This is a genomic window from Xanthomarina sp., assembly GCF_035306605.1.
GTDB lineage: Bacteria > Bacteroidota > Bacteroidia > Flavobacteriales > Flavobacteriaceae > Xanthomarina.
This window is the reverse complement of sequence record NZ_DATGNR010000029.1, coordinates 1-57,671: the sequence shown is the minus strand read 5'-3', so window position 1 is coordinate 57,671 and position 57,671 is coordinate 1. Positions and strand designations below refer to the sequence as shown.

Annotated in this window: 48 protein-coding genes and 1 pseudogene (1 of these 49 running past the window's edge); 38 read left to right on the top strand and 11 right to left on the bottom strand. The window is 34.0% G+C overall.

The window, feature by feature from the left end; genetic code table 11:
• The 5 genes from nusA to VKY41_RS04220 form a co-directional block, all read left to right on the top strand.
• Positions 1-664, top strand: partial view of a transcription termination factor NusA gene (gene nusA, locus VKY41_RS04240; protein ID WP_500813189.1) — the 3' portion only. Its footprint begins 569 nt before the window's first position; the window shows 664 of its 1,233 coding nt (coding positions 570-1,233); the start codon falls outside the window, past its left edge; the stop codon is at positions 662-664.
• A 28-nt stretch (positions 665-692) separates the two neighbouring features.
• Positions 693-3,539, top strand: a complete 2,847-nt coding sequence (gene infB / locus VKY41_RS04235) for a translation initiation factor IF-2 (protein ID WP_500813188.1) — start codon at positions 693-695, stop codon at positions 3,537-3,539.
• 215 nt (positions 3,540-3,754) lie between these two features.
• The gene (locus VKY41_RS04230) at positions 3,755-3,829 is read left to right on the top strand and encodes a tail fiber protein (protein WP_500813216.1); all 75 of its coding nucleotides are present in this window, start codon (positions 3,755-3,757) and stop codon (positions 3,827-3,829) included.
• Between the two features lie 83 nt (positions 3,830-3,912).
• Positions 3,913-4,101, top strand: coding sequence for a phage tail protein (locus VKY41_RS04225; protein ID WP_500813187.1), 189 nt, complete (start codon positions 3,913-3,915; stop codon positions 4,099-4,101).
• Positions 4,102-4,254: 153 nt separating this feature from the next.
• Positions 4,255-4,941: a T9SS type A sorting domain-containing protein gene (locus VKY41_RS04220; RefSeq protein WP_500813186.1), complete on the top strand. Its 687-nt coding sequence runs from the start codon at positions 4,255-4,257 to the stop codon at positions 4,939-4,941.
• 177 nt (positions 4,942-5,118) lie between these two features.
• Here VKY41_RS04220 and VKY41_RS04215 read toward each other — a convergent pair whose 3' ends face one another.
• Complete coding sequence (locus VKY41_RS04215) at positions 5,119-5,511, bottom strand: SPOR domain-containing protein (protein WP_500813185.1); 393 nt, start codon at positions 5,509-5,511, stop codon at positions 5,119-5,121.
• 212 nt (positions 5,512-5,723) lie between these two features.
• Here VKY41_RS04215 and VKY41_RS04210 point away from each other — a divergent pair, with 212 nt between their 5' ends.
• The 31 genes from VKY41_RS04210 to tsaB all read left to right on the top strand — a co-directional run bounded on the left by VKY41_RS04210 (position 5,724) and on the right by tsaB (position 45,592).
• Positions 5,724-7,016: a cytochrome c3 family protein gene (locus VKY41_RS04210; protein ID WP_500813215.1), complete on the top strand. Its 1,293-nt coding sequence runs from the start codon at positions 5,724-5,726 to the stop codon at positions 7,014-7,016.
• Between the two features lie 58 nt (positions 7,017-7,074).
• Positions 7,075-10,200 (top strand): TAT-variant-translocated molybdopterin oxidoreductase, encoded by a 3,126-nt coding sequence (locus tag VKY41_RS04205; RefSeq protein ID WP_500813184.1) that lies wholly within the window; start codon positions 7,075-7,077, stop codon positions 10,198-10,200.
• A 35-nt stretch (positions 10,201-10,235) separates the two neighbouring features.
• On the top strand, positions 10,236-11,693 hold the full coding sequence (gene nrfD, locus VKY41_RS04200) for an NrfD/PsrC family molybdoenzyme membrane anchor subunit (protein WP_500813183.1): 1,458 nt from the start codon (positions 10,236-10,238) through the stop codon (positions 11,691-11,693).
• A gap of 4 nt (positions 11,694-11,697) precedes the next feature.
• A complete protein-coding gene (locus tag VKY41_RS04195) occupies positions 11,698-12,234 on the top strand; it encodes a DUF3341 domain-containing protein (protein ID WP_500813182.1) in 537 nt (178 codons plus the stop codon).
• Between the two features lie 9 nt (positions 12,235-12,243).
• Positions 12,244-12,801 (top strand): c-type cytochrome, encoded by a 558-nt coding sequence (locus VKY41_RS04190; RefSeq protein WP_500813181.1) that lies wholly within the window; start codon positions 12,244-12,246, stop codon positions 12,799-12,801.
• A gap of 24 nt (positions 12,802-12,825) precedes the next feature.
• The gene (locus VKY41_RS04185; protein WP_500813180.1) at positions 12,826-14,166 is read left to right on the top strand and encodes a quinol:cytochrome C oxidoreductase; all 1,341 of its coding nucleotides are present in this window, start codon (positions 12,826-12,828) and stop codon (positions 14,164-14,166) included.
• A 28-nt stretch (positions 14,167-14,194) separates the two neighbouring features.
• Positions 14,195-15,262: a cytochrome c oxidase subunit II gene (locus VKY41_RS04180; RefSeq protein WP_500813179.1), complete on the top strand. Its 1,068-nt coding sequence runs from the start codon at positions 14,195-14,197 to the stop codon at positions 15,260-15,262.
• Between the two features lie 36 nt (positions 15,263-15,298).
• The gene (locus tag VKY41_RS04175) at positions 15,299-17,092 is read left to right on the top strand and encodes a cytochrome c oxidase subunit I (RefSeq protein ID WP_500813178.1); all 1,794 of its coding nucleotides are present in this window, start codon (positions 15,299-15,301) and stop codon (positions 17,090-17,092) included.
• A 261-nt stretch (positions 17,093-17,353) separates the two neighbouring features.
• Positions 17,354-18,379: a Holliday junction branch migration DNA helicase RuvB gene (gene ruvB / locus VKY41_RS04170; protein ID WP_500813177.1), complete on the top strand. Its 1,026-nt coding sequence runs from the start codon at positions 17,354-17,356 to the stop codon at positions 18,377-18,379.
• A gap of 19 nt (positions 18,380-18,398) precedes the next feature.
• The gene (queG, locus tag VKY41_RS04165; protein WP_500813176.1) at positions 18,399-19,322 is read left to right on the top strand and encodes a tRNA epoxyqueuosine(34) reductase QueG; all 924 of its coding nucleotides are present in this window, start codon (positions 18,399-18,401) and stop codon (positions 19,320-19,322) included.
• 72 nt (positions 19,323-19,394) lie between these two features.
• Complete coding sequence (locus tag VKY41_RS04160; RefSeq protein ID WP_500813214.1) at positions 19,395-21,695, top strand: NADP-dependent malic enzyme; 2,301 nt, start codon at positions 19,395-19,397, stop codon at positions 21,693-21,695.
• Positions 21,696-21,752: 57 nt separating this feature from the next.
• Entirely contained in the window at positions 21,753-22,334 is a 582-nt protein-coding gene (gene ruvA, locus VKY41_RS04155; RefSeq protein ID WP_500813175.1) for a Holliday junction branch migration protein RuvA, read from the top strand.
• Positions 22,335-22,339: 5 nt separating this feature from the next.
• Complete coding sequence (sov, locus tag VKY41_RS04150) at positions 22,340-29,554, top strand: T9SS outer membrane translocon Sov/SprA (RefSeq protein ID WP_500813174.1); 7,215 nt, start codon at positions 22,340-22,342, stop codon at positions 29,552-29,554.
• A 61-nt stretch (positions 29,555-29,615) separates the two neighbouring features.
• On the top strand, positions 29,616-29,996 hold the full coding sequence (gene gcvH, locus VKY41_RS04145) for a glycine cleavage system protein GcvH (RefSeq protein WP_500813173.1): 381 nt from the start codon (positions 29,616-29,618) through the stop codon (positions 29,994-29,996).
• Entirely contained in the window at positions 29,989-30,363 is a 375-nt protein-coding gene (locus tag VKY41_RS04140) for a VanZ family protein (RefSeq protein WP_500813172.1), read from the top strand. Before gcvH ends, VKY41_RS04140 begins: the two co-directional genes overlap by 8 nt.
• A gap of 67 nt (positions 30,364-30,430) precedes the next feature.
• The gene (locus VKY41_RS04135; RefSeq protein ID WP_500813171.1) at positions 30,431-31,150 is read left to right on the top strand and encodes an energy transducer TonB; all 720 of its coding nucleotides are present in this window, start codon (positions 30,431-30,433) and stop codon (positions 31,148-31,150) included.
• Between the two features lie 371 nt (positions 31,151-31,521).
• A complete protein-coding gene (locus VKY41_RS04130; RefSeq protein ID WP_500813170.1) occupies positions 31,522-33,642 on the top strand; it encodes an energy transducer TonB in 2,121 nt (706 codons plus the stop codon).
• Between the two features lie 27 nt (positions 33,643-33,669).
• Positions 33,670-34,599 carry a heme o synthase gene (gene cyoE, locus VKY41_RS04125; RefSeq protein ID WP_500813169.1) on the top strand — a complete coding sequence of 310 codons (930 nt, stop codon included), beginning with the start codon at positions 33,670-33,672 and terminating at the stop codon, positions 34,597-34,599.
• Between the two features lie 3 nt (positions 34,600-34,602).
• Entirely contained in the window at positions 34,603-35,184 is a 582-nt protein-coding gene (locus VKY41_RS04120; protein WP_500813168.1) for a cytochrome c oxidase subunit 3, read from the top strand.
• Positions 35,185-35,325: 141 nt separating this feature from the next.
• Positions 35,326-36,306, top strand: coding sequence for a cytochrome c oxidase subunit 3 (locus tag VKY41_RS04115; protein WP_500813167.1), 981 nt, complete (start codon positions 35,326-35,328; stop codon positions 36,304-36,306).
• 23 nt (positions 36,307-36,329) lie between these two features.
• A complete protein-coding gene (locus VKY41_RS04110) occupies positions 36,330-36,713 on the top strand; it encodes a cytochrome C oxidase subunit IV family protein (RefSeq protein ID WP_500813166.1) in 384 nt (127 codons plus the stop codon).
• A 123-nt stretch (positions 36,714-36,836) separates the two neighbouring features.
• Positions 36,837-37,547, top strand: coding sequence for a hypothetical protein (locus VKY41_RS04105; RefSeq protein ID WP_500813165.1), 711 nt, complete (start codon positions 36,837-36,839; stop codon positions 37,545-37,547).
• Positions 37,548-37,549: 2 nt separating this feature from the next.
• Positions 37,550-38,293 carry an SCO family protein gene (locus VKY41_RS04100; RefSeq protein ID WP_500813164.1) on the top strand — a complete coding sequence of 248 codons (744 nt, stop codon included), beginning with the start codon at positions 37,550-37,552 and terminating at the stop codon, positions 38,291-38,293.
• Positions 38,286-38,831, top strand: coding sequence for a DUF420 domain-containing protein (locus VKY41_RS04095; RefSeq protein WP_500813163.1), 546 nt, complete (start codon positions 38,286-38,288; stop codon positions 38,829-38,831). The genes VKY41_RS04100 and VKY41_RS04095 overlap by 8 nt, the downstream gene beginning before the upstream one ends.
• 79 nt (positions 38,832-38,910) lie before the next feature.
• Entirely contained in the window at positions 38,911-39,132 is a 222-nt protein-coding gene (locus VKY41_RS04090; RefSeq protein ID WP_500813162.1) for a hypothetical protein, read from the top strand.
• 88 nt (positions 39,133-39,220) lie between these two features.
• A complete protein-coding gene (locus VKY41_RS04085) occupies positions 39,221-39,922 on the top strand; it encodes an ABC transporter ATP-binding protein (protein ID WP_500813161.1) in 702 nt (233 codons plus the stop codon).
• Complete coding sequence (locus VKY41_RS04080; protein WP_500813160.1) at positions 39,915-41,144, top strand: ABC transporter permease; 1,230 nt, start codon at positions 39,915-39,917, stop codon at positions 41,142-41,144. Before VKY41_RS04085 ends, VKY41_RS04080 begins: the two co-directional genes overlap by 8 nt.
• A gap of 1 nt (position 41,145) precedes the next feature.
• Positions 41,146-42,390 (top strand): ABC transporter permease, encoded by a 1,245-nt coding sequence (locus tag VKY41_RS04075; RefSeq protein WP_500813159.1) that lies wholly within the window; start codon positions 41,146-41,148, stop codon positions 42,388-42,390.
• Positions 42,391-42,478: 88 nt separating this feature from the next.
• Positions 42,479-43,591, top strand: a complete 1,113-nt coding sequence (locus tag VKY41_RS04070) for an efflux RND transporter periplasmic adaptor subunit (protein ID WP_500813158.1) — start codon at positions 42,479-42,481, stop codon at positions 43,589-43,591.
• Positions 43,578-44,912, top strand: coding sequence for a TolC family protein (locus VKY41_RS04065; protein ID WP_500813157.1), 1,335 nt, complete (start codon positions 43,578-43,580; stop codon positions 44,910-44,912). The genes VKY41_RS04070 and VKY41_RS04065 overlap by 14 nt, the downstream gene beginning before the upstream one ends.
• 5 nt (positions 44,913-44,917) lie before the next feature.
• The gene (tsaB, locus tag VKY41_RS04060; RefSeq protein ID WP_500813156.1) at positions 44,918-45,592 is read left to right on the top strand and encodes a tRNA (adenosine(37)-N6)-threonylcarbamoyltransferase complex dimerization subunit type 1 TsaB; all 675 of its coding nucleotides are present in this window, start codon (positions 44,918-44,920) and stop codon (positions 45,590-45,592) included.
• On the opposite strand, the gene VKY41_RS04055 is transcribed toward tsaB, so the two are convergent.
• The 5 genes from VKY41_RS04055 to VKY41_RS04035 form a co-directional block, all read right to left on the bottom strand.
• Complete coding sequence (locus VKY41_RS04055; RefSeq protein WP_500813155.1) at positions 45,593-46,405, bottom strand: mechanosensitive ion channel family protein; 813 nt, start codon at positions 46,403-46,405, stop codon at positions 45,593-45,595.
• A 75-nt stretch (positions 46,406-46,480) separates the two neighbouring features.
• The gene (locus VKY41_RS04050; RefSeq protein ID WP_500813154.1) at positions 46,481-46,834 is read right to left on the bottom strand and encodes a DUF1304 domain-containing protein; all 354 of its coding nucleotides are present in this window, start codon (positions 46,832-46,834) and stop codon (positions 46,481-46,483) included.
• Entirely contained in the window at positions 46,835-48,874 is a 2,040-nt protein-coding gene (locus VKY41_RS04045) for a thioredoxin domain-containing protein (RefSeq protein WP_500813213.1), read from the bottom strand.
• A gap of 142 nt (positions 48,875-49,016) precedes the next feature.
• A complete protein-coding gene (locus VKY41_RS04040; protein ID WP_500813153.1) occupies positions 49,017-49,217 on the bottom strand; it encodes a dodecin family protein in 201 nt (66 codons plus the stop codon).
• Positions 49,218-49,269: 52 nt separating this feature from the next.
• Positions 49,270-50,172: a NifU family protein gene (locus VKY41_RS04035; RefSeq protein WP_500813152.1), complete on the bottom strand. Its 903-nt coding sequence runs from the start codon at positions 50,170-50,172 to the stop codon at positions 49,270-49,272.
• 233 nt (positions 50,173-50,405) lie between these two features.
• On the opposite strand from VKY41_RS04035, the gene VKY41_RS04030 reads away from it, so the two are divergent.
• Positions 50,406-51,416 (top strand): PorP/SprF family type IX secretion system membrane protein, encoded by a 1,011-nt coding sequence (locus VKY41_RS04030; protein ID WP_500813151.1) that lies wholly within the window; start codon positions 50,406-50,408, stop codon positions 51,414-51,416.
• A gap of 189 nt (positions 51,417-51,605) precedes the next feature.
• A complete protein-coding gene (locus tag VKY41_RS04025; protein ID WP_500813150.1) occupies positions 51,606-52,124 on the top strand; it encodes a gamma carbonic anhydrase family protein in 519 nt (172 codons plus the stop codon).
• A gap of 280 nt (positions 52,125-52,404) precedes the next feature.
• Here the strand turns inward: VKY41_RS04025 and murI are convergent, their stop codons facing one another.
• The 5 genes and pseudogenes from murI to VKY41_RS04000 form a co-directional block, all read right to left on the bottom strand.
• On the bottom strand, positions 52,405-53,184 hold the full coding sequence (murI, locus tag VKY41_RS04020) for a glutamate racemase (protein WP_500813149.1): 780 nt from the start codon (positions 53,182-53,184) through the stop codon (positions 52,405-52,407).
• 67 nt (positions 53,185-53,251) lie between these two features.
• Positions 53,252-53,761: an OmpH/Skp family outer membrane protein gene (locus VKY41_RS04015; RefSeq protein WP_500813148.1), complete on the bottom strand. Its 510-nt coding sequence runs from the start codon at positions 53,759-53,761 to the stop codon at positions 53,252-53,254.
• Positions 53,762-53,794: 33 nt separating this feature from the next.
• The gene (locus tag VKY41_RS04010; RefSeq protein ID WP_500813147.1) at positions 53,795-54,811 is read right to left on the bottom strand and encodes an OmpH/Skp family outer membrane protein; all 1,017 of its coding nucleotides are present in this window, start codon (positions 54,809-54,811) and stop codon (positions 53,795-53,797) included.
• A gap of 172 nt (positions 54,812-54,983) precedes the next feature.
• Entirely contained in the window at positions 54,984-57,626 is a 2,643-nt protein-coding gene (locus tag VKY41_RS04005; RefSeq protein ID WP_500813212.1) for a BamA/OMP85 family outer membrane protein, read from the bottom strand.
• Positions 57,598-57,671 (bottom strand): annotated as a pseudogene (locus tag VKY41_RS04000) (isoprenyl transferase); the annotation flags it as partial. The pseudogene VKY41_RS04000 and the gene VKY41_RS04005, both read right to left, overlap by 29 nt.

Sequence of the window (57,671 nt, the reverse complement as noted above, 5' to 3'; positions counted from 1 at the left end):
GTTAAAAGGAAATAAGCCTACAATTATAATGTCTCGTACTTCTCCAATTTTCTTAGAGAAATTATTCGAACAAGAAATCCCAGAAGTATTCGACGGATTGATTACCATTAAAAAAGTAGTTAGAATTCCAGGTGAAAAAGCAAAAGTAGCCGTAGATTCTTATGATGACAGAATAGATCCTGTAGGAGCTTGTGTAGGAATGAAAGGTTCTAGAATTCATGGAATAGTACGTGAACTTGGGAACGAAAATATAGATGTAATTAATTATACAACCAACTTACAGTTGTATATTACTAGAGCTCTAAGCCCTGCTCGTGTAACTTCTGTTAAAATAGATGAAGAGAATAAACGTGCCGAAGCTATTTTAAAACCTGAGGAAGTTAGTAAAGCAATTGGACGTGGAGGACACAATATTCGTTTAGCCGGACAACTGACTGGTTACGAAATTGATGTGTTTAGAGAAGGTGCTGAAGAAGATGTGGAGTTATCTGAATTCACAGACGAAATAGAAAGCTGGATTATTGCTGAGTTTAGCAAAGCTGGTTTAGACACTGCCAAAAGCATCCTAGAACAAGAAGTGGCAGATTTAGTAAAGAGAACAGATTTAGAAGAAGAAACAATTTTAGATGTTATTAGAATTCTTAGAGAAGAATTTGAAGAATAACAATTTTTAGGTTATATTAAAGCGATTTATGGCTGAAACAATTAGATTAAATAAAGTATTACGCGAGTTGAATATTTCTTTAGACCGCGCCGTGGAATTCTTGGATTCCAAAGGTGTTGAGATAGAGAAACGTCCAACTACAAAGATTTCAAACGAGGTTTACCAAGTTCTTTCCGACGAATTTCAAACAGATGCCAACAAAAAAATGGCGTCTCAAGAAGTTAGTGAGGCTAAGCAAAAGGAAAAAGAAGCCTTGAAGGAACAGCGTGAACGTGAGCTTGAAGAAAGAGAGCAAGCAAGAGCGAAAAGGGAGGCTGAGGCTAGAGCCAAAGAAGCCGAAGTTGTAAAAGCTAAAGCTACTTTAGCAGGTACAAAACAAGTTGGAAAAATTGACTTGGAGCCAAAGAAAAAGGCTGTTGAAGCTCCTGCTAAAAAAGAAGAAGAGGTTAAAGTTGAGAAGCCAGTTGAAAAAGTCGCTGAGAAAGTTGCCGAAAAAGCACCTGAAAAACCTAAAGAGCAAGTAGTTGAAAAAACACCTGAAAAGGAAGTAGAGAAACCTACCGAAAAACCAAAGGTAGAAAGCTCAAAGAAAACCGAGACGACAAAAGTTGAACCCGTAAAGGTTGAAACTAAAAAGCCGGAACCAAAAAAAGAAGCTCCTAGAGATCCTGATGCACCAATAGAAGAGGTGAAATTAGAAACTCAATACCAAAAACTTTCAGGTCCAAAAATTGCTGGAGAGAAAATCGATTTATCTCAGTTCAATAAACCTAAGAAGAAAGTTGACGATAAGAAGAAAGCTGATAAGGCTGGACTCGCTAATAAGAAAAAACGACGCAGAATTAGTAAAGCGGGAGCTCCAGGTACTGGAGGTGCGGCTTCTACTACAACTGCAAGAGGAGGAAACGATAGATTTAAAGGAAAACCTGGTGCCGCTAAAGGCAGAAGGACGACTGTTAAAGAAGAGCCTAGTGAGGAGGATGTACAAAAACAAATACGTGAAACCTTAGAGAAACTACAGGGTAAATCTAGTAGAGGAAAAGGTGCTAAATATCGTAGAGACAAAAGAGATCTACATAGAGAACAAACAGCTAAAGATCAACAAGCCGAAGCTGCTGAAAGTAAAATTATAAAAGTAACAGAATTTGTTACTGCAAGTGAAATGTCTACGATGATGGACGTTCCCGTAACACAAATTATTTCAGCATGTATGTCGCTTGGAATGATGGTTACCATGAACCAACGTTTGGATGCAGAAACATTAAGTATTGTAGCTGAAGAATTTGGTTTCGAGGTAGAGTTTGTTGATACAGGTATTGAAGATGCCATTGAAAAAGTTGAAGACAAACCAGAAGATTTAGTTGAACGCGCACCAATTGTTACGGTAATGGGTCACGTGGATCACGGTAAAACATCTTTATTGGATAACATCCGTAAAGAAAATGTAATTGCAGGTGAGTCAGGTGGAATTACTCAGCATATTGGAGCTTATGGTGTACAATTAGAAAATGGTCAAAAAATGGCCTTCTTAGATACTCCTGGTCACGAAGCCTTTACGGCCATGCGTGCTCGTGGAGCTCAAGTTACAGATATTGCTATTATTGTAGTAGCAGCCGATGACGATATCATGCCACAAACGAAGGAAGCTATAGCACACGCTCAGGCTGCTGGAGTGCCAATAGTTTTTGCTATCAACAAAATAGATAGACCAACTGCAAATCCTGATAAGATTAAAGAAGGACTTGCAAATATGAACTTGTTGGTTGAAGATTGGGGAGGGAAAATCCAGTCACACGATATCTCAGCAAAAATGGGAACTGGGGTAAAAGAATTATTAGAAAAAGTATTGCTTGAGGCTGAATTATTAGATCTTAAAGCAAATCCAAATAAAGCAGCAGAAGGAACTGTTGTCGAAGCCTTTTTAGATAAAGGACGAGGCTATGTATCAACTATATTAGTACAAGCAGGAACTTTACGAGTAGGAGACTACGTGCTTGCTGGTAAACACAGTGGTAAAGTTAAAGCGATGCACGACGAGCGTGGCAAAGAAATTGTTGCCGCTGGACCATCAACCCCTGTATCTATTTTAGGTCTAGATGGAGCACCACAAGCAGGTGATAAGTTTAATGTGTTTGCAGACGAACGTGAAGCAAGACAAATTGCAACCAAACGTACACAGTTACAACGTGAGCAGTCTGTTAGAACACAACGTCATATTACTTTAGATGAAATTGGAAGACGTATTGCACTTGGAGATTTCCAAGAGTTAAACATTATACTGAAAGGTGATGTGGATGGTTCTGTTGAAGCATTAACAGATTCATTCCAGAATTTATCAACTGAAGAAATTCAAGTAAACATCATTCATAAAGGAGTTGGACCAATTACCGAAAGTGATGTGTTATTAGCAACTGCCTCTGATGCCATTATTATTGGATTTAACGTAAGACCAATGGGTAATGCACGTCAAATTGCAGATAAGGAAGAAATCGATATCAGAATGTATTCTATTATCTACGATGCTATCAACGATCTGAAAGATGCTATGGAAGGTATGTTATCTCCAGAGCTTAAAGAAGAGATTACAGGTACAGCAGAAATTAGAGAAATCTTTAAAGTATCTAAAATTGGAAGTATTGCTGGTTGTATGGTGTTAACTGGTAAAATATTTAGAAACTCTGGAGTTCGTTTAATCCGTGACGGTGTTGTAATTTACACTGGTGAACTTAGTTCATTAAAACGTTTTAAAGACGATGTGAAAGAAGTAGCTAAAGGATACGATTGTGGTATGCAAATTAAAAATTATAACGACATTAAAGAAGGCGATATAATTGAGGCTTACCATGAGGTAGAAGTAAAAAAGAAATTGAAATAAATACATATATATTACGATTAAAAGCGACCATTGGTCGCTTTTTTTATTTTTAATTATTTTGTCTAAAAATAATTAGTCGTAATTACGTAGGCTAAAATCAATTTAAATCATTTGAATTTACGAAAAAATCAATTACTATTTTATTCCTATTATTATGTTTAAGCATTACGGATATAGCTAATGCCCTGGGGCCTTTTTTGGGGGAGGAAATACGTATGTTTGCTGGATCTTATGCGCCAGTAGGTTGGGCAAAATGTGATGGACAGTTGTTGAGTATTGGTCAAAATTAAGCTTTGTTTGCCTTTTAGGAACTACGTATGGTGGAAATGGTCAAACAACATTTGGACTTCCAGATTTAAGAGAACGAGTTCCTATGCACGTAGGTAGTGGACCTGGGTTAACACCTAGGGCTTGGGGGGATCAAGTTGGTTCTGAAACCAATGTTATTACTGTTAATAATATGCCATTGCACTCCCATACCATTAATGCTGTTAGTGATGAAGGCGACAGCTCCTCACCAACAAATAATTTTCCGGCAGATACAAAATTATTGGATAAGTAGTATGCTACAGCCGGTTCAACTACAACCATGAATCCTGGAATGATTGGTAGTGCAGGAGGTGGCATGCCTATTAATAACATGCAACCTTCTCAAGCAATAACTTTTATTATTTGTACTTCTGGTTATTTTCCAAGTCAAAATTAAATGTTAATTATGAAACGGATAAATCATATATTAACCTTGAGTTTTGTTTTAATTTGGGTGTCTAGTTTTTCGCAAAGCATTACACTTAACGCTTGTCATGCTTTAATTGAAAATCAAGATTATATATTTAATCAAATATTCTTGGATGCAACAGGTAGAAATACTTTCGAAACAGATCCTGTAGATGATAACTCGCCATGCGTTGGTATTGGTAATTGTGAGTTTCAAATTGCATGGAATGAAACTAATTTGCGTTGGGAAATTTATGCAGATGATGGTAATGGAACGTTTGTTAACACACACGTGTTATACTATAATACAACAGCGTCCTTGACAAATCCACTTAGTTTAAGTTTAGGTGATTGGGTTGAGGAAACTGCCGTAACAGAATCTCTTTGTGGCGCCATAAATTCTTTAACAGGGGATGTTCAAGACACAACTTTAGGTGTAGATAGTTTTTCAACGGGAAGTCTAATTAGTATTTATCCTAACCCGGCAAAGACGATGGTAACCATTGGAGGTTTTGATAGTTTGGAATTCCAGAAAATAGACTTTTATGATATTTCTGGTCGACTTATATGGTCTAATGTTGAAGTGAAATCCGAAATAGATGTGACTAAATTGTCTCAAGGAGTTTACTTTATTCAATTAACCACCAAAAATCGGGTGCTATTGAAAAAAGTAGTGGTACAATAAATAAAAAAGCTATCTCTAAATTGTTTCCTATATAGGATGTAAACATTTTTTAGGGATAGCTTTTGAATTATAATCTAATTTTCGACGTATTTTTTGCTTTCTATTACGTCAAGTAGTATGATTATTTTAAACTTAAAATTAATTACTTATTTTGACCCTATTTCATATAAGTTATTCCTATTCTTTCTTAGGCTTAAATATAAAGGCGGTTGGAAATGTGTTTTTAACTTTTACTAATGCTCGATCAGCCTCCAAACGCGTTCTAAAATTTCCAACCCATATTTTATAGTTTGGTGTTTCGTAAACAAGTTTCGATGACATTTCTAAGTTCAAAGCTTTAAAATTACTTTGTGTGGTTTCTGCTCCACTTCTCTGTCCAGAATAAATTTGGATTCTATAACGGTCAGAAGTGTTTTCTGAGGCGTTAATTGTCTTCTTTAAATTTAACAATTGCTCAATTTCTTTGTCTTGATTTATAGTTACGTTGCCTTGTTGAGCAAAACTTAGGCTTGTAAATAATACAGTAAACCCAAGGGTGTAAAGACTGTTTTTAGAGTTCAATATTTTCATTTTCAAGGTTGTTTAATGCAAAGGTATGTGATAAAAACTGATTTTTATAGCGATTTATTATTTAGAATACCTCTAAATTACCAATTAACACTTCGCTAACATTTCTCAAATCGACTTTTAATACTATTTTTGCGAGTGATTTTATAATTGTAATTTTGTTTACATCAGTGAAAAAATCGTACCAAACTAAAGAAGTTAATTCAACCATTAATATGAAACAGGTGAGTGACCGTAAGTTAAGTAGAAATGTGCTTACATTAAGTTTAATTTTTATCCTAACACTTTCAACCTCTATTTTCGCTCAAGATGGCGATCCTGAAAAGGGGAAATCATTGTTCAATACCAATTGTGCTGCTTGTCATCAGTTAGATAAGAAGATGACAGGGCCAGCTTTGCGTAATATTGAGCAGATTCTAGAGGAAGAACAAGGTTTAGATAGAGAATGGATAGCTGCATGGATTCGTAATAGTTCTGCTGTTATCAAGTCTGGAGATGCTTATGGAAAAAAGATTTTCGATGAGTATGGAGGAGCGGCAATGACAGCCTTCCCACAATTGTCTGATCAGGATATTAGCGATATTTTAGCTTATACAGCTCAAGAGCGTACAGTTGCTGCGCCTGCTGCTGTTGCTGGTGGAGCTGCGACTGCAGCAACATCTGATTCCGGAATATCAAATAAAGTTATTTTAGGTGCTTTAGCATTGCTTTTTGCTTTATTGGCAGTTTCTTTAGTGTTAGTAAGACGTACTTTAACACGTTTTGCAGATGCTAAGGGAGTAGATGTTTCTGAAACAAAAGGGACTCCAATTTGGAAGGCATATATTCAAAATCAATTCTTAGTATTAGTAACAGTAGTTCTTTTATTGTTAGCTAGTGGATATTACGTGTATGGTTATTTCATGCAAGTAGGTGTTGATCAAGGTTATCAACCGGTTCAACCTATCCATTTTTCGCATAAAATTCACGCAGGCGATAATGGAATAGATTGTAAATTCTGTCACTCTTCAGCTAGAGTTAGTAAGACTTCTGGGATTCCATCTTTAAATGTTTGTATGAACTGTCATAAATCTATTTATGAAGTTGCAGAATCAACAGCTACTGAAGAGTATAGTAAAGAGTTTTACGATGGTGAGATTGCAAAATTATACGCGGCAGCAGGATGGAGTGATGAAGATCAAGCATACACCGGTGAAGCACAGCCTGTGAAATGGGTAAGAATTCATAATCTGCCAGACTTCGCTTACTTTAACCACTCGCAACACGTAACCGTTGGAGGTTTAGAGTGTCAAACTTGTCACGGTCCAGTTGAAACTATGGAAATTATGTCGCAATATTCTCCATTAACAATGGGGTGGTGTATAGACTGTCATAGAAGTACTGATGTAAAAGTTGAAGACAATGCTTACTATACCAAAATACACGAAGAGTTATCTAAGAAGTATGGTGTAGAAAAGCTTACAGTAGCTCAAATGGGAGGTTTAGAATGTGGTAAATGTCACTACTAAATTCACATTAGAGATATAAAATAAATAAAAAATAATAAGAAGTAATTCATTATATAATATGTCATCAAACAAGAAATACTGGAAAAGTGTTGAAGAGCTAAATGAAAATAGCTCTATTGTTGAGGCGCTACAACAAAACGAGTTTGTTAACGAAATTCCAACCGATGAGTTTTTAGGTGATAAAAGTTCATTAGAGAGTTCTAAAACAACACGTCGTGATTTCTTAAAATATGTTGGTTTTAGTACAGCTGCAGCATCGCTTGCTGCTTGTGAAGGACCAGTAGTTAAATCCATTCCTTATGTTGTGCAACCGGAAGAAATTATTCCTGGTGTAGCTAACCACTATGCAACAACAATAGCCGATGGTTTTGACTTTGCTAGCGTATTAGTGAAAACTCGTGAAGGTCGTCCAATTAAAATTGAAAACAATACTTTGGCAGCTACTAAAGGTGGAGCAAATGCTAGAGTAAATGCATCGGTTTTAAGTCTGTACGATAGCTTGAGAGTGCAAGGTCCTGTTAAAGGAGAAAGCTATATCTCATGGGAGGATTTGAACTCAGAAGTAACTCAAAAGTTAACTGATGTTAGTGGATCTGGAAAACAAATAGTTTTATTAACACAAACTTTTGCTAGTCCATCTACTTCTAAGTTAATTGGAGAGTTTAAAGAAAAGTATGCTAACGTAAAACATGTGGTTTATGATGCTGTTTCAGAATCAGCTTCATTAGACGCGTTTCAAGCTAAATATAATGAGAGAGGTCTAGCTAACTATGATTTTTCTAAAGCTAACACAATTGTATCGTTTGGTGCTGACTTTTTGAGTGATTGGCAAGGTGGAGGTTTCGACTCGGGTTATGCTAGCGGACGTATTCCTACTGATGGAAAAATGTCACGTCACATTCAATTCGAATCAAACATGTCCTTAACCGGGGCAAATGCCGATAAACGTGTTCCATTAACTCCAACACAACAAAAACTAGCTCTAGCTAAATTATATAGTGAAGTTGTAGGTGGGTCTATTTCTGTAGATTTACCTGAGAATATTTTAGATGCTATTAGCAAAGCAGCTTCTCAACTTAAAAAAGCAGGAAGCAAAGGTGTCGTGGTGACAGGTATTCAAGATGTGAATGCTCAAACAGTAGTTTTTGAAATTAACGAATACTTAAGTTCAAAAGCTTTTGATCCTTCAACACCAATTAAAACTAGACAAGGAAATGATAATGATGTGAAAACTTTAGTTGCTGATATGAAAGCAGGTAAAGTTGGAGCTGTTATTATGAGTGGTGTTAATCCATTATATACTTTACCAAATGCAGCAGAGTTTGCTGAAGGTTTGGCGAATACGGATTTGTCTGTTACTTTCTCTATGAAGGCGGACGAAACATCAACAAAAACACAATATATCGCTGCGGCTCCTCATTATCTTGAATCATGGGGTGACGTAGAATTAAAGAAAGGACATTTTGCTTTAACGCAACCAACTATCCGTCCTTTATTTGATACAAAACAATTTCAAGACGCTTTATTAAGTTGGATGGGTAGCGATGCTTCTTATCACGATTATATCAAGCAAACTTGGGAATCAAGTATCTTAAATGGTGCATCTTTTAGTCAAGCTTTACATGACGGAGTTTTCACTTCTAACGGAAGTGTTACTAGTTCACAAGAAGCAGATACTTTAGTTGGAACTGCTAGTGAAGAAGGTGAAACTACAGTTGAACCAAAAGCTGTTTCAGGTGGTCAAGCTGCCAGAGCATTAGCTTCTGCAACTGCTTCTGAAGGTTTAGAACTTACTTTATATACTAAAGTAGGAATGGGTGATGGGCAACAAGCTAATAACCCTTGGTTACAAGAGTTTCCAGATCCAATTACAAGAACTACTTGGGACAACTATTTAACAGTTTCTAAAGCTGATGCTGATTCGCTAGGACTAAGAAACGAACATATGGCAGATGGTGGACTTAATGGAAGCTATGTAAATATTACTGCTAATGGCGTTACTATAGAAAATGTACCAGTAATTATCCAACCAGGACAGGCAAAAGGTTCTGTTGGTCTTTCGTTTGGTTATGGAAGAACAGTTGGATTAAAAAATGAAATGAAAACAGGTGTTAATGCGTATGCATTATACCAAGATTTTAATACGTTACAAAATGTAAGTGTTACTGCTGCATCAGGAATGCATGAGTTTGCTTGTGTACAACTACACAACACTTTAATGGGGCGTGGAGATATTATTAAAGAAACTTCATTAGAAATCTTCAATACTAAAGATAAAAAAGTTTGGAACCCTCCAACAGTTGTATCTTTAAACCATGTTGAAACAGAGGTTTCTAAAGTGGATCTTTGGGATGAATTTGATCGTACTATCGGGCATCATTTTAACTTATCTATCGATTTGAACGCTTGTACAGGTTGTGGGGCGTGCGTTATTGCTTGTCATGCAGAAAACAACGTTCCTGTTGTAGGTAAATCAGAGATGCGTAAGAGCCGTGATATGCATTGGTTACGTATAGATAGATACTATTCATCTGAAGAATCTTTTGCTGGAGATAACGATAAAAAGAACAATATTTCAGGACTAGGAAGCTCGTTAAGTGAGTTTGGTGAAATGGAGCACGCTTCAGATAACCCTCAAGTAGCTTTCCAACCAGTAATGTGTCAGCATTGTAACCATGCACCTTGTGAAACTGTTTGTCCTGTAGCGGCAACTTCACATGGTCGTCAAGGTCAAAATCACATGGCATATAACCGTTGCGTAGGTACCCGTTACTGTGCGAATAACTGTCCTTATAAAGTACGTCGTTTTAACTGGTTCTTATACGCTAAAAACGATGAGTTCGATTATCATATGAATGATGATTTAGGACGTATGGTTTTAAACCCAGATGTTGTAGTGCGTTCTCGTGGTGTTATGGAAAAATGTTCTATGTGTATTCAAAAGACACAAAAGACTATTCTTGATGCTAAACGTGATGGACGTGTTATTAAGGATGGCGAATTCCAAACTGCTTGTTCTGCTGCATGTGGCAATGGAGCTATGGTATTTGGAGACATCAACGATAAAGAAAGTAAAGTTGCAAAACTTTTAGAAGATAACCGTATGTATCACCTATTAGAACATATTGGCACGAGACCTAATGTGCAGTATCATACTAAAGTGAGAAATACAACCGAAGCATAATAAAAACGAATTAAGAAAATAATTATAGAAGGATTATGGCGTCTCATTACGAAGCACCTATTAGAAGACCTTTAGTTACAGGTGAAAAATCATACCACGATGTATCCGTGGATGTAGCACGACCTGTTGAAGGTAAAGCAAACAAATCTTGGTGGATAGTTTTTTCTATTTCACTTGCAGCGTTTCTCTGGGGAATAGGGTGTATTATTTATACAATTTCAACAGGTATCGGAACCTGGGGTTTAAACAAGACCGTAGGTTGGGCTTGGGATATTACTAACTTCGTTTGGTGGGTTGGTATTGGTCACGCAGGAACTTTAATTTCTGCAGTACTTTTGCTTTTCCGTCAAAAATGGAGAATGGCAATTAACCGTTCTGCGGAAGCAATGACAATTTTTGCTGTTGTACAAGCAGGATTGTTCCCACTAATACATATGGGGCGTCCGTGGTTGGCATATTGGGTATTACCTATACCAAACCAATTCGGATCTTTATGGGTAAACTTTAACTCACCGTTACTTTGGGACGTATTTGCAATTTCTACGTATTTATCGGTTTCATTAGTTTTCTGGTGGACTGGTTTACTTCCTGACTTTGCAATGCTACGTGATAGAGCAGTAAAACCTTTCCAAAAGAAAATTTATTCTTTAGTAAGTTTTGGTTGGTCTGGACGTGCAAAAGACTGGCAGCGTTTTGAGGAAGTATCTTTAGTACTTGCTGGTTTGGCAACGCCTTTAGTACTTTCTGTACATACGATTGTATCTTTTGACTTCGCAACGTCTGTAATACCTGGTTGGCATACTACTATTTTCCCTCCTTATTTCGTTGCAGGTGCGGTATTCTCAGGATTCGCAATGGTAAACACGCTTCTTATTATTATGAGAAAAGTGGTTAACCTTGAAGATTATATTACTATTCAGCACATTGAATTAATGAACATTGTAATTATGATTACAGGTTCTATTGTTGGTGTAGCATATATTACTGAGTTATTTATTGCATGGTATTCTGGAGTAGAGTACGAGCAATATGCCTTCTTAAACAGAGCAACTGGTCCTTACTGGTGGGCATATTGGGCAATGATGACTTGTAACGTATTCTCTCCACAGTTTATGTGGTTTAAGAAATTAAGAACAAGTATTATGTTCTCTTTCATAATCTCAATTGTAGTAAACATTGGAATGTGGTTTGAGCGTTTTGTTATTATCGTAACTTCATTACATAGAGATTACTTACCATCTTCATGGACAATGTTCTCTCCAACTTTTGTAGATATTGGAATTTTTATTGGAACTATAGGATTCTTCTTTGTATTATTCTTATTATATGCTAGAACATTCCCGGTAGTTGCACAAGCTGAAATTAAAACCATTCTAAAATCTTCTGGTGATAAGTATAAAACTTTAAGAGAGTCAGGAAAGAGTTTAGTGGGAACTGGAGTTGATGAAAGAACTTCTGGAAGTCAAGTTAACAAAACTAAAAACGACGAGTAGCAATATGGAAACGTCAAAAGTAATTCACGCTATTTATACAGATGATGATGTTTTAATGAACGCCGTTAAAAGAGTAAGAGCGGAAAAACATCACATTGAAGAGATATATACACCTTTTCCAGTTCATGGACTAGACAAGGCAATGGGCCTAGCGCCAACTAGATTAGCTATAACAGCATTTTTATACGGATCTGTAGGATTAGTAGTAGCAATTTTCATGATGAAATATATCATGATAGAAGACTGGCCTCAAAATATTGGGGGTAAACCAAGTTTTAGCTTCATTGAAAATATGCCAGCCTTCGTACCAATTATGTTTGAGCTAACCGTATTTTTTGCTGCCCACTTAATGGTAATTACATTTTATTTAAGAAGTAAACTGTGGCCATTTAAAGAAGCTGAAAATCCAGATGTAAGAACTACTGATGACCATTTCTTAATGGAAATCCCTGTTCATGGAAATCAAACAGAGTTAGAAAACTTATTGAAAGAAACTGGAGCAGTAGAAATTAAATTAATAGAAAAAGAAGAAGCACATTAATATTGTAATATGAAGAGCTTAGTAAAAATAACGGTTATCGCATTAGTATTCGCATCGTTTGTGGCTTGCCAAAACAAGTCAAAACCTAACTACCAGTTCATGCCTGACATGTATGAATCTGTAGGTTACGAAACGTATTCAGAGTCCGCTGCCTTTACAAATGGTGTAGAAGCCCAATTGCCTGTTGAAGGAACGGTGCCTAGAGGACATAAACCTTTTGATTACGAGAATACCATTGATGGGTATAATTTAGCAAAAGCTAATTTAATGAGTCCATTAGATTCGACTCAAGTTGATTTAGTTCGTGCCAAAGGATTATATGATATTTATTGTGGAATTTGTCACGGAACTAAAGGTGATGGACAAGGAAACCTAGTGAAAAGAGAAAAGATTCTTGGTATACCTAAGTACGATGATATAGGAAGAGCTATTACGGCTGGAAGTATATATCATGTAATTTACTACGGTAAAAACACTATGGGTTCGTATGCAAACCAACTTAATGAAGAAGAACGTTGGCAAGTGGTTGCTTATGTATTAGATTTAAAAGCTAAATTAGAAAAGTAAGAAAGATAAAGATTCAATATAGATATGTACACATTCTCAAATAAATTAAAGACATTTTCTATTGCCTTAATGATTTTAGGTCTATTAGGCGTAGGATATGGTTTTATGACATCTCATAAATCTTTTGAAGAAGTTGAAACCATGCTTGCAGAAGAAGCGTCTCATCATGGTGGAGATCATGCTGTAGTTTCAGAACATTCAGATAAAGGTCATGAAACAAATGGACAAGATGGTATTGCTCAAGTGGATGAACACTCAGAACACGTAAAGCATGTACAGCATCAAATAGCAAATAGACCTTGGTCTGCATTATATGTAGCAGCCTTTTTCTTTTTTATGATCGCTCTGGGAGTGTTGGCTTTTTATGCTATTCAAATTGCATCTCAATCAGGTTGGTCTCCGGTACTATTTAGAGTCATGGAGGGAATTACAGCTTATGTATTACCAGGAGGTGTTATTGTGTTAGCAATAGCATTAGCCTCTGGACTTATAGGTCATTACAATATTTTTGTTTGGATGGATCCAGATGTAGTTGCTAACGACAAGTTACTACAAGGAAAAGCTAATTATTTAAGTATAGGTTGGTTTGCAGTTAGAGGAATAATTTTTATTGCAGGTTGGGCTTTATACAGACATTTCGCCCGTAAGTTCTCAATAGCTAATGATACAGCTACAGACGAGAGTAACTTTAAAAAAGCATTCCGTATTTCGGCCGCATTCTTAGTATTCTTTATCTATACAGAATCTATTATGTCGTGGGATTGGATTATGAGTGTTGATCCACACTGGTTCAGTACCCTATTTGGATGGTATGTATTTGCAGGAATGGCGGTAAGTGGTATTACAGTAATTGCTTTTGTAGCCTTATATCTAAAATCTAGAGGTCATTTAGAGGTAGTTAATGATAGTCACATTCATGACTTAGCAAAATTCATGTTCGGATTTAGTATTTTTTGGGCGTACTTATGGTTCTCTCAATTTATGTTAATCTGGTATGCGAATATTCCTGAAGAAGTAACATACTTTATTACTCGTATAGAAGATTACAACATCCTTTTCTTTGGAATGTTGGTATTAAACTTTGTTTTCCCATTCTTAGTATTAATGAATAGTGATTACAAACGTCTACCATGGTTTGTTGTAATGTCTGGTGTTATTATAATAGTAGGACACTTCGTAGATGTATATGTTATGATTATGCCGGCAACAGTTGGAGATAGATGGGCTTTTGGTATTCCAGAAATCGCATCAGTAATGTTATTTTTAGGCTTATTCCTATTCGTTACATTTACGGCTTTAACTAAAGCACCATTAGTAGTAAAAAGAAATCCATTTTTGAAGGAAAGTGAACATTTCCATTATTAAGAAACTTAATTAAAGAAGAGAAAAGACAATGACAGCTTTTTTAACAATTATAATAGTAATTTTTGTGGCTATTGCCATTTGGCAAATGGTTAAAATATTTGATTTGGCTCAAGTAGGCGTTTCAGATACACAGATAGCAACAGATAAAGATAATAAGGTAAATGCCTATATCATGTTAGCCTTCTTGGCTTTCATATATATCTTAACCTTTATATGTTTTATTTATTGGGGTGATCTACCTTTATTATCAAACGCTGCTTCAGAACATGGCTCGCAAATTGATAATTTGATGATTATCACCTTAGTTATTCTTTTTATCGTGCAATTTATTACACAGTATTTATTGCATTACTTTGCCTTTAAATACAGAGGTGAAAAAGGTAAAAAAGCTTTATTCTATGCAGATAATAATACCTTAGAGGCTATCTGGACTATTATTCCTGTTATTGTATTATCAGGTCTAATTATCTATGGATTGTTTACTTGGACCTCTATTATGAATATAAGTGAAGATGAAGATCCTTTAATTATCGAATTATATGCTCAACAGTTTAACTGGAAAGCCCGTTACGGTGGAAACGATAATACTTTAGGTAAAGCAAACGTGAGGCTTATAAATCTTGACAATGCTAATATTTTAGGATTAGATGAATCTGATCCAAATGGTCAAGATGATATTATTGTTTCCGAAGTACATTTACCAGTAGGTAGACCAGTATTATTTAAAATCAGGTCTCAAGATGTATTGCACTCTGCTTACATGCCTCACTTTAGAGCACAAATGAACTGTGTTCCTGGTATGATTACTCAATTTGGATTTACTCCAACTATTACTACTGCAGAAATGAGACAAACTCCAGAGATGGTTGAGAAAGTGTCTAAAATCAATAAAATTAGAGCAGAAAAGAGTAAAGAATTAGCTGCTAATGGCGAAGAAGCTTTAGATCCTTACGAGTTTCATTACTTGTTATTATGTAATAAAATTTGTGGTAAATCTCATTACAACATGCAAATGAACATAATTGTTGAAACTCAAGAAGAGTACGATGCATGGATAAAAGAACAAAAAGAATTTAAAGATTCTTTGATTAAGTAAATTAAGAAACGGTTTTAAAAAGTATATAAATAGATTATGTCAACACACGCAGATACTCACGCACACGAAGAAAATGAAGGGCATCATCATAAAGAGACATTCATAACTAAATACATATTTAGTCAAGATCATAAAATGATCTCTAAACAATACCTTATTACTGGTACCCTTATGGGTATTATAGGGGTGTTAATGTCGGTTATGTTTCGTATACAAATTGCATGGCCTGAAGAACCAAATGTGTTATTTGAAGCTTTATTAGGAAAATGGGCACCGGATGGTGTTATGGATGCTGATGTTTATTTAGCTTTAGTAACTATCCATGGTACCATAATGGTATTCTTTTTATTAACTGCTGGTTTAAGTGGAACCTTTAGTAACCTTTTAATTCCATTACAAATTGGAGCACGAGATATGGCTTCAGGGTTTTTAAACATGGTGTCTTATTGGTTGTTCTTTTTATCTGCAATAATCATGTTAGGTTCCTTATTTGTTGAAGCAGGACCTGCAGCAGCTGGATGGACTATTTACCCACCGCTAAGTGCTTTGCCAATGGCTCAGCCTGGATCTGGAATGGGAATGACATTGTGGTTGATTTCTATGGCTATCTTTATTGCTTCCTCATTATTAGGATCATTAAACTATATTGTTACTGTAATAAACCTTAGAACTAAAGGTATGTCTATGACAAGACTTCCTTTAACGATTTGGGCATTCTTTGTAACAGCTATTATTGGTGTAGTTGCATTCCCTGTATTATTATCAGCTGCCTTATTGCTAATAATGGATAGAAGCTTTGGAACATCATTTTTCCTATCTGATATATTCATTCAAGGAGAGGTGTTGCATTATCAAGGAGGTTCGCCAGTATTGTTTGAACACTTATTCTGGTTCTTAGGACACCCAGAGGTATATATTGTTATTTTACCAGCAATGGGAATTGTTTCTGAAATTTTAGCATCAAATTCACGTAAACCTATTTTCGGTTACCGTGCCATGATTGCTTCTATTTTGGCAATTGCATTTTTATCTACAATTGTTTGGGGACACCACATGTTCGTTTCTGGAATGAATCCATTCTTAGGGTCTGTATTTACATTTACTACCTTATTAATTGCTATTCCTTCTGCAGTTAAAGCGTTCAACTGGATAACAACCATATGGAAGGGTAATATTCAAATGAATACCGCCATGTTATTTTCTATAGGTTTCGTTTCAACGTTTATTACGGGTGGTCTAACTGGTATTATTTTAGGAGATAGTGCTTTAGACATTAATGTTCACGATACTTATTTCGTTATTGCTCACTTCCACTTAGTAATGGGTATTTCTGCCCTTTATGGAATGTTTGCAGGAGTTTATCATTGGTATCCAAAAATGTTTGGTAGAATGATGAATAAAAATCTAGGTTATATCCATTTCTGGGTAACAGCTATCTGTGCTTATGGAGTGTTTTTCCCAATGCACTTTATTGGGATGGCAGGATTACCAAGACGTTACTATACTAACTCAGCTTTCCCTTTATTTGACGATTTAGCTGATGTTAACGTTGTAATTACAGTATTCGCAATTATTGGATCTATTTTCCAAATTGTATTCTTATATAATTTCTTTGTGAGTATGTTCTATGGAAAAAAGGCAACTCAAAACCCATGGAGATCTACTACATTAGAATGGACAACTCCAGTAAAACATATACACGGAAACTGGCCAGGAGCTATTCCTCATGTATACCGTTGGCCATACGATTACAGTAAGCCTGGACATGATGATGATTTTGTCCCTCAAAATGTTCCTTTAAAAGAAGGAGAAGAAGAATTACATCATTAAGATTCCTCGATATTAAGATGAATTTTATAAAGACCTTTAAGCGACTATGTCATTTAAAGGTCTTTTTTTGTGTTCCTGTTTTAACACCTACAATCGATTCATAAAATCTAAAAAGCCTTTCACTCAAATGAGAAAGGCTTTTTCTTTATATTTACAAAAAGAAATAATAGTTCTATTTTATCTTTGTACATTCCTTTTTAAGATAAAAGGAATGTGCCTAAAAATAATTAAACCTTTATTCCTGTATTCACGGGATGTATTATGAATGAAAATCTAGATCCTACCGGAGAAAACTTTAGTCCAGAAGAGTTGGACGTGGAAAAAAAATTAAGGCCTTTATCTTTTGACGATTTTACAGGACAGGATCAAGTATTGGAAAATCTTCAAATATTTGTTCAAGCGGCAAACTTAAGAGATGAAGCTTTAGATCATACCCTGTTTCATGGACCTCCTGGATTGGGAAAAACTACCTTAGCACACATACTAGCTAGTGAATTAAATGTTGGTATAAAAGTTACTTCCGGACCTGTCCTTGACAAACCAGGAGATTTAGCTGGGCTCTTAACTAACCTTGACGAAAGGGATGTGCTTTTTATTGATGAAATCCATCGTTTAAGTCCTATTGTAGAAGAATATCTGTATTCAGCTATGGAGGATTATAAAATTGATATAATGATTGAATCAGGACCTAATGCTAGAACTGTTCAGATAAATCTAAATCCCTTCACATTAGTGGGGGCTACAACCCGTTCAGGGCTATTAACAGCTCCTATGAGGGCACGTTTTGGTATTCAAAGTAGATTACAATATTATAACACCGAATTACTAACCACCATAGTTCAACGTAGTGCATCCATTTTAAAAGTACCAACATCTATGGAGGCAGCAGTGGAAATTGCAAGTAGAAGTAGGGGAACACCTAGAATAGCGAATGCTTTGCTGCGTAGAGTTCGCGATTTTGCACAAATTAAGGGCAATGGGCAAATAGATATTAAAATTGCAAAGTTTGCATTAGAAGCACTCCATGTTGACGCTTATGGTTTAGATGAAATGGATAATAAAATTTTAACGACCCTAATTGATAAATTTAAAGGTGGTCCAGTTGGAATTACTACTTTAGCGACAGCAGTTAGTGAAAGTGCTGAGACCATTGAAGAAGTATATGAGCCTTTCTTAATTCAAGAAGGTTTTATTATGAGAACACCTAGAGGTAGAGAGGTAACAGAATTAGCCTATAAACACCTAGGTAAGATTAAAGGTCCAATTCAAGGAGGACTGTTCGAGTAAGTTTGAAAAATTCCAATAGATGAATTCAAAATCTAGATATTCAGAATTAATTAAATCCGAAGCTAAACGCCTCGGATTTTTGTCTTGTGGAATAAGTAAAGCGCAGTTTTTAGAAGAAGAGGCTCCAAGGTTAGAAAAATGGCTTAAAAACAATAATAATGGTACCATGCAATACATGGAAAATCATTTTGACAAGCGATTAGACCCAACAAAATTGGTAGAAGGCTCTAAAAGTGTCGTGTCGTTATTATTGAATTATTTCCCGGAAAAAACTCAAACTTCCGACAGTTATAAGCTTTCAAAATATGCGTATGGTACCGATTATCATTTCATAATAAAAGATAAATTAAAGTCTCTGTTACATTTCATTCAAGATGAAATAGGCGAGGTTGATGGACGTGCTTTTGTTGATTCTGCTCCAGTCCTAGACAAAGCATGGGCGGCAAAATCCGGACTTGGATGGATTGGTAAACATTCCAATCTTTTAACTCAGCAAGTTGGTTCCTTTTATTTTATTGCTGAATTAATTATAGATTTAGAATTGGAATATGATGGTATTACTTCAGACCATTGCGGAACATGTACAAAATGCATCGATGCTTGCCCTACCCAAGCCATTACTGATCCTTTTGTAGTGGATGGAAGTAAATGTATTTCGTACTTTACTATCGAGTTAAAAGAAAATATTCCTACCGAGTTTAAAGGTCAGTTTGAAGATTGGATGTTTGGCTGCGATATTTGTCAAGATGTTTGTCCATGGAATAGGTTTTCAAAACCACATAAAGAACCTCTTTTTAATCCCCACCCAGAATTACTTTCAATGACTAAAAAAGATTGGGACGAAATTACTGAAGATACATTTAGGAAAGTTTTTCAGAAATCAGCGGTTAAACGCACTAAGTTTTCTGGTCTAAAACGCAACATCAATTTCCTAAAAGATTAGGCTTTAAGTTTCAGTATTCTTACATTTGTGGGTTCAGAATTTTTCTGAATGAAGCTTAAATCAATAGCTAATATGAGCAAACAAAGTAAACGTAGAGAAGCCTTAGTATATCACGCAAAGCCTACACCAGGTAAAATAGAAGTTATTCCAACCAAAAAATATTCCTCCCAAAGAGATTTATCTTTAGCTTATTCGCCAGGGGTCGCCGAGCCTTGTTTGGAAATTGCTAAAGATGTAAACAATGTCTATAAATATACGGCCAAAGGAAATTTGGTTGCAGTAATATCCAACGGAACTGCCGTTTTAGGACTTGGAAATATTGGGCCTGAAGCTTCTAAACCAGTGATGGAAGGAAAAGGCTTATTATTTAAAATTTTCGCAGATATAAATGTTTTCGACATAGAGGTAAATACCGAAGATGTTGAAGAATTTATTCAAACCGTAAAAATGATTGCTCCAACTTTTGGAGGTATTAATTTAGAAGATATAAAGGCACCTGAAGCTTTTGAAATAGAAAGACGATTAAAGGAAGAACTGGATATTCCAGTTATGCACGACGATCAACATGGTACGGCTATAATTTCTGCAGCAGCATTGTTGAATGCTTTGGAACTTTCGAATAAAAAAATAGAAGACGTACGTGTTGTTATTAGTGGGGCTGGTGCTGCTGCTATTTCATGTACTAGATTATATCAAGCTTTTGGAGCTAAACGCGAAAATATAGTTATGCTTGATAGTAAAGGAGTTATTAGACAGAGCAGAGAAGATTTGACAGATGAAAAGGCTGAATATGCTACACACCGAGAAATCGATACGCTGTCTGAAGCTATGGTAAATGCCGATGTGTTTGTTGGTCTTTCAAAAGCAGATATCGTTACTCCTGAAATGTTATTATCCATGGCGGAAAACCCTATTGTTTTTGCTATGGCCAACCCAGATCCAGAAATAGACTATCAATTAGCTGTCGATACGAGAGACGATATCATTATGGCTACAGGACGATCTGACCATCCAAACCAAGTAAATAATGTTCTTGGATTCCCGTTTATTTTTAGGGGAGCATTAGATGTAAGAGCTACAAAAATTAACGAAGCTATGAAAATGGCAGCAGTGGTAGCATTAGCTAATTTGGCGAAAGAACCTGTTCCAGAACAAGTGAATATTGCCTATGGTGAAACCCGTTTAACTTTTGGGAAAGAATACATTATTCCTAAACCTTTTGACCCAAGACTAATTGCCGAAGTACCACCAGCGGTAGCAAAAGCTGCCATGGAAAGTGGTGTTGCCCAAGAGCCAATTGAAAATTGGGAAAAATATAAGGATGAACTTTTAGAGCGATTAGGTTCAGATAATAAATTAGTTAGACTTTTATTAAATAGAGCTAAAATTAATCCTAAAAGAGTGGTTTTTGCTGAAGCAGACCATTTAGATGTTTTAAAAGCGGCTCAAATTGTACATGATGAAGGGATTGCTATTCCTATTCTTTTGGGTAGACGTGATGTTATTGAAAGACTAAAAGAAGAGATTGATTTCGATGCTGATGTAGAGATTATTGATCCAAAATCGGATGAGGAGGAGGAACGAAAAAATAAATACGCTGAAGTTTATTGGGGACAACGAAACAGAAGAGGAATCACTTTGTATTCAGCTCAAAAAATAATGAGAGAACGCAACTATTTCGCAGCCATGATGGTGAACGAAGGTGATGCTGATGCGATGATTTCTGGGTATTCTAGAAGTTATCCTTCAGTAGTTGCTCCTGTACTAGAACTTATAGGATTAGCTCCAGATTCTACAAGAATTGCAACCACAAATTTAATGATAACACAACGTGGTCCATTGTTTTTAAGTGATACTGCAATAAACATAAATCCAACAGCAGAAGATTTAACCAAAATCACCCAAATGACGGCGGGCGTGGTTAAAATGTTTGGATTGGAACCAGTTATGGCTATGATTTCTTATTCTAACTTTGGTTCATCTAAAAATCAAACAGCCAACAAGGTAAGGGAAGCAGTTAGCTACTTACATAAAAGACATCCTAATTTGGCAGTAGATGGCGAGCTTCAAGCTGACTTTGCTTTAAATAGGGAAATGCTACAGGATATCTTCCCGTTTTCTAAATTGGCTGGTAAGAAAGTAAACACTCTAATATTTCCAAATCTAGAATCGGCTAATATTACCTATAAATTGTTAAAAGAGCTATACAAAGCAGATTCAATTGGACCAATTATGATGGGGTTAAAAAAACCTGTTCACATCCTTCAACTAGATGCTAGTGTAGACGAAATTGTTAACATGACTGCAATTGCCGTTATTGATGCGCAACAAAAAGAAAAACAAGCTAAATCTTTAGACGCATTAGAGAAATAAAGGGCATTATAGTGTAAATAATTTTATTACATTTGAGAGTTTACTAAAATTTTGTTAATGATTACACATATTCAAGGAAAGCTTGTAGAGAAAAATCCAACAGATGTTGTTATAGATTGTAATGGTGTTGGTTATTTGTTGAACATTTCTTTGCATACGTTTTCACATATACCAGATCAAGAAAACATCAAATTATACACTCATCTCCAAGTTAAAGAGGATTCCCATACTTTATTTGGGTTTTCTTCTTTAGCTGAAAGGGAGATTTTTAGATTATTAATTTCTGTAAGTGGAGTAGGAGCTAGTATAGCCAGAACCATGTTGTCTTCATTAACACCTAAACAAGTAAGAGAAGGAATTGCTGTAGGAGATGTTGCATTAATTCAATCTATAAAAGGAATTGGTGCAAAAACAGCTCAACGAGTAATTTTGGATTTAAAAGACAAAATTTTGAAAGTTTACGATATTGATGAACTTTCAACCCCTAAAAGCAATACAAACAAGGACGAAGCGTTATCTGCTTTAGAAGTTCTTGGATTTAATAAAAAACAATCCGAACGTGTGGTGGAGAAAATTGTATCCAGCCAACCAGATGCTAGTGTAGAAGATATTATCAAACAGGCCTTAAAAAAATTGTAAAAGATTTGAGTGCAACCCATACAAAGTATTTAAAAACAAGCAGACAAAATTTTCTATTAAGCGCGTTATTGCTTTTTAGTCTTTATTCGTTCTCTCAGGTAATACCAACACCTCAGGACTCTACAAGTACGGGGTTTTCTTTAGGAAATATACACATGCCTAATCCTTCAAGTATTGAGTCCAAATATACCTACGATCCTCTAACAGATAGATATATTTATACAGAAAGCGTAGGGAAATTTAATATTAAATACCCCATAATTTTAACGCCTGAAGAGTTTAGAGAACTTGTTTTACAGGAAAACTTAAAAGCTTACTATAAAGAAAAAATTGACGCATTTGAAGGTAAAAAAGCAGGTACTGAAGACGGCCAGAAGGATTTATTGCCTGAATTTTATGTTAGATCTGGATTGTTTGAAACAATATTTGGAGGAAATACTATAAATGTTGTTCCTCAAGGATCGGTAGAAATGGATTTGGGTGTGTTGTTTACCAAACAAGATAATCCAACATTCTCACCTCAAAACAGAAGTAATTTTACTTTCGACTTTGACCAGCGAATTAGTTTAAGCTTACTTGGTAAAGTAGGAACTAGATTGCAAGTAACAGCGAACTACGACACTCAATCTACCTTCGATTTCCAAAACCTAATAAAATTAGAATACACTCCAACCGAAGATGATATCATCCAGAAAATTGAGGTAGGTAACGTTAGTATGCCATTAAACAGTTCTTTAATTACAGGAGCTCAAAGTTTATTTGGTGTAAAAGCGCAATTGCAATTTGGTAAAACAACCATTACAGGGGTGTTTTCTGAACAAAAATCTGACACTAGAACGGTAATTGCCCAAGGCGGAGGAACGCTTGAAGAATTTGATTTTTTCGCTAGGGACTACGACGAGAACAGGCATTATTTCTTATCACATTACTTTAGAGATAACTACGATAAGAGTTTGGAAAACTATCCATTTATCAATTCCAATGTGCAAATTACTAGAATTGAAGTTTGGATAACAAATAGAAACAATAATACAGAAAATGTTAGAAATATTGTTGCATTACAGGATTTAGGAGAGTCAAATCCAGATCCGAATGCCAATAATATTTTATTGCAACCTATACCTCCAGGATTCATAAATGTAGGTCCTAATGCATATCCAAGTAATAAAAATAACGACTATGATCCAACAAAAATAGGCTCAGGTTCTGTACTTACTCAACAAATTCGAGATATTGCTACCGTACAACAAGGTTTTGGTAGTTTGTCTGGCCAAGTTAATGAGGGTTCAGATTACGCCAAACTAGAAAACGCAAAAAAATTACAACAAGGTCAAGAATTTACTTTAAATCCGCAATTAGGTTATATTTCCTTAAATCAAAGATTAAATAACGACGAGGTTTTAGCGGTTGCATTCCAATATACGGTTGGAGGACAAGTGTACCAAGTAGGTGAATTTGCTAACGATGGCTTAGATGCTACAGGCGTAAATACAGATCCAAGTGGCATAACTACCGTAACCAACAATACATTAGTTCTAAAATTATTAAAGAGCCCGATTACAAATGTTAATCAGCCAATTTGGGACTTAATGATGAAGAACATCTATAACACAGGTGCATATCAATTAAGTCAAGACGATTTTAAACTAAATATATTTTATAACGAAGCTTCTCCTTTAAACTTTATCACGCCTGTCGGAGGAGGTACTTTTGGGGTTGATGTTAATGGAAATCCAATTACAGGAAGCACGCCGCCGGGAGATTTAATTGAAAATACGACATTATTAAGATTATTTAATTTAGATAGATTAAATTTCAACGGCGACCCGCAAACTAGTGGAGATGGATTTTTCGATTTTGTTCCAGGGGTAACTGTTATTCCTGAAAATGGAAAAATAATTTTCACCAAAGCAGAGCCTTTTGGGAAATATTTATTTGACAAATTAGCTCTTGGAGGTGAGGATTATAACAACGACTTAACCTATAACGATAACCAAGCTAAATATGTTTATGACATTCTTTATAAGCAGACTAAAACAGCCGCATTAGAAGCAGCAGAAAAGAACAAGTTTAAAATTAAAGGACGTTATAAATCCTCAGGTGGAGACGGAATACCAATAGGAGCATTTAACGTGCCTCGTGGTTCAGTTAAAGTAACAGCCGGTGGTAGAATGTTGGTTGAAGGTATTGATTATACCGTAAACTATATGCAAGGGACTGTCCAGATATTAGATGAAGCATTAAAAGCGTCTAATACACCTATTCAAGTTACAACTGAAAACAATGCGGTTTTTGGACAACAAACAAAGCGTTTTACTGGTTTTAACGTAGACCATCAATTTAGTGATAACTTTGTAATTGGTGCTACTTGGCTTCATTTAAATGAAAGGCCAATCACACAAAAAGCTAACTATAATCAAGAACCAATCAATAACCATATTTTTGGAATTAATGGAAATTTTTCTACTGAAGTACCATTTTTCACAAGATTGGTTAATAAATTACCAAACATAGACACAGATGTGCCATCAAATCTTTCGCTTAGAGGAGAGTTTGCTTATTTAACACCTGGTTCTCCAAAAGGAACGGAGTTTAACGGTGAAGCAACTTCTTATGTAGACGATTTTGAAGGCTCTCAAAATTCCATCGATTTAAAATCACCTCAATCATGGTTCTTATCTAGTAGACCCCATGGAATTAATGGGAATAATGATAACATTAACGGAATAGAACAGGGCTTCAACAGAGCCATGTTAAACTGGTACAATATCGACCCAATTTTTTACGGAAGCAGAAGTCCAAATGGTATTTCGGACGACGATATTTCTAATCTTTATACAAGCCGTGTTTTCATTCAAGAATTGTTCCCAAATCAAGATGTTGCTCAAGGACAATCTACTGTAGTTAATACTTTAGATTTAGCATATTATCCTGAAGAAAGAGGGCCATATAATTTCCAAACTACAGATATTGATATTAACAGCAATACTTTGTTAGACCCACAGAAGAGTTGGGCAGGTATAACAAGAGCTTTAACTTCAACGGATTTTGAACAAGCGAATGTGGAATATATCGAATTCTGGCTACAGGATCCTTTCCAAGAAAACACTTCTAATCCTGGAGGGAAACTTGTATTTAACTTAGGTAATATTTCAGAAGATATTGTAAAGGATGGTAGGAAATTATATGAAAATGGTTTGCCTGCTGACGGAAATGTAATTGGTGTTTTACCGGTTTCAGATTCATGGGGAACGGTTTATCCTCAAAACCAATCCTTAATTTATGCCTTCGACACTAACGGACAAGAACGAGCTAATCAAGATGTGGGCTACGATGGATATAATGACGCAGAAGAAAGACTAGCATTTCCTGATTTTGCGGCTTTAGACGATCCTTCAAATGATAATTATAAGTATTTCCTGAATACTGAAGGAGATATTTTTGAAAGATACAAACGATATAATGGCGTAGAAGGAAACTCTCCTTCTGAATTTTCAGATACCAATCGTGGCTCTACAACTCAACCAGATGTAGAAGATATTAATCGTGATAACACTATGAATACCATAGATAGTTATTATGAGTACGAATTAAATTTGACCCCTGGTACTTTAAATATCAACAATCCATATATAGTTGATATTAAGCAAGATCAAGTTAGAACCTTACCTAATGGCCAAACTGTTACTCCAAGATGGATACAGTTTAGAATTCCTGTTTCAGATTATACTGGAGCAATTGGAGGAATTTCGGACATGAGGTCTATTCGTTTTTCACGTATGTATTTAAAGGAGTTTTCTGAAAAAACAGTTTTTAGATTTGGTACTTTAGATTTAGTAAGAAGTGACTGGAGAAGATACGGCCTAACTTTAGATGAGGATGGTGGAGATCCTAATTTAGATAATACAGAGTTTTCAGTAGGTGTTATTGGAACCATCGAAAACGATGGAATATACATTTCTCCTCCAGGAGTAGAACCTGAAGAGTATTATAACAACAACACCGTTATTCGTCAGAACGAACAATCTTTAGTGTTAAGAGTTTGCGACCTAGAATCTCATGATGCAAGAGCCGTTTACAAAAATATTAATGTAGACATGCGCCAATTTAAACGTTTAAGAATGTTTATTCATGCTGAAGAAGGTGATATCACAGGTTTAGACGATGAGGACTTGGTAGGTTTTATAAGAATGGGTAACGATTTAACCCAAAACTACTATCAAATAGAAGTACCACTTAAAGTTAGCGCCGGAACAAGTAGAGAATTGCTTTGGCCAACTGAAAACGAAATAAATTTAGCTTTAAGTTTACTTCAGGATATTAAATCAAAAGGGATTAGCAACGGAACCCTTGCAAATCCAACCCCAACTTTTTATGATGTTATTGATGATGCATTAAGTGAAAATCCAGTTCCGGAATATGCACCCTATGTACTTGGTCAGGAACGTATAGGTATTATTGGTAATCCAAATTTTGGAGACATTAGAACTTTGATGGTTGGAGTTAAAAACGCAGCAGGTGTAGATAAATGTGCGGAATTGTGGTTTAACGAATTGCGCTTATCCGATATGGATAACGAAGGAGGTTGGGCAGCAATTTTAACCATGGATACTAACTTTGCAGATTTTGCCAATGTAAGCGCTACAGGAAGAAAAAGCACTACTGGTTTTGGTTCCATTGAACAAGGTCCAAATCAGAGGAGTAGAGAAGATGTGGAACAATATGATGTTGTAACAAACGTAAATATTGGTCAATTACTACCACCAAAATGGGGCATTCAAATTCCTTTTAATTATGGGCAAGGAGAAGAATTGATCACGCCGAAGTACGATGAATACTATAAAGATTTAACTTTAGAATCCAGGTTAGACGCTGCAACTTCTAGTGAAGAGGAAGATGATATTAGAGAGCAATCTGAAAATTATACAAAACGTAGAAGTATAAACTTTATAGGTGTTAGAAAAATTAAAACCAACGATTCTAAAGCTCGATTCTACGATGTAGAAAACTTGACATTTAATTATTCCTACAATAAAATAAAACACAGAGATTTTGAAATTGAAAACTCTATTGACCAAACGGTGAGAGCAGGGGTTAATTATGCTTATAGTTTCCAACCTGTTTCCATAGAACCTTTTAAAAATAGAGATTCATTATTTACTGGAGAATATTGGAAACTATTAAAGGATTTTAATTTTAATCCCTTGCCATCAAACTTCACAGTAAATACAAATATTAACCGTCAGTTTAATCAGCAAAAGTTTAGAGAAATCGATTTAACGGGTAATAATATTGGTCTTGACGAATTTTACAGAAGAAACTACACCTTCGATTATCAATACACAATTAATTATAACTTAACAAAATCGCTTCAGGTAAACTTGACAGCCTCAAACAATAATATTGTAAGAAATTATTTCCAAAACAATATTATTAATGGCGAACAGGATCCAAGTTTGACTGTATGGGATGGCTTTTTCGATTTTGGAGATCCAAACAGACAGTTCCAACAACTTACGGTTAATTATGATATTCCTCTGAAAAAAATTCCAGCATTAAGTTTTGTGGATGCAACCTATTCTTATAGTGGAGATTTTCAATGGCAAAAAGGATCAGATTTATTTGGTAACCTTGAGGTAGATGGACAAGTTTACGACTTAGGGAATACCGTTTCTAATGCCAATAGACACAATATTAACAGTACATTAAATATGAATAAGTTCTATAATTATGTAGGGCTTAAAAAGAAAACGGTAAGAAGAACGCCAGCACCAACATCAAGACCGATAACAGCAAACAGAACGGATAGTGATGCCGAAAGAAGAGCTTCAAAACCAGCGAAAGCTAATAATGGTAGTCAGAAATTGGCTAACGCGGGAATAGATATTTTAACAAGTTTAAAAAGAGTTCAATTAAATTACTCTGAAACTAATGGAACATATCTGCCAGGATATTTAAGAACTCCTGGTTTTATTGGAACTTTAAAACCAACAATCGGGTTTACTTTTGGAAGTCAAAGCGATGTAAGACACCTTGCTGCTAAAAACGGATGGTTAACGCTATACCCAGATTTCAACGAACAATATACAGCAGTAAAAACTAAACAATTGGATTACTCTGCTAATGTAGAGCCGTTAAAGGACTTAAAAATTGATCTAGTTGGAAATAGGTTGTTAGCAGAAAATTATACGGAAAACTATAGAATTAACGACTATGGAGATGGTCTTGAATATGAATCATTAACACCTAATAGTTTTGGAAACTTTAGTATTTCTACTATTCTTATAAAAACAGCTTTCAGTAAAAGTGATGAAACCCAATCTGCATCTTTTGATGATTTTAGGGCAAACAGATTAAAAGTAGCAAATAGACTAGCCGAGTCTCATTACGGGACCACAAGTTATCCGGTAGACACAGAAGGCTATCCAGTTGGATTCGGTAAAAACAGCCAATCTGTATTATTGCCATCATTCCTAGCAGCATATTCTGGACAGGATGCTGGTGGAGTCTCGCTTTCAGCTATTAAAGATTTCCCAATTCCAAATTGGGATATAAAATATACGGGTTTAATGAATATGAAATGGTTTAAACAGCGCTTTAAACGTTTCTCATTAATCCATGGTTATAGAGCATCATATACTATTAATCAATTCAGATCTAATTTAGATTATGATCCGTCAGAACCAGAAGCACTGGACCAAGGAGGGAATTTTAAAAACGAAATTTTATATAGTAACATTAACTTAACCGAAATGTTTAGTCCATTAGTGCGAATTGATATGGAAATGAAAAACTCGGTAAAGATTTTGGCCGAAATCAAAAAAGACAGGCTACTTTCTTTAAGTTTTGATAATAACTTGATGACAGAAATTCAAGGAAACGAATATATTGTTGGTTTAGGTTACAGAATTAAGGACGTTAGGATAAATTCTAAATTAGCAGGTCCAACCAAGAGAATTGTAAGCGATTTAAATTTTAAGGCGGATTTATCATACAGACGAAACGAAACCATAATTAGATATTTGGATGTAATGAACAACCAAATAACTTCAGGACAAACAGTTTGGTCAGGAAAACTAACAGCAGATTATTCATTTAGTAAAAACTTAACTGGAATTTTCTACTTTGATTATATGTTTTCAGAATACGCTATTTCAACTGCATATCCACAAACAACTATACGTTCTGGAATTACTTTAAGATATAATTTCGGTAATTAGTGAAATCTATTTGATATTACCGTTTGAATAAATACATTTGCGAAAATAAATACAATTAGAAATGAATATTCCATCAAATTTAAAGTACACTAAAGATCATGAATGGGTAAAAATGGATGGCGATGTAGCTACCGTTGGAATTACAGATTTTGCTCAAAGTGAATTAGGGGACATCGTATACGTAGAGGTTGAAACTTTAGACGAAACCCTAGAGGCCGAAGAAATTTTTGGCACAGTTGAAGCTGTAAAAACAGTTTCAGATTTAATCCTACCTGTTTCGGGAGAAATTATTGAATTTAACGAATCCCTTGAAGACGAGCCAGAAAAAGTAAATAGCGATCCTTACGGCGATGGTTGGATGATAAAAGTTAAATGTTCAGACGTATCTCAAGTAGAAGGATTACTGTCTGCAGACGCTTATAGAGAATTAATAGGTGCTTAAAAAACAAGCATTATTAATTGCTATTTCTTACACCCTTGCACTTGTAGTAGTAAGTTTAGTCAAACTTGATTTAAGCTCGGTTAAAGATGTAGTACCATCTTTTAGCGATAAAATATTTCATTTTTTGGCTTATGCACTATTTACTTGGCTCTGGTTTAATACTTTTTATTTCAAATTTAATTTCGGTAAAATAAAAGGTATATTTACAACAATAGTAATTTCAATTACGTTTGGTATAATTATTGAAGTAATGCAATGGCTGGTAACATCATCTAGAAGTTTCGATTTGTTAGATATTCTAGCAAATACTTTAGGGGTATTATTAGCAGCTATTTTAATAAATAGCAAAATAAAACTTAGACGTTAAAAAATATTAATCGTTTGCATTATTGCCAAAGAATTGGTTATTTTAGCACTCAGGAAAATTAAAAATCATGGAACAAAAGAAAAATCCGAAATCAAACGTAGGTCGTAATAGCTCCCTGTTCTTCGCAGTTGGAATGGCGTTAATGTTATTTATAACGTACACAGCTATTAACTATAAGACTTATGATAAGGAAGCTATCGATATTGGGATGTTAAATCTAGATGACGAGTTTGAGGAAGAAATTCCAATTACTGAGCAATTACAAACTCCACCACCTCCGCCACCACCACCAGCTGCACCTGAGGTTATTGAGGTAGTAGAAGATGAGGAAGAGGTTGAAGAAACAGTTATTGAATCTACAGAAACAAATCAGGAAGAAGAAATTATTGAAGTTGAAGAGGTGTTTGTAGAAGAGGTTGAAGAAGATGTTGAGGTGCCTTTTGCTGTAATTGAAAATGTTCCTGTGTTCCCTGGATGTGAAAGTGGAAATAACGAAGCTAAAAAAGCATGTATGAACGAAAAGTTAAGTAAGTTCATTGCAAATAAATTTAATACTGATTTAGCTGGAGATTTAGGTTTAAGTGGTATCCAAAGAATTAGTGTGTTCTTTAAAATTGATAAAACAGGAGAAATTGTAGATGTAAAAGCAAGAGCTCCACACCCAAGATTAGAACAAGAAGCTATTCGTGTGGTAGGTTTATTACCTAAAATGCAACCAGGAAAACAACGTGGAAAAGCAGTAAGAGTACCATACTTCTTACCTATAAAATTCCAAGTACAAGACTAAGAAAGTTAGTTTATAATTAATATAAAAATCCCGTCATCATTCCGTTTATCGGTTGTGACGGGATTTTAATTTTAATATAAACGGATCTTTCCTAATTACGAAGGTTTCCTAGATAAATGTTTCAGTAAGCTTTGTACTCTAATTTCTTTTTGAAGTCCCATCTAGCTAGATTGAAATTTCTATAATTTCATCCTTCACATTAAAAAATGATAAAAAAACCTTCCGATTTAGATTCTATATAAGTTTTTAATAATAAATTAGAATTTTAATATATTTCGCAAATTATAGTCAATGGCACTTTCGTTAACGACTATTTTTGGAACCCTAGATTATTAAAAAAATAGTATCTTTCAACGCAAATAATTCCATCTATGAATATGAAGAAGTTCTTCGTAATTGTTTTTCTGTTTTTTCAAATATATAGTTACGCACAAAATAAGTTTTTATACGAGAAACCCCCTGTGTTTTCGGAATGCGAAAATATAGATGTTGAGCTTCTACAAAAATGTTTTGACAACCAAGTCTTTACTCATGTTTTTGAAAATTTCCAAGTACCTCAGGAGGTGAGTGATGAAAAGTATACTGGCAATGTAGTGGTGCTTTTTGAGGTTGATAAAGAAGGTGAGTTTCGAGTTATTTATGTAGATGCAACCTACCAAGGATTAAAGGATGAGGCTAAACGTGTTTTTAAAGAGCTTCCTAAAATTCAGCCAGGGACTTATAATGGGAAACCAACCTATAAACAATATTCTATAGCCATTAAAATTCCATTGGTTAATCAAGCTGTGGCTACAGAAGATTTGTCCAAGGATAAGGACCCTGATTTTGATTCCGAATTAACTGAATTAGAAAATGCGGCTAAAAAAGAATATGATAGTGTGAATGCTAAGCTGGTTCCATTTTCAAACAAAGAATACACAAGTCAATTAAATATTCCGTTTACTCATAGCGCTTATTCCAAATTTGATAGAAGTGTAAATCTAGTTGGTACGAATAGTCACACAGCTTCTAAGCCTTATTTATATGAAGATGTTGCGCCTTACTACGATTTTCAAGAAGCAATTGATACGCTAGCAAAAGATACACGTAGCTTTTCGGGAAGAAAGCTTTGGAACGAAAGGTTAGTAAGAGTAGAAGGTCAAGATTATTGGTTTACAATCGATCCTATTTTTGATTTTCAGGTAGGTAAGGATACCGATGCTGATTTTTCAAGCACCTATAATAATACAAGAGGAATCAATATACAAGGAGGATTTGGAAAGAAATTCAGTTTTTATACTTCAGTTTTTGAAAGTCAAGGTCGCTTTGCACAGTATTTTAATCAATATGCGGTATCGATTAAAGGAGCAGACGAAGCAGCTATAATTCCTGGACGAGGAATTGCTAAAGCATTTAAAGAAGGAGGATATGATTATCCTGTAGCAGAAGCTTACTTGTCATATACACCATATAAGTTTTTGAATGTGCAGTTTGGTCATGGTAAAAACTTTATTGGTGATGGATACCGTTCCTTATTTATTAGTGATGTAGCTACTCCTCATCCATTTTTAAAGCTAAACACTACATTTTGGAAAATAAAATATACAAGTACTTGGACTTGGCTTAGAGATGTAAGACCTGAAGTTAAAGAAGATGGTGCCTATTTTACGAAATATATGGCAACTCATTTTTTAAGTTGGAATGTTTCAAAAAGATTGAATGTTGGACTTTTCGAATCAGTTATTTGGAACAATGCTAATAACAGAGGATTTGATATAAATTATTTAAATCCAATTGTATTTTTTAGAGCTATTGAGTTTGAAACTGGTCAAGGGGCAGGTAATGCGCTTCTTGGTATGTCTGGGAAATATAAGCTAAACGATAACATGAACATTTATGGACAGTTTATCTTAGACGAGTTTTCATTAAGCCATATGACCGGCGGAGAAAAAAGTTGGAAAAACAAATACGGATACCAATTGGGCTTTAAGTATTACAATGCTTTCAAAGTAAAAAACCTCATGCTTCAAACGGAATATAATAGGGTGCGGCCATATACCTACTCTCATAATACCGTAGTGTTGAACTATGGCCACAGTAACCAATCTATGGCGCATCTTTGGGGAGCTAATTTTAGCGAATTTGTGCTAATTGGGCGCTATCATTATAACCGTTGGTTTGGAAACGCTCAAATGGTTCTTGGAACGAGAGGGTTTGATTTTAATGATGGTACAGATAACTATACTTATGGAGCAGATATATACCGAAATTATAACGAAAGACCTTATGACTCGGGAATAGTAGTGGGGCAAGGAAATAAAACCTCAACCTTTTTTGCTAACCTGCAAGTTGGTTATGTAATTAATCCAGCTACCAATTTAAAGATTTTTACTGATGTAACCTTTAGAGATTTTAATCCTGAAGCTCAAACTCTCAATACATTTAGTAGTAACACGCTTTGGTTTAATGTAGGAATTAGAACAGACCTATTTAATTGGTATTTTGATTTGTAGAATTAACTTTTCAAAGTATCTTTGCAAATGCAATATAAAGCCTCAGGCAAAGCATTAATTACATTGGGACAAACAGTCACTTCATCAGTTAAATATTCTTTGGTTTCAGATTTTAAGGAAATCACTAAAATCCGGTTGTCGGTTAGTGTGGTCTTTTCTTCTTTGGCCGGTTATCTTTTAGGTGTTGAAATCGTAGATTACACCACCTTACTTCTTTTGGCATTTGGCGGATACTTTATGGTTGGTGCTTCAAATGCATTCAATCAAATTATAGAAAAGGATTTAGATGCCTTAATGGATCGGACTAAAAATAGACCGATTCCTGGAGGACGTATGTCTGTAACTTCTGCTTTTGTAATAGCTACTTTGTTTACAATTTTGGGTCTTTCAATTTTGTATAGCATCAATCCAAAAACAGCAATGTTTGGAGCTATTTCAATATTTCTTTATACCTGCGCTTACACACCATTAAAAACCAAAACGCCACTTTCTGTTTTTGTTGGTGCCATTCCAGGAGCTATTCCTTTTATGTTAGGTTGGGTAGCAGCTACAAACGAATTTGGAATTGAACCGGGAACCTTATTTGCTGTTCAGTTTTTTTGGCAATTCCCACACTTTTGGGCTATAGGATGGTTCTTGTATGATGATTATAAAAAGGGAGGCTTCTTTATGTTGCCTACCGGAAAACAAGATAAGGGAACGGCAGTGCAAACTATAATGTATACTATTTGGACTATTTTAGTTTCAATAGTTCCAGCATTTGGATTTACAGGAAGATTGTATTTAACTCCAATTTCAGCAATTATAGTGTTTTTATTAGGATTAGGTATGCTGCATTATGCAGTTCAATTATATAAAAAGATGACTGTTTTAGCAGCACGACATCTTATGATGGCGAGTGTTATATACATAACATTGTTGCAAATAGTTTACGTAATAGATAAGTTTATTAGATAAATCATGGATTTAACTCAAGGTACTTTAGAAGAGAAACACGGCAGAGCAAAGAAAATGATGCTTTGGTTTGGAATTATTTCACTAGTTATGTCCTTTGCAGGATGGACAAGTGCTTTTGTTGTTAGCAGCAGCAGACCAGATTGGCTTCACGATTTTAAATTGCCAAACGCATTTATTGTTAGTACAGTACTTATTCTTATTAGTAGTTTAACTTTTATACTTGCAAAAAGATCATTAAAAGCTAATAATAGACAGCTTACTACGGTTTGGTTGTTTACAACATTAATTCTTGGAATTGGTTTTATAACAAGTCAGTTTTTAGGCTTTCAGCAAATTATAGATTTAGGTTATAATTTCACAGGACCTACAAGCAATATTACTATGTCTTATATTTATTTAATTGCTATTGTGCATATTTTGCACGTGGTAGTAGGCATAATTTGTTTGTTAGTAGTAATTTATAATCATTTTAAACAAAAATATGAGCCAACTAAAATGTTGGGCCTAGAGTTGGCTGCAACGTTTTGGCACTTTATAGATATACTATGGATATATCTGTTTTTGTTTTTCTATTATATAGGATAAATTCTATTGATTTCTAGCAATATGGCGTCACATCTATAGGGAAGCTTATTTAGAGTCCGTAAATTTTAGAGGTGTAAATTTCGTTAGAAAGATAAATTGATTATTTTTGTTCAACTTTTAAATAAATACTAAACCGAAAATATGAACACGACAGTTGTAGATACTGGTACAGACGAAAAAACTTGGGGAGGGGGAAATAATCCTTTAAAAGCAAGTTATGGAAAAATGATGATGTGGTTTTTCATTACTTCTGACTCCTTGACCTTCTCCGGATTTTTAGCAGCATACGGATTTTCAAGATTTAAATTTTCAGAAATCTGGCCAATTGCAGACGATGTGTTTACACACGTTCCTTTTATTCATGGAAATTATCCAATGATTTTCGTGGCATTCATGACCTTTATTTTAATTATGTCATCAGTAACTATGGTATTAGCTGTAGATTCTGGACATAAGTTAGACAAGAAAAGAACAACAATATATATGTTCTTAACCGTTCTGGGTGGATTTATATTCTTAAGTTCTCAAGCTTGGGAGTGGTCAACTTTCATTAAAGGAGATTATGGTGCTGTAACAACTCATGGAGGTAATGTTATTCACTTTGTGGATAACGATGGAAATAGAGTAGCATTAAAGGATTTTGCTATAGGACAGCCAAAAGAGCGTGAGCAACATTTAAATAAAAATGGTCTTTGGTTTACTAGCGAAAGTAACCTTCCTAGCTACACTTTTGAAGAGGTGGTAGCTGGTTTTGAGGCGAATCCAAATTTATTGGTAAAAACAACATACACAGACCCAGCTACTGGACATAAAACTATATTGTCTAGAAACGAGTCGTTAAAAGAATTAAAAACAAAAGGTAAGGATGTTGTGGAAGGTGCAAACCTTGTTCATAACGAATACGGACCACCATTATTTGCAAACTATTTCTTCTTTATTACTGGATTCCACGGATTTCACGTATCGATTGGAGTTATGTTGAATATTATTGTATTCTTTAACGTGATTCTAGGAACTTACGAGCGTAGAAGAAGTTATGAAATGGTTGAAAAAGTAGGATTGTATTGGCACTTTGTAGATTTAGTATGGGTGTTTGTATTTACATTCTTCTATTTAGTATAATTTTTAGATAATATATTAAAGACATGGCAGGAGACGCACATAAATTAGAAATATTTAGAGGATTAGTTAAATTCAAATCCAACACTCAAAAAATTTGGGGGGTATTAATCCTATTATCAGTAGTAACAGCAATTGAAGTTATTTTAGGTATCTATAAACCTGAAGTTCTTAACAGTCATTTTATAGGAATGAAACTCTTAAATTGGATTTTCATTATCCTAACCATAGTAAAAGCTTATTATATTACTTGGGATTTTATGCACATGAGAGATGAAGTTGCAAGCTTAAGACGTATGGTGGTTTGGACTGGAGTATTCTTGATTTGTTATATCATTTTTATAATCCTTCAAGAAGGAGATTACGTTGGAGAAGTTTTCTCAAACGGTTTCGTTAAGCACGATTTTTAAAATAACTTATAATAGTTAAATAGATATAAAAAGACGGTTATTAGACCGTCTTTTTTTATTTTTGTAATACTAAAATTGAAAATGATTTTTAATTGTTTTAAAACATTTTCAAGCCTTATTTAAATGAAGAAAAAATTAATAATACGTTATACTACACTTGGAATATTATTCTTCCTTCCGGTGATATTTTTATTGATGTTGTTCCCAGCTAAACACAATTACAGCCCATTGAACGTGGTTCATGAAGGTGTTGCAGAATTAAATAATTTTACTGCAGAAGAAGGAAAGGAGGTTGTGTTAATTGATCATATTTCTGTTTTAGGTTTTTTAGGAAAGAATCCAATGGATAACGTTATATCTGCTTCAAACTTAAAAGAGTTGGTCTATAATAAGTTTAAAGGATTTAAGAATTTTCAAGTAATTATTATCCTACCTCATGGTGCTGAAACTCATATCGATTTACTTAAAAAGGAAATTAAATCTCATGAAGATCTAAAGTTTTGGCATTTTGTTTACGGCGAAGAAGCAGATATTAAACATCTTTTTAATAGTTTAAAATCTAAAGAAGCTTTAGATAAGGACCTAGCTACTCATCAGGTTTTTATTGTTGATAAGGATTTGAATCAACGAGGTAGACTTGATGATAGGACTGATAAAGAAATAGAAAAAAACAATGCTGTTTACCCTTTATACTCTTATAATAGCATAGAGGTATCAGAAATAAAAAACAAAATGAGTGCAGACGATTTACGTGTGCTATTTCAAGAATATAGAGAAAGAAGAAAAGGAAATTTCAACTCGTCCACAAGACGAGCTAACGATTTAATTAAATAATCATGAGCAATAAAACAAATTATTCATACATAGGTATGGCCTTTATTATCTTGGTGTTTGGAATTATTTTTGTTCCAAGAATTGTCGACAGAATAAAAAACAAAGATATTACTAGGATTGATAGAATGAGTCAAGGTCAAGACAATAACTTTAAAGATAATAGTGAATTGGTTTTTCTAGAAATTAATGGTGAAGCTAGAAAAGTTCCAGATTTTTCATTTACAAACCAAAATGGTGAAACTATCACGAATAAAGACTATTTAGGAAAAGTGTATGTTGTGGAATTTTTCTTTACAACTTGCCCTTCCATATGTCCAAAAATGAATAGGAACTTAGTTGAAATCCAAGAAGCCTTTAAAGGTAATCCTGATTTTGGAGTAGCATCCTTTTCTATAAATCCAGAATTCGACACTATAGAGGTGTTAAAAGATTATGCTAGTCAATACGGAATTACAAACCCTAATTGGCATTTGCTAACAGGTAAAAAAGAAGATATTTATAAGTTGTCCAATGAAGGCTTTAATCTTTATACAGCACAAGACGAGGAAGCCGAAGGAGGTTTTGAGCATTCTGGTAACTTTGCTCTAATCGATAGAAATGGTTTTATTAGATCCAGAGTATTAAATGGGAACCCTATAATTTATTATAATGGGATTGTTTCTGAGGCAGAAAAAACTGATGAATATGGTCAAGAAGAACAAATATCCATGCTTAAGGAAGATATTAAAAAATTATTAAATGAATAACGACGCTTTAGAAAAAGAAAAGAAATACAACAAATGGATTCTTGTTTTATCCATTACTATTCCTTTGGTTGTAGCTGTTTTGTTTGGTGTTAATTTAAGAGATATGGGCTTCGACGTAGAGCCATTAACCTTTTTACCGCCAATTTATGCAACTATTAACGGTTTAACTGCTGTATTCTTAATTGTTGCATTTATTGCTATTAAAAACAAGAAGGTAGTGCTTCATGAAAACTTAATGAAAACAGCCGTTGGTTGTTCAGTTATATTTTTGGTATTATATGTGGCTTATCATATGACTAGCGACTCCACTAAATTTGGGGGAGAAGGAACTATTAAATATGTATATTATTTTATTTTAATAACGCACATCTTGTTATCAATTGTTATCATTCCTTTTGTTTTAATAACTTTTGTTAGAGGGTTGGCTGGAAGTTTTGAAAGACATAAGAAAATTGCCCGAATCACATTTCCTTTATGGCTATATGTTGCTGTTTCGGGAGTAATTGTTTATCTTATGATTTCACCTTATTACGTTTAATTTTTAAATTACAACGATTCGTTAATCCTTAAAAAGGAATTATTATAGCATTTTACACATTACAAATAAATAAAACCAAATGAAACGCATTATTCTCTTTCTTTTCTTTTCCTTTATATTTCTTATTGATGCAAATGCCCAATGTGCTATGTGTCGTGCAGTATTAGAAACCGGAGAAAGTCAAGACATAGCTAAAGGCATTAACGATGGAATTGTTTATTTAATGGCTGTACCATATATTCTTATAGCTGGAATCGGTTTTTTTATTTACAGAAAGTTTAACAACTCAAAAAAAAACTAGCTTTAAAATATAATTAGTTTTGTTGTAACAAATAAGCTGATATATAGTCTTACTAATAGAATGCTACTTTAACCAACAACTAATAAATATGTTAAACATTAAAAAACTTCATAAATCCTATCCCATAGGAGATTCAAGTTTACATGTATTAAAAGGTATCGATCTTTCTGTAGAAGATGGCGAGATGGTTGCAATAATGGGGTCTTCGGGTTCTGGAAAGTCTACCTTACTTAATATTATAGGCATGTTAGACGAAGCAGATGAAGGCGAGTACATTCTAGATGGCGTTCCTATTAAAAACTTAACAGAGAAAAAAGCCGCTATTTATAGGAATAAATTTCTCGGATTTATCTTCCAATCCTTTAACTTAATAAACTATAAAAACGCATTAGATAACGTTGCCTTGCCTTTGTACTACCAAGGAATGAAACGTCAGGAAAGGCAAGAATTGGCTTTGTTTCATTTGGGCAAAGTGGGGCTAGAGCCATGGGCTAATCATTTGCCTAATGAGTTGTCAGGTGGACAAAAACAACGTGTTGCTATAGCTAGGGCTTTAGCTGCAAACCCAAAACTACTATTGGCTGATGAGCCTACTGGAGCATTAGATACAAAAACATCGTACGAAATTATGGAGTTTATCCAGCAATTGAACGATGAGGGAAAAACTATTCTTATTGTAACTCACGAAGAAGACATAGCACAAATGTGTAAACGTATTGTACGTTTGAGAGATGGACTTATTATGGAAGATGTAAAAGTTGAACAAGTTAGAGCCTCTCAGTATGTTTGATAGAGACCTGTGGAGAGAAATATTTCAAAGTATTAATATGAATAGAACCAGAAGTGTACTTTCTGGTTTTACTGTGGCTTTTGCAATTTTACTTTTCACCATACTTTTTGGTATTGCTAATGGTTTAAATAACACCTTTGCTGAAGCATTTTCTGACGATGCAAATAATTCTATTTTTATACAATCTGGTACTACAACTAAAGCTCATAAAGGGTTTCAGGCTGGAAGACAAATTCAATTCAAGAATAAGGACTTCGATTATATTAAAGAAGAATACGGAGAAAAAGTGCAATACATAACATCTAGATTGTATTTAAATGTTAATGCTACTTTCAGAAACGAAAAAAGTACCTATCCTCTTAGGGCTGTTCATCCGGATCATCAATTTCTAGAAAACACCAAAATTAAAGAAGGACGCTATATCAATCAATTAGATATCGATAACAAAACCAAAGTAGTTGTTATTGGTAGATTGGTGGAGCAAGACTTGTTTTTGAAAACTACAGCCCTAGGAAAGCATATCAATTTAAACGGATTACAATATAAAATAGTAGGTGTTTTTGAAGATGATGGTGGAGACAATGAAGAGCGTATCATTTATATGCCAATTAGTACCGCACAACGTTTATATGGAAATAACGATTATATAGATCAGATAAACCTGACTTACAATCCTAAGATGAATTATAACAAAGCTATTGCTTTTAGTACCGATTTAACTAAGGATTTAAAAGATAGATTTGATGTTGCAAGCAGCGACCAAAGAGCTATTCGTGTTAGAAATCTAGCAAACGAATCGAAAACAGTTAACCAAATGACGTTTGGACTAGGTGTTATTATAATTGTAATTGGTTTTGGAACCCTCATAGCAGGGATTGTGGGCGTTAGTAACATCATGATTTTTATAGTAAAAGAACGTACCAAAGAAATTGGAATTAGAAAAGCTTTAGGAGCTTCGCCAAATTCTATTATTTCCATCATTTTAATGGAGTCTATCTTAATTACTGCTATTGCAGGTTATGTTGGATTATTAATTGGAATGGGTGTACTAGCATTTATTGGTCCAAGCTTAGAAACTTACTTCATAAAAGATCCTAGCGTAAGCACTTCCTTAGTTATTGGAGCAACCATAACTCTAATTGTTGCCGGTGGAATTGCAGGGTATTTACCCGCTAAAAAAGCATCGCAGATTAAACCAATTGTTGCCTTAAGAGATGATTAGTATGATAAAGTTTTTATTAGAAAGAGATACATGGCAAGAAGTATGGGATAGTCTTAGTAAAAACAAACTAAGATCCATGCTTACTATGGTAGGTGTTTGGTGGGGAATATTGCTGCTAATAGGATTATTAGGATCAGCTAAAGGTTTAGAAAATTCATTTAATAGACTTTTTGGAAGCTTTGCAACAAATAGTGTTTTTGTATGGGGGCAAAACACAAGCAAACCATTTAAAGGATTTCAAGAAGGGAAACGGGTTAGATTAACTCTTACAGATGCTAAAATTGTTGAAGAAAACGTTGAGGGGATCGAGTTCGTAGTACCAAGAAATCAAAATCAAAGTCAAGTAGTAAGGAATTTCCTTTCGGGGAATTTCTTAATCAATGGAGACTTTCCGTTACTAGATAAAGTTCAAAAAAAGAAAATGATTCATGGGCGTTTTATCAACCAAAGTGATATCAACGATAATAGGAAAGTAGCAGTTATTTCAGAAGATATATACAAACAGTTGTTTGAAAAAGACGAAGAAATGATTGGCCAGTTAATTCAATTAAATGGTATGAACTTTACGGTTGTTGGAATGTTTGAAAATGGTAATGTAAACATGGGGCCAACTAGCGATATCCATATTCCATTCACAACCTTTCAACAAATATTCAATCAAGGTGACGATATTGGTTTTATGATGATTACTGGGAAGCCTGAATTTGATATTTCTCAAATTGAAGCCGATGCTAAACTTATTCTCAAAAACCTAAATAATGTACACCCTAAAGATAACCGTGCTTTTGGAAGCTTTAACTTAGGGAAAGAATTTAAAAAAATTACTGGATTTCTTATTGGAATGCAGTTTTTAACTTGGTTTGTTGGAATAGCTACTCTAATTGCAGGCGTATTTGCTATTGGAAATATTTTATTGATAACCGTAAAAGAACGAACCAAAGAAATTGGAGTACGTCGTGCTCTTGGTGCTACGCCTTTCGAAATTAAAAGACAAATAGTTGTAGAAGCTGTATTTATTACACTTTTAGCTGGGTTTTTTGGAATTATTTCAGGCGGTTGGATCCTAATTGCTTTGGATAGTGCCTTTGGACAAGGCGACGAAGCAGTTATTGTAAATGCTTCAGTATCTATAGGTGTTGTTTTTGTATCATTAATAATATTAGTGGTTTTAGGCACGTTAATCGGGCTAATTCCAGCATTTAAAGCCACGAGTATTAAGCCAATAGATGCGTTAAGAGAAGAATAATCAATTTAAAAATCAATCATATATCATCTTTAAAACTTTATTTTAAGATGAGTGTAAAACCAAGCAAGAATTATAAAAAGATTTAAAAATGAATAAAACGCTAAAAATCATAATTGGAATTGTCGTACTTATATTGTTTGTATGGGTAATAAAATACTTCAAAGATTCAAATTCAAAAGGCATAGAAGATTTTAAAGTTGAAGAGCCGTTTTTCTCTTCTATCCGTACAAAAGTTGTTGCAACTGGAAAACTTAATCCAGAGGAGGAAATTGAGTTAAAACCTCAAATTGCTGGAATTATAGATAAAATTTTTGTTGAAGAAGGAGATGTTGTGAAAAAAGGCGATTTGATAGCTAAAATCCGCGTAGTACCAAACGAGCAAAACCTAGCAAGCGCTAATAGTAGAACACGTACAGCTAGATTGGCTTTAGACAATGCTCAAATTTTATACAATAGAAATAAAGGTCTTTTTGAAAAGGGAGTTATTTCTAAACAAGATTTTGAAAACAGTGAGTTATCGTACAATCAAGCAAGAGAATCGTTAAACCAAGCTCAAAATGATTATCAAATTATCAGACAAGGATCGCTTTCAGGTGGAGGTTCTGCCAACACAAATATTGTAGCTCAAATTTCTGGAACAGTTCTAGAAATTCCTGTTCGAGAAGGAGATCAGGTAATTGAATCGAATAGTTTTAATGCAGGAACAACCGTTGCTACAATTGCCGATATGAGCAAAATGATTTTTGAAGGAAAAGTAGATGAAGCCGAAGTAGGCAAAATAGAAGAAGGCAGACAAATTAAGGTTATTCTTGGCGCATTAAACGAGCAAGAGTTTCCAGCAAAATTAACCTTTGTTGCTCCAAAAGGAAAAGAAGAAAATGGTGCTGTTCAGTTTACAATTAAAGCAGACGTTGAAGTTACACCTTCCACAAAAATTAGAGCTGGTTACAGTGCTAATGCTGAAATTGACATGGAAAGCAAAGACAGTGTTTTAGTTATTAAAGAAGCATTACTTCAATTTAATAGAATAACCGAAAAACCTTTTGTTCAAATTTTGAAAGAAGCAAATACTTATGAAGATGTGTATGTTGAATTAGGAATCTCAGATGGTATTAATGTAGAAATACTTGAAGGTGTTAAAGAAGGAGACAAAATAAAAGTGTGGAACAAAGCGTCAAAAGATAATAATGATGAAGAATAAATATATAATTACAACTGTTTTACTAACCATTTTTATTGGAGTAGCTTCCTATGCTCAAGAAAAAAAGTGGTCTCTTAAAGAATGTGTGAATTACGCTTTGGAGAATAATATAACTGTTAGAAAAGGAGCGAATGCTATTCGTTCTAGTGAATATGAGATAAAGGACACTAAAGGAAATTTTTTACCAACTGTATCTGGAAATGCAAGTCAGAATTTAGGCTTAGGAAACCAAGAGCTTTTCGATGGTCAGTTTACAGATAGAACCAGTCATAGCACAAATATGAGTATTAGTGCCAGACAAACAGTTTTTAATGGGTTTAGAAATTCTAATTTACATAAACAAGCTCAACTTAATAACGAGTTAAGTCAAATGGAGTTAGAGCGTATTAAGGACGATATTGCATTAAATGTGGTTAACGCATATTTAAATGTTATGTTTAATAAGGAAAATCTTGAAACGGCTCAATTGCAGTTAGACTTTTCTCAAGAACAACTAAAACGTGTTAATAAATTGGTAGATGCAGGAGTTCAGCCTAGAGCCAATACATACGATGCAATTGCAACTCAAAGTAGAGATGAACAAAACTTAACTATTGCTGAAAATAATTACGATTTGGCACTTTTGTCTTTATCACAATTATTACAACTTCCGTTTGAAGGATTTGAAATAGACTTCGAACAAATAGATGATCCTTCTTCAGCTTTGTTATATAAAGATGTTACACCTATTTTAGAATATGCCATCGAAAATAGACCTGAAATTAAAGTAGCCGAAAAGAATATAGAAAACTCTATAGTAACAACTGAGTTAGCGAAAAGTGGGTTTTTACCAGAAGTTTCACTTGGGTATAATTTTGGGTCTAATGTTTTCTACTCGAATATTGTTAAGGATGAAGAATCTTTTTTTAATCAATTAAACGATCAGAAAGCACATAACTTCAATTTAAATATTGCTGTTCCAATTTTTTCAGGTTACACGAATAAAACCAATGTTGCTAAATCTAAAATTCAACAAGAAAATAGTTTACTAGACCTTGAGCAAACTAAATTAAATTTAGAAAGCAACATTCAACGTGCATTTACAGATGCAAAAGCTGCCTATAAAACTTTTGAAGCTTCAAAAAAATCAATGGAAGCACAGGAATTAGCTTTTCAAAATGCACAAGAACGATATAATATGGGAGCTTTAAATGCCTTTGATTTAGAACAAACAAGAATTCAATTATTAAATGCAAAATCAGATCTTACTAATTCCAAATACGATTTTGTTTTTAAAACTAAAGTCCTAGACTTTTACTTAGGTAAATCTTTAATAGATTAATTATTGTGGCAATAATTTTAAACATAGAAACATCTACAACTAATTGCTCTGTCTCCCTTTCTAAACAAGGGGAGACTTTCGCGCTTTTAGAAGACAATAGTAAAGAATTTTCTCATGCCGAGCGTTTGCATGTTTATATAGAAAAACTTTTAGCAGAAAATAATTTAACCTCAAACGAATTAGACGCTATTTCGGTGAGTAAAGGCCCAGGGTCTTATACAGGGTTAAGAATAGGAGTTTCGGCCGCAAAAGGGCTTTGTTTTGCATTAAACCTACCTTTGATAGCAGTTTCTACTTTAGAAGCTTTGGCTCATCAAGTTGTTATTGAAAAAGGTTTGATAATTTCCACATTAGACGCTAGACGTATGGAAGTTTATTCGGCAGTTTTTGATAAGTCATATAGTCTTATTAGACAGGTAGAGGCAGAGATTTTGGAAACAGATTCTTATGCTGATTACTTAGAAAAAGGGCCGGTGTACTTTATTGGCAATGGCGTTGAAAAAACTAAAACTCTTATCCAACATGAAAATGCTCATTTTATTGAAGACAAGTTGCCTTCTGCTTATGAAATGAGTCAAATAGCTTATTCTAAATACCAAAAAAGCGACATCGAAGATGTCGCCTATTTTGAACCTTATTATTTAAAAGATTTTATTGCTTTAAAACCAAAAGCTAAATAATTAGCCTTGCTTTTGTATCTCAACTTGATGTGGGTAAGGAATATCTATTCCAGCTGCATCAAAAGCTTCTTTGACACGTTCAATAGTATCAAAATTTACAGCCCAATAATCTTCTTTTTTCACCCAAACCCTAGTAAGGAAATTTATAGAGCTATCTGCTAATTCCGAAACATTTACTGAAGGAGCTGGCTCTTTTAATATAGAAGGATTAGATTGAATAACACTCATAATAACCTCCTTTGTCTTCTTGATATCTGAGTCGTATCCCACTCCAAAGGTAAAATCAACACGCCTTGTGTCTTCCGTACTGAAGTTTGTAATGTTTCCATTAGATAAACTTCCGTTAGGAATAATAACTTCCTTATTATCTGGTGTTGTTAGTTTAGTTGTAAATATCTCAATTTCTTTTACAGTTCCAGATTCTCCTTGTGCGTTAATATAGTCGCCAATTTTAAAAGGTTTAAAAATCATGATTAAAACTCCTCCTGCAAAATTTGCTAAAGATCCTTGCATCGCCATACCTATAGCTAAACCAGCAGCAGCTAAAATAGCAGCAAAAGATGTTGTTTCAATACCAATTTGAGATAATATGGTTAGAACTAAAAGTATTTTTAAAATCCAACCAAGAAGATTTAATAGGAATTTTTGAAGACTTTCTTCCAGCTCCCTTTTTATCATAACCTTTTTTGCGGCTTTAATTAACTTCCTTACAATCCAGGAACCTATCACCCATATAAGAATGGCTCCAATAAGTTTTAAACCATATACCGTTATAAATTCAAAGCCTTTTTCTGTCCAATTTTCAATGTCCATATCTATGTTTTAAGTTAGTTAGCAAAGTTAAAAAAAATACTTTGAATTGGGGGCTTCATACCGAAGCATGTCTTTTTAGAGAAGAATAGAAAAGAGAGCTAAAACAGCAGGAATGGACTGAATATAAAACAACTTTATTTTTTTAGTTGAAATAGCACCAAATACTCCTGCAATTGTAATGCAAATCAAAAAAAAGATTAGTGTTTTTACATCATTGTTGACTAATGCTAAAATTAATCCAGCCGACATGAATCCATTATACAACCCTTGATTGGCTGCTAATACTTTTGTATCCTCAGCAAGAGCTTTAGATTTAAAGCCAAAAATCCTTATTACTTTTGGGGTGGTCCATAAAAACATTTCTAAAATCATAAAATAAAAATGCTCTAAGGCAACAAAACAGATTAAAAGTATAGAAATAAGCGTCATTTATTGTTTTTTTAATTGTTTCATGGCTTCCGAAACTTCTTTAACTGGCAGTTTACATGTTTGATTTACACAAATATATATTAAGGTTTCGTTTTCTAAAAACCTACTTTCCAGTAATGGTAGAGAACTAGTTTTAGTTGTACCTGCAAGTATTTTATTAGGTATATATTCTAAATTGAACTCATTAATTTTTTCGTGAGCATTAGGACCTGCAACTACAACTTCGTAAAATGGTTGGGTGTAATTCAGCATTAAATCTAACCAATTGGAATAATTAGAGCCATAATCCTGTATTTCTGGCTTAACGTTATTTAGCATGTTTGTAGCTGTTTTCGAATAATGTTTATTGTCGAAATAACGAGCAAGCTTAAATAAATTTTTTGCCATGATAGAGTTACTTGCAGGAATAACATTGTCTCTATATTCTACAGTTCTTGATACTAATAAAGGATCTTTGTTGGAAGTAAAATAGAACATGCTGTTCGTTTTGTCATAAAAATGATCGAACACATAGTTAGTTAAATCTCTAGCGGTAAGTAACCATTTATCGTTTAAAGTTATTTCGTAAAGAGCTAAGTAGGCATCAATAGTTGCTCCATAATCTTCAAGGTAACCATTAATGGTGCTTGTATTGTTTTTGTAATTATGGTTTAAACCGCCATCCTCACGTAATTGGTTGTTTAATATGAAGTTGGCGTTTTTATTGGCTATTTTCAAAAAGCTTTCTTCACCAAATACACGATAGGCGTCTACATAACCCTTTATCATTAAAGCATTCCAAGATGTTAATGTTTTGTCGTCCAATCTTGGCTTAGTTCTTTTTTCTCGGGTTGTTAAAAGGAGATTTTTCCATTTAATTTTCTTTTCGTTTAAAACTTCCAGTGATATTTCATGTGTTTTTATAATATGCTCATCAGTGTCTTTTCTAATTAAAACATATTGTTTGTTTTCCCATAAACCATAGTCTTTGATGTTGAAATACTCTGAGAACAATTCAAAATCTGCTCCCAATAGGCTTTGCAGCTCTTCTTTCGTCCATACATAAAAGGCGCCTTCCTCTAAATGACCTTCTGGAGTTGTACTGTCTGCATCTAATGATGAGTAGAATGCTCCATTATCATCAGTTAATTCTCTTTCTACAAATTTCAAGGTTTCGTAAACCACATCTTTATATAACGGATTTTTTGTAATTAAATATGCATCCGAATAAAGACTTACTAGTAGCGCATTATCATAAAGCATTTTTTCGAAATGTGGGATGTGCCAATTTATATCTGTAGAGTATCTAGAAAAACCTCCTCCAACCTGGTCGTAAAGCCCTCCATAAGCCATTTGTGTTAAGGTGAGATTAACATAGCTTTGTAGTTCTTTATGGTTGTTTTGATAGGCATATCTTAATAAAAAATGATAGTTGTTAGGCATCATAAATTTTGGTGCACGTTTTAAACCACCAAACCGATGATCGAAATACACCTCCCAATTTTTTACAGTATCATCTATAAATTTTGTGTTGAATTGAGCTTCTTCTTTATTTAAAGCAACTACATCCATGGCTTGTATGCCTTGTTCTAATTTGTCAGCATATTCATATAATTTTTCAGGGCTTTTTTGGAATAAATCTGAAATTTGCTCCAAGGCACTCATCCATTGTTCTTTTTTAAAATAAGTTCCTCCCCAAACTGGTCTGCCATCTGGTAGTGCTACCACATTCATTGGCCAACCCCCACTTCCGGTCATAAGTTGTACCGCGTTCATGTACACTTGGTCAATGTCTGGACGTTCTTCTCTATCTACTTTTATATTTATAAATTTCGAATTCATTAATTGCGCCACAATAGTATCTTCAAAACTTTCGTGTTCCATAACGTGACACCAATGGCAAGCGGCATAGCCCACACTTATCAAAATTAATTTGTTCTCTTTTTTAGCTTGTTCAAGAATAGCTTCATTCCATGGATTCCAATCTACAGGATTATGGGCATGTTGTAACAAATACGGACTAGTTTCATTAATTAGGTTGTTTGTATATGGTTGGTTCATGGAATTTTTATTTTGTCCTTGACAACTTATTAAAATGCTGAATATTAACAAGTAAATATGCTTCATCTATCAAAGTTAAGGATAAAGGCATAAAAAAAGCGTTCACTAAGGAACGCTTTTGTTTAAAATATATGAAGTATGTTTATTTTACCTCGAAAGTTAGTTTTAGATTCACTCTAAATTCTGTTACATTATCGCCGTTTACTACAGCACTTTGTTCTTGAACATAAACAGATTTAATGTTTTTCACTGTTTTTGAAGCTTCTTTAACTGCGCTTCTTGTAGCATCTTCCCAACTTTCTTTTGAACTTGATAATACTTCAATAACTTTTAATACTGCCATAATTTTAATATTTTTAAATGAAACTTATGCGAGTCTTAAAGTTAAGGAAAATTTAGCCATTTATGGCAATAACGCTATCTATTTTACCTGGAAGCATTTCTTTTAGCATATTTTCTATTCCGCTTTTTAATGTATAAGTGGACGATGGGCAACCGCTGCAAGCACCTTGTAAAACAACTTCTACTACTTTGCTTTCTGGATTATATGAGGTAAATTGGATATTTCCACCATCGCTAGCAACTGCAGGTTTTACATATTCCTCAAGAATGTTGATGATTTCTTTTGATGTGTCATCTAAATTATCAAAGCTTTCAGTTATTTGTTCTGTTGTTTTATTTAAAGTTTGTGGAGCATTGGCTACCAAAATTTCTTTGCCTTGTTCGATATAGCTTCTAATAAACTCACGGAGTTCCATTGTAATGTCATTCCAATCTGCCATTTCGTATTTTGTTATAGAAACAAAATTCTCATCAAAAAAAACGTTTTTTACAAATGGAAAATGAAATAATTCAGTCGCTAAAGGAGATATTTTTGCTTCGTCTATACTCGTGAATTCGTAGGAAGTGGTTACTAATTTTTTGTTAGCTATAAACTTCATTGCTGAAGGATTCGGTGTGCTTTCAGCATAAACCGTTACGGGAGCTTTTTTGGGAGCAGTAGTTTCGTGAACCACAACACCGCCATTATTTAAATAAGTTTCTATTTGCTCAGCTACTTCTTCTTGTACATCCTTCCATTCTACAATATCATATCTTTCTATAGCAATAAAATTGCCTGATATATATACTTTTTTTACAAAAGGTAAATGGAATAATTGTTGTGCCAAAGGCGAAGGTTTCGCCTCGTCTATATTGCCAAATTCAAAGCTCTGATGCTGGGTAACAAAATGGTTTAATTCGAATTTTATAATGCTACTATAGGTAGTTTCTTTAATAGAAACTTTAAAAGTATTCATAGGATGAAAATTTTTAGCAAAAATACTAAAAGATAATTTTAGATATCCATATATTTGGCTTTTTAGCTTTTAATAGCTTGTTTTTGTCAAATACTCTCTTAATTCTTTAAACCTTTAACTTTATAGTGAGTCTGATAAAAAGTAATTTTTATATATTTGGTTTCTGTTTTTGAAATTTTGTGAAAACCTAGATTATTATTAACACTTAAACAGAGCCCCTGAAAACTAAAATTATGATATTGAAAAGGTTTTATATGCTAGCTTTAGTGCTTTTTGTAGCGCAATCTGCCATATCTCAAGAGGGTATGCCCGTATACTCTGATTACTTAACAGACAACTATTATTTGATTCATCCTTCGATGGCTGGAGCCGCCAATTGTGCTAAAGTTAGAGTTACTGGTCGACAACAATGGTTTGGAGATGATAATGCGCCTAGATTATTAACTATGAGCGTAAATGGAAGAGTAGGTGAGTCTAATTCCGGAATTGGTGCCATTTTTTATTCTGATAAAAACGGATACCATTCACAAAACGGAGCTTATTTAACTTATGCTCATCACATCATGTTTTCTCGTTCTGAAGTAGATTTAAATATGCTTTCTTTTGGTTTAAGCGTTGGAGCTTTACAGTATAAACTAGATGAAACAGCATTTATTAACGAACCTTTCGATCCTATAATTGCAGGAATTGAGCAAAGTGCTACGAATTTTAATATCGATTTCGGGTTTTCTTATTTCCTTTACAACTTTTACGCACATGCTACTGTAAAGAATATGTTGAAAAACGATGGAGTAAATGCCAATGAAAATGGACTTTTTGCTTACGATAACCCAAGGCAGTTTATTTTAAGCGCTGGAAATGTATTCCAAAAATATGGTAGCGATTGGAGTTTTGAACCTTCTTTAATGTTTATGTATAAAGATGGTACCAAAGAGTCTTCAATAGATGTTAATGCTAAAGCTTATAAAGATTTTGAATTTGGAAAACTTTGGGGAGGACTTTCGTATAGAAGAAGTTTAGATGGAGCAGAATACCAAGATGGAACAGAAATAGCTAGTCAAAAATTACAATATATCACACCAATTTTAGGTATAGATTATGACCAGTTTATGTTTGCATACACATATTCTTACCAAGCCAACTCTGTAGTTTATAATAATGGTGGATTTCATCAAATTACATTAGGATTTAAATTTGGTTGTAAGAAAGAACGATTTAGTTGTAATTGTCCAGCAGTAAACTAAAAACATTCAAGCCTTGAAAATTAAATTTCAAGGTTTTTTTTTGTAATTTTCTGATTATACTTTCAAATAGCCACTAACCTTTAAAAAATGCTTCAAAACAGAGAAACTCTTATGAAGTATAACTTAATTCCAATTAGAGAAGGTCGGGGATGGAAGCTAAATAATTAACATAAAAACTTCAATTAAATTATGCCATTAATTAAATCAGTGAATGGTAATTCACCACAAATTCCAGATACATGCTTTATAGCAGAAAACGCCACCATTGTAGGCGATGTTACCATGGGAAATGATTGTAGTGTATGGTTTAATGCCGTAGTTAGAGGCGATGTCCACTACATAAAAATGGGGGATAAGGTAAATGTCCAAGACGGGGCAGTTATTCATGCTACCTACCAAAAACACCCTACAAACATAGGCAACAACGTTTCCATTGGTCATAATGCGATTGTACATGGTTGTACACTGCATGATAATGTGTTAATTGGAATGGGAAGTATTGTTATGGATAATTGTGTGGTAGAAAGCAATAGTATTATAGCTGCGGGTGCGGTAGTTACTCAAAATACAAGAGTAGAATCTGGAAGTATTTATGCTGGTATCCCAGCTAAAAAAGTTAAAGATATTAGTGATGAATTAATTTCTGGTGAAATACATAGAATAGCCGAAAACTATGTAAAATATTCAAGTTGGTTCAAGGAGGAATAATTTAATCGATAAAACCTTATTTTATCTTAGCTATATCTTAATTGGAGCTGGCATAGATTTTCTGCGCGCATAATACTTCAACAAGGTAAAAATGATTTGTTTTTAACTGTTGTTGCATTCAATGAGGATAATTTTATGACTACAATTGTATTTATTTTTAAAAATTCAGAGCGCGATTTAAATAGTTATATTCTTTGCTATAGCCTTTAAAAAAGATTTAAGGCAGATATGGATGGATATTTTTTGAATGTTAAGTTGAACTTCCAAAGAAATTGGCTTACTAAAAATCTAAAGTTTCTACTTTGTAATTTTCACCTAAAAGGGAAATTAAAACATCTATTGAGCTATTTGAATAAAACTGAATATTTGGTTTTTCTCGGCTGCTGTTTAATAAATTATGTTTTTCTAAAACAGATTTGGTTTGTAAAGCTACTGCTTTTCCAGAATCGATAATTTTTATATGCTTAGGAAGCAGTTCTGTAAGTTGAGGTATAAGAAAAGGATAATGAGTGCAACCTAATACTAAATAATCTATATTGGCGTCGATCATTGGCTTTAAATAAGCTTTTAGAAGCGATTTCATTTCCTTTGAATTGATCAGTCCCGTTTCTATAAGGCTAACAATGCCTTCGCCTACTTGCTCAACTACCTTTATGTTGTTTGTAAACAGGTTTGTGGTTTTATGGAATAGCTCGCTAGAAAGAGTTCCTTTAGTGGCTAATATTCCAATAGCCTTAGTCTGGGTTTGTAGTGCTGCAGGTTTAATAGCTGGTTCAATACCTATAATAGGAATGGAGTAGGTTTCTCTTAAAACTTTAATGGCATTTGTTGTTGCAGTGTTACAGGCAACCACAATTAATTTGCATTCTTTACTTAAAAGTAAGTTGATGTTCTTTTTACTTAGTGCAATAATCTCATCCTTAGATTTTTCGCCGTAAGGTGCGTTTTTGCTATCAGCTAAGTAAATAGTGTTCTCGTTTGGCAATAACTGGGTGAGCTCCTTCCATATAGAAGTGCCTCCAACACCAGAATCAAAAATACCGATAGCTTGCTTGCTCATAAGTTCAAAAATAAAAAAAAAGCCACTTAAATTAAGTGGCTTTTGAAATATCTTTTTTAAAATAAAATTAGATACCTAATTCTTTTTTAACGTCATCAAGTAAGTTTTTACCGTCAGACATAATTACGCCTCCACCTTGAGTTGAATCTAATACGTAATCGAAACCTTGAGCTCTAGCAACTTTTAAAATTGCAGCTTTTGCTTTTTCAGTAATTGGTTTTAATAAATCAATTTCTTTTTTCTGCATTTCTTGTTGCGCTTGCCCTTGGTACTGTTGGATGTTTTGTTGCATAGTCTGCACTTCAACAATACGTTTTTGGTTTTCTTCGTCTGTTTTAGTTCCAGATTCAGCTTCGTATTGTTTCATTTTGTTTTGATATTCTGTAACCATTGATTGAATATCTGCTTCATAAGTTTTACCAAGTTTGTCCATTTCTGCTTGAGCTGTATTCATCTCAGGCATAGATTTTATTAATTCTTGGGTGTTAATATGAGCAACTTTACTTTGAGCTTGTGTAAAACTTGTTGCTCCAATAAATAATGCTGCTGCAAATAAAAAGGTTTTAAATTGTTTCATTTCTAAATAGTATTAATAAGTGTTATAATTTATTTAATTGTTATTTGTGTCTTCAGGCTCTGTGCCGTCTGGTTTATTATTCTCTTGTGCTTGGCGTTCTCTTTCTTCTTTTGCTTTTTGTCTTTCGTCAAGAATCCTTTGTCTTCTTTCATCTAATTCACGCTGTCTAGCTTCTCTATCTTTTAATTTTTGCTGTCTGCGTTCTTCTATAATTTCTTCTTTAGACTTTTGTTCAGCTGGTTCTCCTTCTTCTTTTACAACTTGGCCTTCTTCATCGCTTGTTGATTCTTCATTCTGAACATTTCTAGCATTTAGTTTTTCATCTCTAATACGTTGTCTTTCTGCAATTATACTATCTCTGCGTTTTTGCGCATCCAATTGTTTTTGTTCACGCTCATTTAATATAGTTTCTCTTCTTTCTTCTGCTGCTTTTTCTCTAGCTTCTTGTTCTTCGTTTATTTCAGGAAGAGTTTCTTCTGCTTCGGCTGCTCTACGCTCTTGTTTTGTTTGAGCTTGAGTTCGCTTTGCACTTCTTGATATACTTCGAATAACCTCGTCGCTAAAATCAAATCTCTCAGCTGAATACAGCATAACCACATCGGCTGATTTATCAAATACAAAATCGTATTTTCTTTTTTCAGCCATATCTTGAACAGCTGCAAAAATTTGGTCTTGGATAGGTTGGATCAACTGTTTCTTCTGAATCATTAAATCTCCATTTGGTCCAAAACGCTTTTGCTGATAGTCAAGAATCTCTTTTTCTTCAAAAGTTATATCTTCTTCGCGTTCTTCTATTAATTCCTTAGTTAAAAGCGCTTTTTCGTTGCTTAAATCTTTTCGCTTTTGCTCAATCTCACTTAGTTGGGTTTCAATTTCTGTTTTCCATTTTTGAACCTTGTTTTCTAATTGGGCAGTTGCTTCTTGGTATTCTGGAATATTTTGTAAAATATATTCTGTGTCTATATAACCTATTCTTACACCACGTTGCGCATGAGCAGATATACTAATAGTAGAAACTATAATCAGTAAAAAAAGAACTTTTAATTTCATCTGTGTCATTTATTATAATTTATGATCTATAAATTCTAAAAACATCAGATAATTTTTACGGTTATCTGTACATTTTAGGAATTAGTATTTTCAAAACTAACGAAATTTAACTTTAAAAATTTTAATTCACAATGTAAATAATCATATTGTTTATAGAAAATACCGTGCCAAATTAGAATTGTTGTCCAATAATAAAGTGAGTTTCCCATCCATTTGCCTTGTTTTGACCAGGAACAGGATCGAATCCATAACCAAAATCCATACCTAATAGACCAAAGGCAGGCATGAATACTCGTAGACCTAATCCTGCAGATCGTTTTAAATCGTAAGGGCTATAATCTTTAAAATTGTTAAATGAAATTCCACCTTCCATAAAACCTAAAACAAATATTTTAGCTTGTTGTTTTAAGGTAATTGGGTATCTTAATTCTAAGGAGAACTTGTTATATATGGTACCTCCATCATTACTTGGTCCATCATTGTCGTCTAATGGTTGAATAGATTGGTTTGGATAACCACGTAGACCAATAGTTTCTCTTCCGTCTAAGCTATAAGATCCAAGTCCATCACCACCTAAAAAGAAACGCTCAAATGGAATGTCTCCTCGGTCTTGGTTATAGGCTCCTAGGAATCCAAATTCAACACTTGGTTTAAGAACTAGTTTTTTTACTATTTCTGCATACCAATCTGCTTTAAATTTAATTTTATAAAATTCTAACCATTTAAAACGTTCTTGGTCGATAACAGCAATACTTTCGTTTGCAGCTATACGTTCTTCATTGGTGTAAGTTGGGTCGCTAACGATACCGCTTAACTCTTCACGCTCTTCTTTTAATGCATGATAATCTACATTATTGAATAACGAATATGGTAATGTTAATTTAGCGCTTACACTAAAACTTGAACCACCAACTGGAAACACAGGGTCGTTATAGGTACTGTTTCTGCTTAAACCAATGGTATATGCTAAGTTATTTGAATATCCATCACCAAAGGTGAATAATCCAGTATTATAATTTTTTAAATCATAATGTTGGTAACTTAATGCTTGCGATAAAGTGAAAAAGTTATCTGGCTCATTTAAACGTTTTGCCAATCCAACAGAAATTCCCGTAATGTTAAAGCGTTTATTTTTGTCTGCTTTTCCAGTTCTAGAATCGTATAAAAACTGCTTTGTATGGGATACAGAAGTTGAAAATTGAACAGGTTTTTCTCCTCCTAACCACGGTTCTGTAAATGAGAAGCTATAAGTTTGGTAAAACTGACTAGCTTGTAAACGCAAAGCTAATTTCTGACCATCTCCTCTTGGTACAGGTTTGTATGATTTTAAATTGAATATATTTCTTAATGAAAAGTTGTTGAACGATAATCCTAAGGTTCCAATAAAACCACCTCCACCGTAACCACCTTGTAATTCTATTTGGCTAGATCCTGTTTCTACCACTTCATACTCTAAATCAATAGTACCTTCGTTAGGGTTTGGATTGTTGAAGTTGGTTGCTATTTGAGCAGCATCAAAGAAGCCTAGTTGACTTAACTCTCTAATGGTTCTAATTACGTTCGATTTGTTGTATAACTGCCCAGGACGAGTAAATAATTCTCTATAGATTACGTGGTCGTTGGTAACATCGTTTCCAACTACAGTAACATCAGTAAAATACACGGGCTTTCCTTCAGAAATTCTAATTTCTAAGTCGATAACATTTCCTTCAGCACTTACTTCTACAGGATTAATTGTAGAAAATAAATATCCGTTGTTTTGATATAGGTTAGTAATATCTACAGCGTCCGGATTATCAGTGTCTGCAATTCGTTTTTCAAGTAAAACTCCGTTATATGTATCTCCTTCGTTAATTCTTAAAATTCTTCTTAGAACTTGATCAGAATATACCGTGTTCCCTATAAAACTAATTTTTCCAAAGGTGTAAAGTTCTCCTTCTTCTATATCTATATATAACGCTACGTGTTTGTCATCCAATACTACTAAGCTGTCTGAAAGTACTCGAGCATCTCTGTAACCAATTTCTTTGTATTTGTCTACAAGGCTATTAAGGTCTTCTTTAAAATTTGCTTTTATGTACTTTGAGCGTTTAAGGACATGAGTGAAATTTTTCTGCTTGGTGTTTTTCATAGCCTTTTTAAGTTTGCTATCTTTTATGATGTCATTCCCAGAAAAATTTATCTTTTTTACCTTTACTTTTTTGCCCTTATCTATGTTGACAACCATATTCATAAGGGATTTAGAAGCTTGAATAGTATCTTCAACTTCTATAGTATTAATATGAACCTTGGTATTATAGTATCCTTCTTTTTTGTATTTGTTAACCAAATAGTTTTTTGTAGTAGTAAGTAGGTTCTCGGTAACTTTAACTCCTTTTTTCAAAGAGTTTTCAGTTATCAGTTTCTCTTTTTTACTTTTCTTAATACCATTGATTTTAACCTCATTAAGCTCAGGTAAATCTTCCAATCTAATTTCTAGATAGACTTGGTTGTTCTCAATGCGATTGATGTAAATTTCAATATTATTGAATAAGTTAGAATTCCATAATTTTTTTATGGCAGCACTAATCTTATCTCCAGGAATAAGCACTTCTTCTCCGGCTCTTAGCCCTGAATAGGTGATAATAGTTTGTTCGCTAAAATTGGTTTCTCCTACTACCGTAATACCACCAATAATATATTTTTCGCCATTTTGTGGATTCGTTTCTTGCGCATGCAACGCTTGATTATTTACAACAAATAGCAATGTAAAAATGAATAGTAAGTATGTTTTCAATAGTACTTTATTAGTTAATTTGTTCACTTGTTTTCCCAAACCGTCGTTCTCTTTTTTGATATTCAATAATTGCTTCATATAAAT

Bases quoted from the DNA above. Each gene is read 5' to 3' on its own strand.
- VKY41_RS04050 (WP_500813154.1), bottom strand. From the start codon at position 46,834: ATGACGCTTATTTCTATACTTTTAATCTGTTTTGTTGCCTTAGAGCAT.
- VKY41_RS04065 (WP_500813157.1), top strand. From the start codon at position 43,578: ATGATGAAGAATAAATATATAATTACAACTGTTTTACTAACCATTTTT.
- gcvH (WP_500813173.1), top strand. From the start codon at position 29,616: ATGAATATTCCATCAAATTTAAAGTACACTAAAGATCATGAATGGGTA.
- VKY41_RS04025 (WP_500813150.1), top strand. From the start codon at position 51,606: ATGCCATTAATTAAATCAGTGAATGGTAATTCACCACAAATTCCAGAT.
- VKY41_RS04160 (WP_500813214.1), top strand. From the start codon at position 19,395: ATGAGCAAACAAAGTAAACGTAGAGAAGCCTTAGTATATCACGCAAAG.
- VKY41_RS04175 (WP_500813178.1), top strand. From the start codon at position 15,299: ATGTCAACACACGCAGATACTCACGCACACGAAGAAAATGAAGGGCAT.
- VKY41_RS04110 (WP_500813166.1), top strand. From the start codon at position 36,330: ATGGCAGGAGACGCACATAAATTAGAAATATTTAGAGGATTAGTTAAA.
- murI (WP_500813149.1), bottom strand. From the start codon at position 53,184: ATGAGCAAGCAAGCTATCGGTATTTTTGATTCTGGTGTTGGAGGCACT.
- VKY41_RS04225 (WP_500813187.1), top strand. From the start codon at position 3,913: ATGCACGTAGGTAGTGGACCTGGGTTAACACCTAGGGCTTGGGGGGAT.
- VKY41_RS04100 (WP_500813164.1), top strand. From the start codon at position 37,550: ATGAGCAATAAAACAAATTATTCATACATAGGTATGGCCTTTATTATC.
- ruvB (WP_500813177.1), top strand. From the start codon at position 17,354: ATGAATGAAAATCTAGATCCTACCGGAGAAAACTTTAGTCCAGAAGAG.
- infB (WP_500813188.1), top strand. From the start codon at position 693: ATGGCTGAAACAATTAGATTAAATAAAGTATTACGCGAGTTGAATATT.
- VKY41_RS04205 (WP_500813184.1), top strand. From the start codon at position 7,075: ATGTCATCAAACAAGAAATACTGGAAAAGTGTTGAAGAGCTAAATGAA.
- VKY41_RS04070 (WP_500813158.1), top strand. From the start codon at position 42,479: ATGAATAAAACGCTAAAAATCATAATTGGAATTGTCGTACTTATATTG.
- VKY41_RS04215 (WP_500813185.1), bottom strand. From the start codon at position 5,511: ATGAAAATATTGAACTCTAAAAACAGTCTTTACACCCTTGGGTTTACT.
- VKY41_RS04130 (WP_500813170.1), top strand. From the start codon at position 31,522: ATGAATATGAAGAAGTTCTTCGTAATTGTTTTTCTGTTTTTTCAAATA.
- ruvA (WP_500813175.1), top strand. From the start codon at position 21,753: ATGATTACACATATTCAAGGAAAGCTTGTAGAGAAAAATCCAACAGAT.
- VKY41_RS04090 (WP_500813162.1), top strand. From the start codon at position 38,911: ATGAAACGCATTATTCTCTTTCTTTTCTTTTCCTTTATATTTCTTATT.
- VKY41_RS04135 (WP_500813171.1), top strand. From the start codon at position 30,431: ATGGAACAAAAGAAAAATCCGAAATCAAACGTAGGTCGTAATAGCTCC.
- VKY41_RS04115 (WP_500813167.1), top strand. From the start codon at position 35,326: ATGAACACGACAGTTGTAGATACTGGTACAGACGAAAAAACTTGGGGA.
- VKY41_RS04185 (WP_500813180.1), top strand. From the start codon at position 12,826: ATGTACACATTCTCAAATAAATTAAAGACATTTTCTATTGCCTTAATG.
- VKY41_RS04080 (WP_500813160.1), top strand. From the start codon at position 39,915: ATGTTTGATAGAGACCTGTGGAGAGAAATATTTCAAAGTATTAATATG.
- VKY41_RS04190 (WP_500813181.1), top strand. From the start codon at position 12,244: ATGAAGAGCTTAGTAAAAATAACGGTTATCGCATTAGTATTCGCATCG.
- VKY41_RS04120 (WP_500813168.1), top strand. From the start codon at position 34,603: ATGGATTTAACTCAAGGTACTTTAGAAGAGAAACACGGCAGAGCAAAG.
- VKY41_RS04210 (WP_500813215.1), top strand. From the start codon at position 5,724: ATGAAACAGGTGAGTGACCGTAAGTTAAGTAGAAATGTGCTTACATTA.
- VKY41_RS04035 (WP_500813152.1), bottom strand. From the start codon at position 50,172: ATGAATACTTTTAAAGTTTCTATTAAAGAAACTACCTATAGTAGCATT.
- VKY41_RS04095 (WP_500813163.1), top strand. From the start codon at position 38,286: ATGAATAACGACGCTTTAGAAAAAGAAAAGAAATACAACAAATGGATT.
- VKY41_RS04010 (WP_500813147.1), bottom strand. From the start codon at position 54,811: ATGAAATTAAAAGTTCTTTTTTTACTGATTATAGTTTCTACTATTAGT.
- VKY41_RS04055 (WP_500813155.1), bottom strand. From the start codon at position 46,405: ATGGACATTGAAAATTGGACAGAAAAAGGCTTTGAATTTATAACGGTA.
- VKY41_RS04040 (WP_500813153.1), bottom strand. From the start codon at position 49,217: ATGGCAGTATTAAAAGTTATTGAAGTATTATCAAGTTCAAAAGAAAGT.
- VKY41_RS04105 (WP_500813165.1), top strand. From the start codon at position 36,837: ATGAAGAAAAAATTAATAATACGTTATACTACACTTGGAATATTATTC.
- VKY41_RS04015 (WP_500813148.1), bottom strand. From the start codon at position 53,761: ATGAAACAATTTAAAACCTTTTTATTTGCAGCAGCATTATTTATTGGA.
- VKY41_RS04220 (WP_500813186.1), top strand. From the start codon at position 4,255: ATGAAACGGATAAATCATATATTAACCTTGAGTTTTGTTTTAATTTGG.
- nrfD (WP_500813183.1), top strand. From the start codon at position 10,236: ATGGCGTCTCATTACGAAGCACCTATTAGAAGACCTTTAGTTACAGGT.
- VKY41_RS04195 (WP_500813182.1), top strand. From the start codon at position 11,698: ATGGAAACGTCAAAAGTAATTCACGCTATTTATACAGATGATGATGTT.
- cyoE (WP_500813169.1), top strand. From the start codon at position 33,670: ATGCAATATAAAGCCTCAGGCAAAGCATTAATTACATTGGGACAAACA.
- queG (WP_500813176.1), top strand. From the start codon at position 18,399: ATGAATTCAAAATCTAGATATTCAGAATTAATTAAATCCGAAGCTAAA.
- VKY41_RS04180 (WP_500813179.1), top strand. From the start codon at position 14,195: ATGACAGCTTTTTTAACAATTATAATAGTAATTTTTGTGGCTATTGCC.
- VKY41_RS04085 (WP_500813161.1), top strand. From the start codon at position 39,221: ATGTTAAACATTAAAAAACTTCATAAATCCTATCCCATAGGAGATTCA.
- VKY41_RS04030 (WP_500813151.1), top strand. From the start codon at position 50,406: ATGATATTGAAAAGGTTTTATATGCTAGCTTTAGTGCTTTTTGTAGCG.
- VKY41_RS04045 (WP_500813213.1), bottom strand. From the start codon at position 48,874: ATGAACCAACCATATACAAACAACCTAATTAATGAAACTAGTCCGTAT.
- VKY41_RS04075 (WP_500813159.1), top strand. From the start codon at position 41,146: ATGATAAAGTTTTTATTAGAAAGAGATACATGGCAAGAAGTATGGGAT.